Raw genomic sequence first — 57,671 nt, forward strand, 5'->3', positions numbered from 1 at the left:
GCAACGGGTAAACTTAGTGGCCATGTAAAACCAATCAGAAGCGCGCTCAATAGCCTCATGCAAAAACTAGGATCTTTGGTGACGAGTAGGGCGAATAACGCTGAACATACTCCTCCAATCCCATAGATAAGAAGTATGTGTTCAAAAGTGGACATGCAATTTTAGTGGTTTGTTAACGTGTGGATGCGAATTGTACACTATTTTTTTATTTACTGTTATTTTCTTTGTGTTAATCAATAGATAATCGATTAAATGAAATCCACCTTGAGCATTTTTCTTATATTATTGCTAATATAATGATAGGTACGATTTTCTTCGGGAAAAAATATGAAATATCAGCAGCTTGAAAATCTTGAATGTGGCTGGAAATGGGAATATCTGGTCAATAAAGCGAGAAGCGGGGAGCCGATTACCCGATATATAGAAAGAAGTGCGGAGCAAGAGGCGATTGAGCTGCTGTTAAAGCTGGAAAATACGCCAGTAGATGTATTGAAGTGGATTGCAGATCATATGTCTCCTCAATTGGATAACCGCATGAAACAGAGTATTCGTGCGCGTCGTAAACGTCACTTTAATGCTGAGCATCCACATACTCGAAAAAAGTCGATTGATTTAAATTATTCGGTTTGGCAGCGACTATCTAATTTGGCAGTAAAACGAAATAAAACCTTATCAGAGACGATTATTCAACTAATTGAAGATGCGGAACATAAAGATAAGTATGAGAGCCAAATGAGCTTATTGAAGCATGATCTTCAAGCGATCTTAGGTAAGTCGGAGAAAGAGTAACGATCTTTAGTTGACCAAGTAGATTATTGTGACGATCTTTCTTTCTGAGGATGAAAAAAAAGCCCCAATTTATTGGGGCTTTTTATATTCAGTTCGAAATTCAAACTAGGGCTATAAATTAAGCGCCTGGTTGAGTAACAACTTCAGTTGTACCTTGGATTTCGATTTCAACGCGACGGTCTGGCGCTAAACACTCGATCAGAGCTGCACGGCCTTTAACTGCGTCACATTTGTTACCAGTTACTGGATCTTCTTTACCACGACCTTCAGCAGCGATTGCGCTAGCTGGAACGCCTTTAGCTACTAAGTAGTCTACTACTGACTGAGCACGTTTTTGTGACAGTGGCAGGTTGTAGTTTTGTGAACCGATACGGTCTGTGAAACCAACTACCAGCACGCGACCTTGAGTTGGGTCGATGTTGCTCAGTTCGTTGTACAGTTCGTTCAGTGCTTGCTGACCTTCTGGTTTCAGAGATGCTTTGTTGAAGTTAAACAGAACGTCTGAACGCAGAGTGAAGCGTTTGTTTTCAACAACTGGAGCTGCTGGCTCAGCAACTACTGCTGGAGCAACAACTGGAGCTGCTTCTTGACCGAAACGGTATGCAAGACCAACGCTCAGCATGCCGTTGTCTGGGCTAACACCGATGTTGTCTTTATCACCCATGCGGCTAACCCACTGGTAGTCTAAACGAGTCGCTAATTCCGGAGTGATAGCATACTCAAGACCCAGTGCGTAAACTGGAGAAACGCCAGTGTCAGTTTCTTTACCAACGCCGTTAACTTTAGCTTCTGTACGGTAAACCATACCACCCAGACGAGTATAAACGTCTAAGTCATCCATGATTGGATAGCTCAGTTTGGTAGTCAGAGAAACGCCCATTGAAGAAACGCTACCTGCGTTGTCACCTTTGTACTTCATTTTACCAAACCAGTCGTAGCCCATTTCGAAGCCCATGTACTGGTTGTATTGGTAACCTGCGTACAGACCCGCACCTAATTGGTCACGAGTTTTTTTGCCAGTACCAACTGAAGTTTCATCTCCAGCAGCATCTTCAAAAGTAAATTTAGCGTGCTCGTAGTGAGACCAACCTAATTTACCACCAGTGTACCAAGTGTTATCTTTTGGAGCTGCTTGTGCAACAGTTGCAAACGCTGCTACTGCTACTGCTACCGCGATAGCTGTCTTTTTCATTTTTACGCCTCGTTATCATCCAATATTGGCTTGGCTTCGTGAGCCTTATTATTTGCCATTGGTTCAATTTAATTGCTAGGTTCAGCTGACATTATCCACAAAAATTTACGAAAAGTAAAAAAATAATGTCATAAGCTTAACAGGCTAAAGTCTACAACGAACTCCAAAAGATACAAGTATGGTAAGCAATAAAGGTTAAAAAAAATCTTTTTTTACCGTTGAAATCAGAGAGATAAATATATTACCTATTTTATTGTTAATAAATGCATCTTATTGTTTTTTCAGCATTTAAACGTTTTTTTTTATAATTAACTTGCTGAATGTAAAATTTCGTAAGAAAAATCTTATTATTGTTTAGTGAATGTTATTGGCATGAATCTTTAAAAGGTTTTGATGTCTAATATCCGCTGAACTCGTATTATATATTTTTTCTGGTCTCATAATGAATCCCATCGAATGACCTGCTTCTGCCGCATTTTGTAAAAGAATAAAATCTTGCTCGTTTATTTCTGGCAACCATCCTAATACGACACTGTAATTACCACTTCTTAATGCTTTTTCCATGGCATCAATGGTCGTAATTGAATTAACTTGGTTAAGTTGCATGATTTTATTGATGGGTAAACCAGCTTGTTCTAACCAGTGTTTACTCAGTTTTTTATCTGGACTCAGCCATAATAGCCAACGTGATTGAATACCGAACTGGCGCAACATGGGTAGCAAGATGTAATCCATAATAGGGTGTTGTTCGTTATAAACTAACTCGCTCACCATACCTTGTTGCATTGAATTATTTGCAAAGCTCACCGTTGAGGTTGCATTGCTTAAATTGCTATGTGTAAGACGGTCATGCGTGAAGCTATCATTAGTAAAATGATTAAGAGAATGTTCCGCTGCGTTGTTCCAAGAATAGATACTCATAATTCACCTCGCTACAATATTACATGGAGACAAGTGCTGTATGAACATACAGTAACTGTATATTTATACAATATCAAGGCTATTTTTACAAAGCGCTTCGCAACTTTGTGGTTTTTATGCGAGTTATACTTGGCATTTTTAACTGAAACTTTAAAATCGAACAAACATAATTATATGTAAAAACAGTTGTTTTTTATTGCTTGAACCTCAAGGACGATTGTGTTTTTTTTATTCATAAGGAGATGGAAAAGTGTCATTACAAAATGAAAGAAGTTCCCTTTTACAGCAAATTTTGGGTCAGTTTGGAGTATTAAAAAAGAAAAACCATTTTGGTGGATACTGTTTGTGCATTGATAATGCACTTGTGGGGTTGGTACTGGATGGGCAATTTTATGTTCGTGGGTGCTTATTTTCTCGTAGTTATTTTGAATCAGTTGGGTTTGAGCGGTTGGTATACAGTAAAAGAGGCATACCCCTAGAGATGCGCTATTACCAACTTCCGGAAGAGGCATGGTGTGACACATCAATATTAAGTCACATCATTGAATTAGCTTATCGTTCAGCCATGGAAGAAACGCAACAAAGAGAGTCGGCGGCGATACGCATCAAGGACTTGCCAAATATGAATATGGCAATGGAGAGGGCGCTTGGGAAAGTTGGAATTTTCCATGCAGAAGATCTCATTATGATTGGGGCTAAAGCGTGTTTCTTGAAACTAAAACAGCATGGGAAGCTGATACCGAGTGTAAAACAGTTGATTGGATTGGCTGCGGCTATTGAGGGTTGCCATAGTGAAGTATTACCTTCTCGAACTCGGCAGGAGCTCATTAACTGGTTTAACAGCATGAACTAATTTTCATTCTTTCAAATAAGCGGGCATGGCCATTTCTAGGTTTTAATGCCCGCTCATCAGTTTATTTTATGACAAGCTAATCTGTTTAATCATTGATTTTATTTCAGGAATTAATTCAACCAGTAATTTAGTCTGTTCCATGATCAAGACTGTTTTCTCATCGTCATCGCTAGATGCATGGTCAATGCGATTCAGTAAGCTCACTCTTAGACGTTCTGATTTTTCGTCAATAATTGCGGGATCTAAGGATGTGATTTGAATAGACGATTCGATATAGCAGATTGCATCATTCAGTAAGGCGAGATTTGCTTCGTTTTGCATCTGCTCTCGATGGGCGCCGAGCGCTGAAATATAGCTCAGTAATGTATGGTTTAAACACAGTAAACGGAACGCTTGCTCTTGGGTAATTTGGTATGACTTAGGATCCGATGCCATGTTTGAAACAATTGAAGCAAATTCTGCATCATTATTATGGGCGTCACGCCTCGCAACACGGTACTCCAAGCTATTATCTTTACCTTGATAATATTGCTGCAAAATAGCATCTAAATAACGGCAGTTGCTATCCATCGTTTTTTGCACCACTTGCGGTAACTGTCGAAATTTCCAGTCAGGCCAAATAAAACTGACGGCAAGTAATGCGATAAAACAGCCAATTAGAGTGTCAATAATTCGAGGTAATGCGACTTCGAAACCTTCACCGAGTAAATTGAAGCAAAATAATACCAGTAATGTAATAAACAGTGTTGCTTGTGCATATTGGCTGCTACGGAACATGAAGAACAGTAGCCCGGAGATAACGATTAGCGTGAGTTGCCCCTCAATGGATGGCACGATATTGAGTAAAGGTAAGCCAATGGCTATCCCTAACAAAGTACCTATAATGCGCAATGCTAGGCGGCGCTTAGTCGCATTATAGTTGGGCTGGCAAACAAATAAGCTAGTGAGTAAAATCCAATAACCGCGTTCCAAATCAAACAATTGAATAATCAAGTACCCAGTACAAAGTAAGGCTGACATTCTAATTGCATGACGAAACAGCGAGGATTTGGGGGTTAAATGATGTTTGAAGCGGGAGAATACATCACGCATGCCAGAGATTGACTCATCAGATAACTGTTCAATTTGCTTATTATTTTGTTGCCAAGAGGCTTGACCTAAGCTCAAGCCTCTTAGTTGCACATCAATTCCTTTGAGATTTTTTAGTAAATTTCGTAATGCTTTGATTTCATGCAATTCAGGGGATTGTTGCTGGAGTAGTTGCAAGGAGTTTTCAATATATGTAAATGTGCGTTCAAAGCGTGGATTATGTTGATACTGTTTGCGCCATAACACGGATTGAGCTACCTGCTGGCAGGCTCTGGCTTGCATGGTTAATAAGCGTTGAAAGCGAAACAAAATATCACAATGACGCAAACGACGGCTAAGCTGTTGATATTGAATATGTGATGAACTAGCTCGTTCATGAATGTCTTGGGCTACAAAGTAATATTGTAATGTATTACGTGTACCTCTCTGGCCTCTATCGCCTTTCAATCGACTGAGTAGCGAGATTTTTGTCTGATTCATTGTACTAACTAACGTACTGTTCACTAAGGCTAAATCATAGACTGATTGCTGATAATCATCTTCAAGATCAGGATCAAATAAGTTTGCCTTTGCATCAAGATAAGCGGAAAGCTGCTGATAACATTGCGTAATGGCATCTTGTAGTGGGCGAACAGGGTAAAGGATATGCCCGATGAGAGTGAGAACGTTGTACCAAATAGCGCCAGTTAATAAGAGCGCAGGCTGGATGTACCAAGTATCAAAAATAGGTACGCCAAGCATGGTGTATATTGCAATTAGCAGAGCACCGAAAGCGATAGTGGCATAACGTTGCCCTAATGCACCAAGTAAGATAAAACCGCAGGTTGAGAATGCTAACCCAAAAAAGAATAAAACAGGGTAAGGAAAAAGTAACTCAATAGAGACTGAGGCAATTAAAAAACAGAATAACGTGATAATTAAATTTTTTATTCTGCCAGTCAATCTATCATCTAAGTCTGTGAGTGCGGCAGCGACAGCGCCCAGAGTTAAAGGGATCGTGACTTTAGGCTCTAAGCCTAAAAGCCATGGAACCAAGGTTGTGCCTGTCAGCGCAATTAAGATTCGGATATAATATAAAATATGGCTGTTATAGAGCACACGACGATAACTGGTTAGCAGCGTTAGCACAAAGTACCTCAGTGGTAAGACAAATCCTTATCTCTATAGAATAACGTGTTTACGTAGAATAAAAAACTATTAGCAATTATGCTTTGATAATTTTCACGAATGATTCACACAGGTGCAGAACGTATGGAACTGAAATCGACACAGATTGGACAGCGCCTGGCTCAGCATCCCTATAATCGGGTTCGCTTACTTAATGCAGGCATCGAAGTTAGTGGTGAAAACCATCAATATCTTATTCCTTTCAATGAGCTAATCGATATTCGCTGTAAGCGAGGGATCGTCTGGGGGGAGTTGGAATTTGAGGTTTTAGATGAACAAGTCGTTCGTTTGCACGGTACTGAATGGAAACAAACTCAGCGTTTCTACCATTTTTTGAATGAAAAATGGCAGCAATGGAGCGTTGAAATGAGCGAGGTCAGCGCTCAAGTATTGACGTCTTTAACTCAGTCTATTTTGCAACAAATTCAGCAAGATGCATGGTTAAGTTTACGTAATTTACAATCTATAAAAGAAAAAATCACTCAGCAGTTTTCATCGCTTCCTTTACCCCTCGTTCGAATGCCTTTATTTGAAAACTGTGCCGCACATTACCAATTTTGCAGTCAGTGGCTAACAAATAGCGAACAATGCCGTAAACAAAATAACCAAAATTGGTGTCAGTCAGTTTTAACGCGCTACGATGATTTTTTCCAACATATTGAATCCTCTCCATTAAATTACTCTCAATCATTATCAGTCATTAATGGTGAAGAGAATGTTTTAGTTTTAGCGGGAGCCGGTAGCGGAAAAACATCGGTGCTGGTTGCGAGGGCTGGGTGGCTTCTATTAAGAGAATTGGCTAAACCTGAGCAAATATTGTTATTGGCATTTGGGCGTAAAGCAGCTGAAGAGATGAATGAGCGCATTCAATCTCGTTTACAACAAAAAGAGATTGAAGCGAAGACATTTCACGCACTTGCATTGCAGATTATCCGTGAAGGTAGCAATAAATCACCAGTGATTAGTGCGCTGGAATCGGATACCGAAAAGCGCCAATCTCTCTTGTTGAATGAATGGCGAGTGCAGTGCTCCAGTAAAAAAGCTCAAGCGAAAGGTTGGCGAGAGTGGCTGTCAGAAGAACTGCAATGGGATATTCCTGAAGGTGAGTTTTGGAATGATGAAAAAATTAGTCGCAAAGTGGTTGTTCGACTAGAACGCTGGTTGAGTTTGATCCGTTCTCATGGTGGCAGCCAAAAAGAGATGATTGACAATACGCGGGAAGAAATTCGTGTGTTATTCCAAAAACGGATTCGTTTAATGGCTCCGCTATTGAAAGCTTGGAAAAGTGCTCTCAAAGATGAAGGTGCGATTGATTTCTCCGGTCTTATTCATCAAGCGGTTAATATTATTGAAAAAGGGCGCTTTATTAGCCCGTGGAAGCATATTTTAGTTGATGAGTTCCAAGATATTTCCCCACTAAGAGCCAAATTATTACATGCATTACGCCAACAAAATAAGCAAACCTGCTTATTTGCGGTCGGTGATGATTGGCAGGCAATCTATCGCTTTAGCGGCGCTGAATTGGATTTGACGACGTCATTCAAAACGCATTTTGGCGAAGGGGATTTATGTGCATTAGATACAACATACCGCTTTAATGAGCGCATTGGTGATATCGCGAATCGCTTTGTATTACAGAATCCAAGTCAGTTAGATAAGCCATTAAATAGCCTAACAAAAGGTAATAAAAAATCAGTCGTTTTATTGTATGAAGATGCACTAGAGCGTTTGCTGGATAAAATGAGCGGTTATGTTTTAGATGATGAAATTATCTTAATTTTGGCTCGTTACCACTATTTAAAGCCAGAAATTTTAAAGAAAGCGGAAACACGCTGGCCGAAATTAAAGATTCAATTTATGACCATGCATGCATCGAAAGGTCAACAGGCGGATCATGTCATTATTTGTGGTTTAAATGGTGGTAAAGAGGGTTTCCCTGCCCCTGCACGGGAATCGATTATTGAAGATGCTTTACTGCCGCAACCTGAACATTTTGAACATGCGGAAGAACGACGACTATTTTATGTGGCGTTGACGAGAGCGAAGCAGCAAGCATGGTTATTGTATAACCCCGATAATCCGTCCGAGTTTGTTGAAGAGCTAAGGCAAATGGGCGTACCTAGGCAGAAAAAACCTTAAAATTCACTTAGTAAAATTCAACTCTTAAAAATGAAAACTGCGTCATTGAGGATACCGATGGCGCAGTTTTTTATTTACTCACTTACTACTATTTTCTTACGTACGATTAATTAGTACGTTTATTTAAATAGCTTTGATAATCAGGGATCACAATATCAATTTCCCCATCAAAGAAAGGGGAGGTAATGAGAAAATCAGCGGTAGCTGGGTTAGTGGCTACAGGAATGTTCCACACAGTGGCTAATCGCAGAAGGGCTTTTACATCAGGATCGTGAGGAACGGCATTTAACGGATCCCAAAAGAAAATGAGTAGGTCGATTTTTTGTTCTGCAATCATGGCGCCAATTTGTTGGTCACCACCCATTGGGCCGCTCAACATACCGGTGACGGGTAAACCAGTCTCTTTATTGACTAAACTCCCAGTGGTACCTGTTGCAAACAGTTTGTGTGAACTTAATTTCGTTTTATTTTTGGTTACCCAACCGAGTAAGGATGATTTACAGTGGTCATGGGCAACTAAGGCAATATTTTTTGAAGCTGTGATTTTACGGGTGGTAAATTCCATGAGGTTCCCTTAAACAAGATTGGCATCACAAATAGATAGCTGTTACGCATCTTAAAAATTGAGTGAACAAAGATGTACAACATATATCATAATGCATATGAATAGTTTACTGATTTTGGGAGATATTTTGATGAGAGATCAAGAAATTGCTGAAATTCTAACGAGCGTTAAGACGATTGCATTAGTTGGCGCGAGTGACCGTACAGACCGCCCAAGCTATGAAGTCATGGAATACCTCTTACACCAAGGGTATCAGGTTATTCCTGTGAGTCCAAAGCTTGCAGGGCAAACATTGTTAGGGCAGCGGGTTTATGCACAACTGAGTGAAATCCCTAACCCTATAGATATGGTTGATGTTTTTAGAAATGCTGATGCTGCAGTCGGTGTTGCCCATGAAGCCGTCGCTATTAATGCTAAAGTCTTATGGCTACAAAAAGGGGTTATTAGTGAAGAGGCACAAAGAATAGCTGTGAATGCGGGGTTACAGTGTGTGATGGATAAATGCCCTAAACAAGAAATCCCAGTGTTAGGTTTGGAAAAATAAGCATCGTGAGTTTATCGACGGTAATGTAAAAAAATAAAGCAGCTGGTGGGCTGCTTTACTGGATTGCGTTCATGATCAGTTACGTAGACGCGGAGCTTGTAATTGGGATCTTATCGATTCTGCTAACTCATCCATAGAAGGTTGTTCTGGATGGTCATCAGTTATCTCATAAGTAATCTGTGCTTCTGCTAAATAAGTATGAACCGCTTCCCCATTATCATCTTCCATGACGACATGATACCAAGGCAGATCGCGTAATGTACTGTTGGATGCAATGTCATCATCATGTGGTTGGTCGAGCGAGTATTCAGGGTCAACATCAACAACTACCCCAAGGTAGCCGAGAAGCTTGTGTCTGACTTGTTGCCCGATGCCATATTTACTGGTGATCATCATAGCGACCTCCTTAAAAGCCTTGCTTGTGCTGTAAACTACATGTGGGCAGTGCTGTGCGTTTTCAAGCCAATGTGTGGACAATTACTTATAACGCAATACACTGTCTTTAAGTAATAACGAAAAGCAGTGCCTCAATAATCAGATTATCTGCTGAATGAATAAAAAACAACTGCGCCAAAGTGTTTTAATTGATTAAGTAATGACATCGGAGGCTTATATGACAGTAACAGGTCGCTATTTCTATATTTATGGACGAGTTCAAGGTGTTGGGTTTCGTTACCAAACCTATCATTGGGCTAATCAAAATGGGATCAAAGGGTTTGTTTATAACCGGGATGATGGCAGTGTGAAACTGGCTATTTATGGTTCCGAACAAGATATTGAATTTGTCGATGAGTGGCTGAAAGCGGGCGGACCTCCAGGGGCTAAAATTGATCATTACTTTAGTGAAAGTTGGCATACTGAACCAATAGCGGATTTTTCCGTCCGCTATTAACGTATTCTTAAATGATTAGCAGGTTCTTAAATGCATTTTACGGGTTTAGGAAGACCTGCAAGTTTTGTCGCTTGCTTCGCAGGACCTTGAGGAAACAGTCGATATAAATAACGGCTGTTGCCTTTTTCTTCCCCAAATTGCTGAGAAACCGCTTTAACTAACATTCTGATCGCAGGCGATGTATTAAATTCTAAATAGAACGCACGAACGAAACGGATAATTTCGAGATGCTCGTCAGTGAGTTCAATTTCTTCTTGCGCAGCGAGTAGCGGAATAAGATCTTCGCTCCATTGTTGGCTATCAAGTAGGTAGCCTTGCGAGTCTGTTTCAATTTCTTGATTATTAAAAACCAACATACTTAATTTCTATCCAAACAAAAGTAGACCGCAAATTTAGCAAAAAACCAGCAATAACCCAAGTAAACCCTGCTTGAATAGGAAAAAATGTTGATAATTTCATCCATTGAATCAATGTGCGTCTATTTTTAAAGCGAACGAACAAATTAGGGGTTTACATTGAAAGCGCAGATGATTATAGTGCTCGTCATTGCGGAGGGGTGGCCGAGCGGCTGAAGGCAGCGGTCTTGAAAACCGCCGATGGGAAACCATCCGAGAGTTCGAATCTCTCCTCCTCCGCCATCTTCACTTCTAGCAACGTCTTATACAATCTTCCAATTCCAAGTAAATCTTAAATTAATTCCAAATAAGCTCAGAAATTTATCAAACACTCTAGCAAATTTCATTCTATTGAAGTTAACTGAGGCCTTTCTGAATCGCTAAAATCTCGCTATGCAATACTGCTAGTTTATGGAACTAACCGATAGAGCAATTAGGTGCGCCAAGCTAAAAGATATTGTCTACTCCCGATTAATTAAGTTCTCAATGCTTAAACTAACTCCAAATTACTTGGAAAATTCGAATCAACCTGCTGGATTTTAGTTACAAGCACGCCCAATTAAGACATAGTTAAATGTAATTATACACTGTGTAATGGTATCTTTAATTTGAGGCGTCAATATGATAATTCATTGCTATGATAAAAAAATAAATGAAAATAAACTCGATGAACTTGTTAACTTACTTTATAAGTGCGTCCTTGGCGGCGCTAGTGTTGGATATACTGACGCAAAAACTCAAATTAATGAGATGAGAAACTATTGGATTGGCGTCAATCATTCGTTATCAACAAATAGTTTTAAGCTGATCTCAGCAGAGTTTGATAATCAAATCGTTGGGGTTGTTGGTATTGAATTATGCACAAAACCAAATGGTAAACATCGAGGAGAAATCTGTAAGTTATTGGTATTACCTGAATATAGGCGTAAAGGACTTGCAAGAAAATTGATGCAAGAGGCTGAGCAAGTTGCATGGGATTCAGGATTGAGGCTTTTAACACTGGATACAAATACTAAAGGGATAACGGTTAGCTTATATAATTCCCTTGGATGGCAGATAAGTGGTGAAATCCCAGAATTCGCTCAATCGGTTGGTGGCACTCTTGAATCCACCACTATTATGTTTAAGCGCAAGCCCGAAAATGGACTGTTAAATAAGGTTGATTAATCGCTATTTTTTTAAGAATAATAGCCATAGGGTATTTTAAAAATTCAAAGAATATCAGTTTAATTAGGAAATATTATGACGCTACCTAAGCGTTTGAAACCTATTAAGGTTAGCCGTACCATAATGAAAAAAAAGCTAGAGCTACTAGAGCAAATTACTATCAAAATTGATAATGGCGCCAATGAAAATGACAAAGAACTGAATGCTATGATGAGTAATTGGAATGAAGGGGTAGCAAATTCATGTGAATATTCAGACTTTCGTGATTATAACTCGTGGATAAGCGCGAAAGAATTTACACGTATAGCTTTTAATTACTGCAAATATATTGAAGACCTAACATACGGCGAGTTAATTAGTATCATTGATTTTATATGTAGTGCAAAAGGTAAGGAATCTGACCAATCATATGCACTTAATTTATTAGAAGAAAATTTTGATGCTAACCCATCAGATTTAATTTATTGGCCTAATGAGTGGTTTAATAATGAATCCATCGATGATTTATCATCGGAAGAAATCGCAGCTTATTTGATGGAAAAATCTAATCGAAAATTATCCGATGCTCCTCTCGTGGAATTAAAATACACCCTCCCTAGAGATGTAGGATAATGTCTTATTTTTAAATGTTATAATAAAAGCTAACCATCTAATTTATATGAAAATACAAGTAAAACCCTACCATCCCCAGAATGCAGAAAAACTGCATGAAATATTTTATACCTCAGTTCATTGTATTGCAGCTGCATATTATACAGAAGAGCAGCTTGAGGCTTGGGCGCCAGATTCATATGAGCGTGAGCAGTGGCAAAATAAAATGGACACATTAAAGCCGTTTATTGCATCTCTCGATGGAGAGATTGTTGGATATGCAGATCTTCAAGATGACGGGTATATTGACCATTTTTTTGTTGCGAAACCTCACTGTGGAATTGGCTCCGCACTTATGAATAAACTTCTTGAAGTGGCTAATGCCAAAAGCATCAACAAGCTATGGTCACATGTTAGCTTGTCAGCTGAAGAATTTTTTAAAAGTTATCAATTTGAAATAGTTGAACGTCAAGACGTTTTTGTGAAGGGCGTGCTACTCCATAATGCAATGATGGTTCGATTGGCATTATAGTTAATTGATTCGAAGTATTGATAGATATCTTGATGTGGAAAGCCAACCTCTCACGTTTTTGTATCGTGGTCATAATTCACGGAATTCAACACCTGTTCTGAAGTATATAGTCTAGCCATGCGCCACTCATAAAACCTACATTCTTATTAAAATAGCGAGTTATTTAGGTGTAATCACATAACGTTAGCCCTTAAATGACATTATTTCATAATGATAAGTATTAATTGTTAATGAATAATAATCTAAAAATGATGGGTTTTTATGTATTTTCCTTTAAAATCAAAGAACTATTAATTTTACTAAAAAACATAATTAAATCATTTTTTTCAATGGGATAGTAAGAGTTTTTAAAATTCACAAATGAAGTTTTTATTTATTTTCAATTGATTAATTAGATAAAAAAACTGGCATTTAACACAAAATAAACGCGGTTTACTAATGGTTTACTAATAATTAACAAATAATATAAAATAGTGACATTGTTAGGTAAGTGATATTGATCGTGTATAAGGAATTGTGTCGAAATGGCAATAACCAGAAGAAAATTTATTGTTGGTGGTTCTGTAGTCGCTGTCGCCGCGGGTGCTGGTATTTTAACTCCGATGTTGACTCGTGAAGGGCGATTTGTTCCGGGTAAACCACGTGTTGGTTTTGTTGAAGGAACGCCTGGCGCATTGCCACAGCAATCTGATGTTGTTGTTATTGGCGCTGGTATCTTAGGCGTAATGACGGCGATTAACCTTGCTGAGCGTGGCTTATCTGTCGTGATTGTAGAAAAAGGGAACATTGCGGGAGAGCAATCATCTCGATTCTATGGTCAAGCAATTACATACAAAATGACCGATGAAACCTTCTTATTACACCATTTAGGCAAACATCGTTGGCGAGATATGAATGCGAAGGTGGGGGTTGATACCACTTATCGTACTCAAGGACGTGTAGAAGTTCCTTTGGATGAAGAAGATCTGGTTCACGTTCGCCAATGGATGGATGAACGCCATAAAAACGTTGGCTCTGATATTCCATTTAAAACACGCATGATTGAAGGAAGCGAGTTAAATCAGCGTCTTCATGGAGCGAAGTCTGATTGGAAGATTGCAGGTTTCGAAGAGGATTCAGGTAGTTTCGATGCAGAAATTACAGCATTCGTTATGGCAGAATACGCGAAGAAAATTGGTATTAAAATCTATACCAACTGTGCAGCGCGTGGCTTAGAAACTCAAGCGGGCGTGATCTCTGATGTTGTGACTGAAAAAGGCGCAATCAAAACTTCTCAAGTTGTTGTTGCGGGCGGAGTTTGGTCTCGTCTGTTCATGCAAAACCTAGGTGTAGATGTGCCAACATTACCAGCTTATCAATCACAGCAATTGATTAGCGCGGCACCAAATGCACCGGGTGGAAACGTTGCTCTGCCGGGCAATATTTTCTTCCGTGAACAAGCTGATGGAACCTATGCAACTTCACCACGCGTGATAGTGGCTCCTGTTGTTAAAGAATCCTTCACTTATGGCTATAAGTATCTACCATTGTTAGCATTGCCTGACTTCCCTGTTCATATTTCATTAAACGAACAGCTGATTAACTCGTTTACCCAAGAGACCAGCTGGAAATTAGATGAAGTTTCTCCATTTGAGAAAAACCGTGATATGACGGCATTACCAGACTTACCAGAACTGAATTCATCTCTGGAAAAACTGAAAACTGAGTTCCCAGCATTTAAAGACGCTAAATTAATTGACCAGTGGAGCGGAGCGATGGCTATCGCACCAGATGAAAACCCAATTATTTCTGAAGTTAAGGAATACCCAGGTCTGGTTATCAACACGGCAACTGGCTGGGGGATGACTGAAAGCCCAGTTTCCTCTGAAATGACCGCAGATATCCTGTTAGGTAAAGAGCCAATCATTAATCCGAAAGCATTTAGTCTGTATCGTTTCTAAGTTAAGTACAGTCTGTTATTGACATTAATGTTGATATAAAAATACTAAAGCCCTCAATATGAGGGCTTTTTTGTATCAGACAGAAAACAAAAATGAGTTCTAAACAATGCAACCATTCTTTTGTTATTTCTCAACGATATTAGATTTGACTGGAAAGCAACTTTACTCTAAATCGCCAAAATGCTGGGTAAATTGTGTTTCGTACTGACTTATAAATTGCTCTAGTTTTGCTGGAGTATCTTTAATGTTAGTTTCTGTAATACCTGATTTTGCCATTGCCGTTTTTAATTTTGCTTCAGTGCCTTCATTGATGTCGATGTTAGCAATAACAAGGAAAATAGTTTTTAAATCATCACAACCGCTTTTTGTTTCACACACTTTCGCGATTTTTTGCTCATTAGACATATAGATAGAATAGCTAAAAGCATCTTTAGTGCATACAACATCATTTCTCTCTTCTGAGGTCATATCTTTAGCTATAGCGCTGAAGACACTATTAGTGACTTCAGTGTAGTTTGCAAAAGAGGTGCTATTTTTAGGGGTTGGCAAACCGCTTTTCGTTAAACTTTGATGAGTTAAAGGCAAACAGGCTGAATTGGCCATAGCACCAGAAACAACTGTACCGCTTAAAATAAGGGAGAAAAGTAATTTTTTAAACATAACAAACCTTTCGTTTTTGAAATGATAAAGTAACGTACAATTTAAGTGTAATGGAGGATATAGGATTAACAGCATTCTTTAGATTTTATTTAGACTTTGTAATTGATATCTAATTATTTTACGGAGTTAAGACTTTTAGGTGTCTATAACGATTTTTTATGCATGCTATTGGCACGATATTTTTATGATAAAAACTGGACAGCGCTTGCTAGGAAACTACCAAAGCGATGAAGAACAATATCGCCATCTATTAACCAACAGTGTTGCGTTTGGCGAGAAGTTTAACCTCACGTCGGCGATTGACTGACACCTGAACAGATGGCAAACCTGACAACCGATATTGTCTGGATGGTCAACAAAGAAGTCACGCTCCCTGATGGGCGTGTTGAAAAAGTAAGTGTTCCGCAAGTGTACGTTCGAGCGCGCCAAGGGGACTTAAACGGCAATGGTGCTCTCTTGACAGGACGCAATGGTTAGCGTTGATATGGCAGGGGATATTAAAAACAAAGCCGACTACAAAGTTGATAGCCAAAGTGGCAGGTTTAGCACAGGTGGGCGTCAGTTGGTGAGCAGTTTGTGACCAACGCCGCCTTCATTGCTAGCCAATGTGAAAGGCAGCGGCTCCGCGAGTAACACCACGCACTCGGCGGTGTCGGAGGGTGAAATTGTTATTCGCGACAAGGATAATCAGCAGCAAAATGTGGCGGATTTAAGCCGTGATACGGACAATGCTCATGAAAAACTCAATACCCTTTTTGATAAAGAGAAAGAGCAAAAACGGATTGAGAAAGTGCAGCTAATTGGATGGCAGTCAAGAAAACACTTATATTTAGAAAAATAAGCCACCTAAAAATTACTTTTTGCATATTAACCGATTGAGAGTAATCTCCTGGTAAATTCAGATACATTAATTAAATTGACTGTATTTTTATAAATAAGTTTTAAATATCATCTATAGCAAGATTTGTAAGTGAGCGTGCCACATGGCGATGGATAAAGTTAAAGAATTATTTGTGAATAACAGGGAATGGGCCTCGTCGATTAAAGAACAAGACCCTGACTTTTTTCGACAATTATCAAAAGACCAGCAACCTAAGTTTTTATGGATTGGCTGCTCAGATAGCCGAGTACCTTCTGAAAAATTAATTAAAGTTGGCCCCGGGGATCTGTTTGTTCATCGAAATATCGCGAATCTGGTGGTTCACACCGATCTCAACTGTTTATCTGCTATTCAATATGCTATTGATGTGCTCAAAGTGGAGCATATTATTGTCTGTGGGCATTATGGCTGTGGTGGTGTTGAGGCTGCGATTAATAATAAGGAATTAGGTTTAATTGATAATTGGCTGCTGCACATTCGAGATATTTGGTTTAAACATAGCAGAATGTTAGGTGAGCTTAAACCAACAGAGCGTATTAATCGCTTATGTGAATTGAACGTTATTGAGCAAGTTTATAATCTGGGCCATTCCACTGTATTGCAATCAGCATGGAAAAGAGGGCAGGATATTATGGTTCACGGCTGGATCTACGGCATCAATGATGGTTATTTGGTGGATCTTGATATTACAGCGGATAGCCGAGCAAAACTGGAGGTTTGTTATCGAGAAGCGATAGCGGCCTTAACCACAAAAGCACCGTTTACGACAGGTTGCTCCGCAGATTAATGACGTGAAGATACGTTACGGTTAAATTGAGAACTGAATTTTTTTAGTAAAATAACAGACTCATAGAATGAAGCGTTAATTGTAACTCATTGCTCATTTGTGAAAATGAGAATATGGGGTCGTTTGTAAACAATATTTAAAAAGTTTACTATCGCTTCAGTATTCACTGGTCTTCCATTAAATGGGGTTTTCTATGTCAATTTCAGCACGTAATCAGCTTGCAGGAACGGTCGAATCAGTTTTGGCTGGTGCCGTTAATGATGAAGTGGTTTTAAGCTTAGGTAATGGCGAATCAATTTCAGCAGTGATCACGAAAAATAGCACCCAGCTGCTAGGCTTGGCAAAAGGCAAGCAGGCTGTTGCCATTATTAAAGCGCCATGGGTTGTTTTAGTTTCGGATGATCACGAGTATCTCTTTTCGGCTCGTAATCAGTTCAACGGACGTATTGATTCGATTGAGACGGGCAGTGTTAATGCAGTTGTCAATTTGACGACTGGCGCAGGCACTAAATTATCTGCAGTGGTAACGAATAATAGTATTGCTGAGATGAAACTAGCGGCAGGAAGCAAAGTCACGGCTATTGTGAAAGCCTCTAGTGTGATTTTAGCAACCAAAAAGTAAGTTAATGCGATGAAGAGAAAGAGGGAACCGCTCTTTCTCTTTTAATTTTTTATTAGGATAAAATGCATAAGATTTAGTAAATAAGATGTTAAAAGGTATATTGACAAAGCATACCCACAGATTAGAATGATTATCAATTGGTCTCTATGACTCGTAAGCGTTTACGTAAATCAACGCATATAACTTTATTATGCCAACAGTTATATGCTGTTGTGTATCGGCTGATTAATGGAGACTGTATGCCGCATCAAAATCGTAATTATATTTTAGGTATTCCGAAGCTTCCCATGAGAGCCTTATTTTTTCTGGTGCCTTTCTTTTTATCTTTGGTAATGAGCGGTATTGTTTCACTCATTAGTATTCTTCGTGCACTAGGTTTCACCTCCGAAATTTATGGGCCTTGGATTAGTTCATGGGCCATTTCATGGATGATTGCATTCCCAACAGTATTATTTGTTTTACCTATTGCAAGACGTATATCACTGATATTTGTTAAACAAGCTTAAAAAATGCTGCTTATTATTAGGTTGCATGAATAACTATTTCATTAAGAAGAAAATATATTTATGTCATTAAAAATTATTGGATTATTTTTTTTAACTGCTATAGCAGAAATTTTAGGTTGCTACTTTCCTTATTTATGGATGAAAAAGCAGGGAAGCATATGGTTATTACTGCCAACGGTACTTTGTTTAATGTTGTTTGTTTGGTTATTAACCCTGCACCCTGAAGCCAGCGGACGTATTTATGCCACCTACGGTGGAATTTATATTGTCACAGCATTGATCTGGCTAAAAGTCGTTGATGGTGTTTCCCTTGCCACCACGGATTGGATTGGTGCACTGGTGGTTTTACTTGGCGCGGGTATTATTATTAGCGGCTGGAAATAATAATTATCCATATATTAAATTAATTTTTAAAATTTAGATTAATATATGGATTGGTTATTTATTTGAATGTAGGTATAAACCACAATATAAAAAGTGTTTTCAAATCTAATTAAAATTTATTTCTAGTGTCTTTATTTAACTTAATTCATTTCTTAATTCAAATAATCAATCGAATTGATCCAAATCAATTTAACAATAATTACTCATTAAGTGGTAATTGTAATGGCTAATTAACTACCTAAATGATATTAATTAACCTTTATCTTCACTTTCATTGATTTTAGGCAATATATAATTACAAGTGGCTGATATTCTCTCCTGCGAATATACAAAAATAAAAAGAGGTTAATAATGAACGTCAGTCGCAGAAAGTTTTTTAAAATCTGCGCCGGCGGGATGGCAGGTACAACCGTAGCTGCGTTAGGTTTTATGCCAGGAATGGCAATGGCTAATGTACGTGAAAATAAATTATTGCGTTCAAAAGAAACGCGTAATACTTGTACCTATTGTTCCGTGGGTTGTGGATTGCTGATTTATAGTATGGGTGATGGGGCAATGAATGCTCGCTCTGCCATCTTCCACGTCGAGGGTGATGCCGATCATCCAGTGAATCGCGGTGCTCTGTGTCCGAAAGGGGCGGGGTTACTTGATTACATTCGTAGTGACAGTCGTTTACGTTATCCTGAATATCGCGCACCAGGCTCTAATAAATGGGAGCGCATTAGCTGGGATGATGCCTTTACGCGTATTGCCCGCTTAATGAAAGATGACCGCGACGCCAATTTTATTGAAAAAAATGAACAAGGCACCACTGTCAATCGCTGGTTATCAACAGGGATGCTTTGCGCCTCTGCGGCTAGCAATGAAACAGGGATGTTAACCCAAAAATTCGCACGATCGCTCGGTATGTTAGCGGTCGACAACCAAGCGCGTGTCTGACACGGACCAACGGTAGCAAGTCTTGCTCCAACATTTGGTCGCGGTGCGATGACCAACCACTGGGTTGATATTAAAAACGCCAATGTAATTATGGTGATGGGCGGTAACGCCGCTGAAGCTCACCCTGTCGGATTCCGTTGGGCGATTGAAGCGAAAAATAATAATGATGCAACTCTGATTGTGGTAGACCCGCGTTTCACGCGTACCGCATCGGTAGCCGATCATTACGTGCCAATTCGTTCAGGAACGGATATTACCTTCCTTTCTGGTGTTCTACTTTATCTTATTGAGAATAATAAGATAAATGCGGAATACGTTCAGAACTATACCAACGCATCTTTAATTGTTCGGGATGATTTTGACTTTAACGATGGCTTATTCAGCGGTTATGACGCTGAAAAAGGTCGTTATGACAAAACCAGTTGGAACTATAAGTTTGATGAAAATGGTCATGCATTACGTGATGACACGCTGCAAGATCCACGCTGTGTTTGGAATCTGCTAAGAAAACACGTTTCTCGCTATACTCCGGAAATGGTTGAACGGATCTGTGGTACATCACAGGCAGATTTCTTAAAAGTGTGTGAAATTCTGGCAACCACTAGCGCCGCAGATAAAGCGGGAACATTCCTGTACGCATTAGGTTGGACTCAGCATACGGTGGGCGCACAAAATATCCGTACTATGGCGATGATCCAGTTGCTTCTAGGCAACATGGGCATTTGTGGTGGTGGGGTGAATGCGCTGCGTGGACACTCAAACATTCAAGGTTTAACAGATTTAGGTCTGCTGTCGACGAGCCTTCCGGGCTATTTAACGCTGCCATCAGAAAAACAGTTAGATATTGATAGTTATTTGGCTGCGAATACGCCAAAAGCTACGTTACCAAATCAGGTTAACTACTGGAGCAACTATCCGAAATTCTTCGTCAGTTTGATGAAGTCATTCTACGGTGATGCGGCTCAAGCAGAGAACCAATGGGGTTATGATTGGTTACCTAAATGGGATCAAGCTTATGATGTTATGAAGTATTTTGACATGATGAGCAAAGATAAAGTCACCGGCTACATCTGCCAAGGCTTTAACCCAGTTGCCTCATTCCCAGATAAAAACAAAGTAGTTAGCTGTTTAAGTAAGCTGAAATATTTAATCGTGGTTGACCCATTAACCACCGAAACAGCGAACTTCTGGCAGAACCACGGCGAAATGAATGACGTTGACCCTGCTTCCATTCAAACGGAGGTTTTCCGCCTGCCTTCTACCTGTTTTGCGGAAGAAGATGGTTCCATTGCTAACTCCGGTCGCTGGTTGCAGTGGCACTGGAAAGCGGCTGATGCCCCGGGTGAAGCGCGTAATGATGGTCAAATCTTAACGGGTATCTTGTACAAAATCCGTGAGATGTATGAACAAGAAGGTGGTAAAGGTCGCGAACCATTGCTGCAAATGCGTTGGGATTATAAACGCCAATTTCATCCTGAATCAGAAGAAGTGGCGAAAGAGAACAACGGGGTTGCACTGGTCGACTTATATGATGCCGATGGCAACTTACAAGCGAAAAAAGGCGAGCTTCTAAATTCATTCGCTCTGTTACGAGCTGATGGTTCAACGGCGTCTTCTTGCTGGATCTACACCGGTAGCTGGACTGAAAAGGGCAACCAGATGGCAAATCGCGATAACAGCGACCCATCCGGCATTGGTAATACATTGGGTTGGGCATGGGCATGGCCATTAAACCGCCGTGTTATTTATAACCGCGCCTCTTGTGATACCAAAGGTAAGCCGTGGAATAAAGATCTGGTTCTGATTGAGTGGAACGGTAAAAAATGGGTCGGAAACGATGTTCCTGACTTTAACGCTTCTGCGCCAGAAGTCGGTACGGGACCATTTATCATGCAACCAGAAGGTTTAGGTCGTCTGTTTGCGATTGATAAGATGGCAGAGGGTCCATTCCCTGAGCACTATGAGCCATTTGAAACGCCGTTGGGAACTAACCCATTGCATCCAAATGTGGTGTCTAACCCTGCTGCGCGAATTTTTGAAGATGACAAGAAACGTCTTGGCGATCATAAAGAATTTCCGTATGTCGGAACCACTTATCGCTTAACGGAGCATTTCCACACGTGGACCAAGCATGCGCTCTTAAACGCCATTGCTCAGCCAGAACAGTTTGTGGAAATCAGTGAAACCTTAGCCAAAGCCAAAGGTATCGCCTTGGGTGATAAGGTTAAAGTCAGCAGTAAACGCGGCTTTATTAAAGCGATTGCCGTGGTAACACCACGTCTGCAAACCCTGATGGTTGACGGTAAACCGATTGAAACAGTGGGTCTACCTATTCACTGGGGCTTTGAAGGTGCAACGCAAAAAGGCTTTATTACCAACACGTTAACGCCATCTGTGGGGGACGCTAACTCTCAGACTCCTGAGTATAAAGCGTTTTTAGTTAACATTGAGAAGGCGTAAGGGAGGGAACTATGTCCATGCAATCTCAAGACATTATTAAACGTTCCGCGACCAATAGCATTACGCCTCCACCACAGGCGCGTGACGATAAATTTGAAGTCTGCAAACTCATTGACGTGTCATCCTGCATCGGCTGTAAAGCCTGTCAGGTGGCATGCTCGGAATGGAATGATATCCGTGATGAAGTTGGGCACTGCGTTGGGGTTTACGATAACCCAACCGATTTAAGTGCCAAATCTTGGACGGTGATGCGTTTTAGCGAAGTCAGTGAGCAAGGCAAGTTGGAATGGCTGATCCGTAAAGATGGCTGTATGCACTGTGCCGACCCTGGCTGCTTGAAGTCATGCCCATCTGCGGGTGCGATTATTCAATATGCTAACGGTATTGTAGATTTCCAATCGGAACACTGTATTGGTTGTGGTTACTGTATCGCGGGCTGCCCGTTCAACATTCCACGATTAAATCCAAAAGATAATCGTGTGTACAAATGTACATTATGTGTTGACCGTGTAGCGGTGGGGCAAGAACCAGCTTGTGTGAAAACCTGTCCAACGGGTGCGATTCGTTTTGGTACGAAAAACGAAATGCTGGAATACGGCGCAGAGCGTGTTGAAAAACTGCAAAAACGTGGTTATGCCCAAGCTGGCATTTATGATCCGGAAGGTGTTGGGGGAACCCATGTGGTGTACGTGCTACATCATGCGGATAAACCTGAGCTTTACCACGGATTACCAAAAGACCCACAGATTGATACACCAATTAATCTATGGCAAAGCATCCTGAAACCATTATCGGTAGCAGGCTTTATCGCCACATTTGCAGGGCTGATTTTCCACTATGTGGGTATTGGTCCAAACAAAGAAGTGGATGATGAAGAGGAGAAAGATGACCATGAGTAAAAAGAGCAAAATGATCGTTCGGACTAAATTTATTGACCGAGCGTGCCACTGGACAGTGGTTATCAGCTTCTTCTTAGTCGCATTGTCGGGTATTGCACTGTTTTTCCCAACCTTGAAGTGGCTGACTGAAACTTTCGGTACGCCACAAATGGGACGAATTTTGCATCCTTTCTTCGGTGTGCTTATTTTCGTCGTGCTAATGTTTATGTTTGTACGCTTTGTAAAACACAATATTCCAGATAGAAAAGATGTTCCTTGGCTACTGAATATTGTTCAAGTTCTCAAAGGTAACGAACATAAAGTTGCTGATGTGGGTAAATACAACGCAGGTCAAAAAATGATGTTCTGGAGTATCATGAGTATGATTTTTGTACTTTTGGTCACTGGGATCATCATGTGGCGTCCTTATTTCGCGCATTTATTCCCAATCTGGATGGTGCGTTGGAGTATTTTGGTTCACGCATTAGCGGCGATTATCCTGATCCATGCAATTTTAATCCACATGTATATGGCATTCTGGGTTAAAGGATCTATCAACGGCATGATTGAAGGTAAAGTTAGCCGTCGCTGGGCGAAGAAACATCACCCACGTTGGTATCGCGATGTTGAAGCAAAAGAAGCCAAAGCGGAAGCTGAAAAAAGCCAGTAAGTTAGACATTAATTAAGTAATATAAGCCACTGTTGTTGACGTTACCGAGAAGGTTAGGCAATGACAGTGGCTTTTTTATATTTAAAAAATGTCTTATTTGAGGTTGATTATATTGAGTCATTTAGGAGGGGAAATGGTTGAGCTGGTAAGAATTTCTGCAAATGATAAACACGATAATGAATTAATTAATGCGCTATACGATATTTCTTTTCCTGACCACGAAAAACGTTCTTATACAGGGCGGGCGGCACTACTTCCTCTAGAACAATATTATTTATATAAAATTACGGATAATAATCAGTTTGTTGGGTTTATCGGTGGGTGGGTCATTGATGCTTTTTTCTATATTGAACATTTTGCTATCGACCAATACATTCGTGGGGCAGGTTACGGTCAAAAATCTTTGACGGCACTGTGTCAGTTGTACCCTCAGATAGTGTTAGAGATAGACCCATTAGTCGATGAAGTTGCGAGAAAACGCCTTTATTTCTATGAAAAAAATGGTTTTGTCAGAAATAGTTATGTCCATTATCACCCATGTTATAACACCAAGTATTCGCCTCATAAGCTGGAAATTTTAAGTTTCAATGCGCCTTTCACACAGAGTCAATATGATGTATTTAACCATTTTCTGGTGAATACAGTGATGAACAGTCACTACCTATAAAAATAGAATACTATTTAGCTAATTGCATATGCAGCAAAGGAAATGGATTTCCTTCCCCATCAAGTTCGGAACGCGCATATTGAACAAAACCCATATGTTGATAAAAACCAATCGCTTGCGGATTTTGTTCATTCACATCGACTTCATTAATACCTAAGTGTTCAATGGCGTAATTCAGGAGTTGTTTACCGATGCCAGTCCCCCTTGCAAACGGTGAAATAAACAACATTTCTAGACGATTTTCCCCTGTACCTAAAAAGCCAGTTATTTTGCCGTAATGGTCAAAAGCCACAAAAACAGACAAATTAGGCAAGTATTGTTCCCTAATTGGTATTTTTAGCATTTCAATGTTCTTTTCCGGCAGGAAATCATGGGTTGCTCTTACCGATGCTTCCCAAAGATGAAGAATCTCATCGTAATGCTCGATGGTGGCAGGCTGAATATTCATTGCATTTTATCCTTATAATGAAAATTCATCTTAAATTGTGGGTAGCTAATGTCAATATTTGATGACTATTTTAGTTAAGGGGCATTTTTGGGATATTAATCTCAGAAAAAAAAGATAACTACTTCATTATTAGAGGATATGTTTCCGAAATTCATATAAGCACTATACTTGATTTTATTGCAGTGTTTATCGCTTGATTATGTTAATCAATTTAAAAACTATGGTAGGAGTATGCTGATGAAATATAAAATGCTAACAGTGTGTTTATCGGCGGCGTTATTAGCACCAATTGCCCCCGCACTTGCGAGTACAGATAATGCACAAAATATGGAATTAGACCAAGTTTTTGTTCTAAGCCGTCATAATTTACGTACTCCTATTGTTAATACAGGGATCTTGACTGAAATAACCGATAAAAAATGGCCCGCATGGGATGCAGAAAGCGGCTATTTAACGACAAAGGGCGGAGCGCTCGAAGTCTATATGGGACACTATTTTAGAGAGTGGCTCGATAACAATAAATTATTTATGAATGAATTATGTCCAACTAGTAGCGATGATATCTATATTTATACTAATAGCCTACAGAGAACGATTGCAACTGCGCAGTTCTTTACTGCGGGGGCATTCCCGGGCTGTAAAGTAAATATTCATCATAAACCGGAAATTGGTACGATGGATCCGGTGTTTAACCCTATCATTACGAATAGCTCCCCTGAATTTAAAAAACAAGCGCTTGAAGCGATGGAGTCCCACCTTAAAGGGCTAAACCTGAAGCCGGGTTATGATGAACTGGATAATGTTCTCAATATTAAAGATTCGAAGAAGTGCGAGACGGATAAACTGTGTAATTTAGCCACACCAAAGAATAGCTTTATCATTGAAGCGGATAAAGAGCCAGGTGTGAGTGGGCCGTTGAAGATGGCTAATTCTGCCGTCGATGCGATTGACCTGCAATATTATGAAGGCTTCCCTGAGAAAGATGTAGCATGGGGAATGGTGAATAGTGATGAAAAATGGCAAAAGCTGAATACCTTAAAAAATGGCTATCAAGAAACGTTATTTACACCGAAAATTATTGCAAAAAATGTGGCGCATCCAATTTTAAGTTATATGGATAAAGGCTTTGTTTCTGCTAATAAAGGTGAAACTGCTAAATTCATTTTCTTAGTGGGGCATGATTCAAATATTGCTTCAGTGTTGTCTGCAATGGACTTCAAACCGTACCAATTACCTCAACAATATGAACACACACCGATTGGCGGTAAGTTGGTATTCCAACGCTGGACAGATAAAAAAGAGACAAAGGACTATGTGAAGATTGAGTATGTGTATCAAACCTCAGACCAGTTGCGAGACAATACTTACCTCTCTTTAGCAACTCCTCCAAAACACGTTACCCTAGAATTGAAAAATTGCCCGATTGATAAAAATGGGTATTGTTCATGGGAAGATTTTGAAAATGTGATGAAAGAGGCGTTGAAACAGTGATACCCAACTGCCAATAATGCTTGCATCGGCATAAAAAACCCTGCTCCGAGGAGCAGGGTGTGAAATAGTCACGAAAATGTTTATGAACCTCTAATTTACCTTAAATGTCGAATGAATGGGCTTATAATTTGTATGGAATTACCCTTTAGTGTAACAAACTTTAACCTTAGCCATTCGACGAGTTAAAATAGTGTTTTCTGCGGTTGTTAACCCATCGTTTGGATTAGCGAACCACTAATACGCTAGTTTTCGCATAACGTACAACAGAAGCCGCATTGGAGCCTAATAAGTAGGTAGACATACTTGGACGACGTGAACCCAGTAAAATCACATCCGCTTTAATATCTTCAGCTGTTGCCAAAATTTCATCTTTAACTGAACCTACAACCGCTTTTACTTGCACTTTATCTTCAGGGATAGAGAACAGTTTAACTTTCTCTTGTAACTCTTTCAGAATGATATCAGCTTGTTTTTGATCATCTGGGAAATCACTTGGCAAAATAGTGCCGCCATAGCGTAAATAATTGGAAATGGGTGCAGTCACAGCTAAAAAATGAACGGTAGAATTGTTTAGTTTCTGCATGGCATTAACATGCGGAACTAACATTTTGGTGAGGTCGTCTTCGGTAACATCAATAGGAACTAAAATTGTATTGTACATAATATCTCCTTTTTTCTTTTATATTATAAGTTTAGATCATTTTAATCATTTTTCATATTGATTGTTAATAAATTAATATTAACTGAATTGGATTCAAAATGATGTGAGCGAGAATACGCAATTGGAGAGTATAAGGAATAGATAATGACAATAGAAAAACGGCAATACATGAGGGGAGTATCGCCGCTTTGCAAAGAAAATATTATTTTTTAGTCGTTTTAGGTTTTGTGGTTTCTTTTTCTGGGCAGGCTGGTTTTAATCCGCCTTTACACGCTTTATCGATATATTCAGCACCGAGCTTTTCATTAAACTCAGTTCCCTCACCATTTTGTAGCATTTTTCCTAATTGATATTCAGCAGGTGGAAATTTTTTATCTGCTGCTTTTTGGAACCACTCAAAAGCTACGAGATAATTCTGTTTTACGCCAGCACCTTGGTAGTAGAATTGACCCATATAGTTTATGGCTTCAGGATTTCCCTTATTTGCAGATTTTTCAATCCAACCATAGGCTGTTTCAAAATCAGATTGAACGCCATTACCATTAAGATACATATCACCTAGGAATAGTTGAGCGTCCGCATTGCCTTTATTGGCAGCCATCGTAAGCCATTTCTTTGCTTTCGGATAATCTTGCTTAATTTCGTTACCGACATAGTAACCAATGCCTAGCATCACTTGAGCTTTCACATCCCCTTTTTGTGCTTGTTGTTCAATTTGCTTAATGACTTCAGGCGGAACAGGAGCTGCGAAACTTAAATTCGTTGAAAATATAAATAAAGAAATGAAGGTCAATAATCGTAGCATAAGGCTTTCCGTATCTTTAGTTGGCTATGAATATCCTTATTTCAAGGTAAACTCGAAAAGGCGTTAACAGTTATTAACTACAGAGTATAACCATCAAAGTTTTAAATACTCTACTTCTATAATTTGTAAATATCAACGCTCCATAGAAAATACAGATTAAACGAGTTTGTTACTCCTCACGGGTGAACATTAAAAATATTTTTCTTCGTTATAAGCCAGTAATAACACCCTTTGACTCGATAGATGGGTAAAAATTTAATATTACCCTTAATAGAGAACTAGTTATTTGTATCGAAAATTAACAAGAGAAATACAAAATACGGAATTATTGCAAAGAATAGTCATGGTTATCATGGTGTCTTGTGATGTTTAGCACGAAATAAAAGGATAATTGTTGAAATTGTTAATAATCACGCATGGGTTATTAAAAGACTAACATCTTTAAAAACAAAGGGTTATGATTATCACGTTCAAAAACAACTAATAGGGATTATTTCCGTCGATAGATAGAGATATTTACGTCGGATTGCTCTTTTTAGAGAAAAACATTCTCTTTATTGGGGGTTTTATAGGTTAATAAAGAGATAATTTTTCTCTAACATATCCTCTATGATGGAATCATTATAATAGCCTGCAAATAATTAAGGTTATTGGAAGAAATAACCACTTAAGTCGCATCTAAAACAAAAAAAATTCTCTTTTAAGAGTTCAACAATATTAAGTGAGTAATTATGGCTACGATCCCTACAATAGATAATGTTGATGATAGAAAAGCTTCTACGGCTGCTTCTCGTGCTGGTATGACCCAAGAGCAATGGCGTGCTGCCACTAAGTTTGACGGCACAGATGTTGGTTGGGTGATTATGAGTATCGGAATGGCGATTGGTGCGGGGATTGTTTTTCTCCCCGTGCAAGTTGGCTTGATGGGCTTATGGGTATTTTTGCTCTCATCCGTTGTCGGTTATCCTGCAATGTATTTGTTTCAGCGTCTGTTTATTAACACGCTGGCGGAATCACCAGAATGTAAAGATTATCCAAGTGTGATCAGCGGATATCTAGGTAAAAACTGGGGTATGCTGCTTGGCGCACTCTATTTTATTATGCTGGTGATTTGGATGTTTGTTTATTCAACAGCAATCACCAATGACAGCGCATCGTATTTGCAAACTTTCGGTGTAACGGATGGGTTATTATCTGAAAGTCCTTGGTATGGTTTGGCTCTGATTTGTATTTTAGTCGCCATTTCTTCTCGCGGTGAAAAACTGCTATTTAAGCTTTCAAGTTTTATGGTTCTGACTAAATTATTTGTGGTTGCTGCACTAGGCATTTCCATGGTCGGGATGTGGCACTTATATAATGTGGGTTCATTGCCGCCAGTTGGACGCTTGTTTAAAGAGGCAATTATCACATTACCTTTTACATTAACATCGATTCTGTTTATTCAAACATTAAGTCCAATGGTGATTTCATTCCGTAGCCAAAACGTGAACCGCGAAGTGGCACGCTATAAAGCGCTGCGTGCAATGAATATCGCATTTATTATTTTATTCTGTACCGTCTTTTTCTACGCAGTATCATTCACGTTAGCTATGGGTCACGATGAAGCAGTGAAAGCCTATGAGCAAAATATTTCTGCTTTGGCCATCGCAGCGAAATTCTTCCCTGGCGGTTGGGTGACTGTCGTCAGTGTCATGTTAAATATCTTTGCTGTCATGACCGCGTTCTTCGGCGTTTACTTAGGTTTCCGTGAGGCAACGCAAGGTATTGCGATGAATATATTACAACGCATGATGCCTGTTGAGCGTATTAATGAAAATTGGGTGAAAAACGGCATTATGATTTTTGCTGTGCTATTAGCTTGGGGGGCGATTATCCTGAATGCACCAGTGCTGAGCTTCACATCAATCTGTAGCCCAATTTTCGGGATGGTGGGTTGTTTAATTCCAGCATATTTAGTCTATAGAGTCCCAATGCTGCATAAATATAAAGGTATCTCTTTGTATCTGATTATTTTTACCGGAATTTTACTGTGTATTTCGCCATTCTTAGCATTCGCTTGATGCTGATAATATGAATAGTGTGCGCTCTATCTTAATGACCGGGCGCACATTTTTTATTTACCGATATGAACGGTGGTAAATAGAGAACGGTGATTACTGTTCAAATAATGGTGTTGGTTTACCATTTTCATCAATAGCCACGAAATTAAACTGTCCGTGGATTACTTCTTCTCGTCCCTCAGCGTACATATCTTCTAAAAAGATAGAGACATTAACGGTAAGGCTAGTGCGACCAACTCGGATCACTTCCCCGACTAATTCAACGATGGTGCCTGATGGAATAGGGTGGGTAAAATTGATTTTTTCTGTGGAGACGGTCACCAATCTTTTGCGGCAAAAACGGGTCGCGGTTATGAAAGAAACTTCGTCCATCCATGCTAATGCAGTACCACCGAACAGGGTACTATGGTGGTTAGTGGTGGTTGGGAATACCACTTTAGAAACATGGGTGACAGATTGTTCAATTTTTTGTTTGATTACATCATCAACATCGGAACGCATATTTAAGCCTTACTTTCTTTGAATTCTCACGATTTAAAAACTTGAACCGGTAAAAATAATTACTTACCGGAACATTAATGTACATATCATTAATGTTACAGATAAGTGTAATCCTGATCACAAATAAATACAGTGATTAATCAAACATGAATCGTTCCGGCTAAAAAGAGTGTTGCTTTTCCCGTCATTTTGACGCGATTTTGTTCAATCAAGCAGTGTATTTTTCCACCACGTGCAGAAATCTGGTGACCTAATACTGGATTTTTCTGTAAGCGTTTAGCCCAAAGGGGAGCAATTGCACAGTGAGAGGTACCTGTGACGGGATCTTCATTAACACCTTTGGCGGGCGCAAAATAACGAGATACAAAGTCACATTGTTCGTCGTGAGCTTGCTCATCTGTACTTTTCGCTGTAATGGTTAATCCCTGTAAAGGTAATTGTGCAAGGCGCAACATATCTGGGTGGCAATTCTGCACTTGTTCTGGTGTATCAACAAAGCAGATATAACGGTCTTTGGCTAAAAACAGCTCAGAAATAGGGGTGCCGAGGATCTCGCTTAATTGTGAATAGTGGCTTAAATCAGCAGGTTCACAGTCTAAGGCAGGGAAGTCTAATGTGAAGCCATCCTGATTTTTATGGACCGTCAGTTCTCCAGATAAGGACTGAAATACAATAGGGTTTGCCGGGTGCTGCTTAAACTTGTTCAAAATATATGCAGCGGCAAGGGTTGCATGGCCGCACAATTTGACTTCCATCACCGGTGTAAACCAGCGGATATGTTCACCTACCAGAAAGGCAGTTTCAGATAAGTTAATTTCGGCAGCGATAGCGATAAGCTTGTCATCGGGCAGCCACTTATCAAGTAAAACGATAGCGGCCGGATTGCCGTGAAATAGGGTATCAGTGAAGGCATCGACATAATAAACCGGAACAGACAGTGTACTCATCGTAAAAGATCCTTGAAAAGAAACAACTCATTATGATTAGAAAAGTGAGGGAAGAGTAGCACGAGATTTGCGGTATTGAGGAGAGGTTGGCGTAATAATTTTTGAGGTTACTACGCCAACAGATGACTCGCTAATAACGAATAATATTATTTCGCTTTTGCTTCGTTTCTATCTGCGTTTTGCAGCATTTTTCTGACTGGAATAATCAGGGCTGCTAGCACAACAGCACAAATAACCAGTGCGATAGAAACGTGGGAGAACAGGTCTGGCATTGAATCCAGTTGGTCTTTACGGATATTACCACCCATGATACCTGCTGCTAAGTTACCTAGCGCACTTGCACAGAACCATAATCCCATCACCTGACCGCGCATTTTTTGTGGTGCAAGTAATGTCATGGTTGCCAAGCCAATCGGGCTTAAGCACAGTTCACCTAAAGTCAGTAATAAAATACTGCCGACTAACCAGAATGGTGAAACACCAGTTTGTGTGGCCAGAACGTGGTTAGCTGCAACCATCATGACCGCAAAACCACCCGCAGCGAACAGGATACCAATAACAAACTTCGTCATGCTGCTTGGGTTCAGATTACGCTTAGCCAAAGAAGGCCAGAACCAGCTGAAAATAGGAGCTAACAGAATGATGAATAAGGCATTGATTGACTGGAACCAAATTGTTGGGATTTCGAAGTTACCCCATTGGCGATCGGTATAGTCGCGCGCAAAGATGTTAAATGATGTTGGCTTTTGTTCAAATGCAGACCAGAAGAACGCCGCAGCAATTAACAGAATTAAACAAGCCAGTAAGCGAGAGCGTTCGCTGCTGTTCAAACCTGCACAGAAGAACATGAAAATAAAGTAGATGCCCACACACGTTGAGATAATGTAAGCCGAGCTTTTTGCGATCACTGAAGGGTTGAATGGAATGGTACCGTTATTGATTAACACCACCAGTACAGCCAGTGCAGCCATGGCAACAGTAACCCATTTACCGACGTTTTTACGTTGAACGGTAGGGTAATTCCATGTGGAATCTAAGCCAACTTCTTTGTCATAACGACGCATTTGTGGAATCGCGTAGAAACGGAAGATAAGCAAGGCGATTAACATACCCAAACCACCTAAACCGAAGCCTAAATGCCAGCCGTATTTTTCATGTAATGGGCCGATAATTAATGGGGCAATAAATGAACCCATATTGATACCCATATAGAACAGAGAGAAACCGCCATCACGACGCGTATCTTCTTTCTTATACAGCGTTCCAACCATTACGGTGATACAAGTTTTAAATAAACCCGTACCTAATACGATCAATAGCAGTCCCACGAAGAAGAAGGTATTGGTAAATAACGCAGACAGCGCAATCGACAAATGACCCAATGCAATGATCAAAGAACCATACCAAACGGCGCGGCGTTGACCTAACCAGTTATCCGCGAGCCAGCCACCCGGTAAAGATGTGATATAAACACCGCCTGCGAAGATACCTACGATAGCCGATGCTTGCTCAATCGGTAGCTCCATGCCACCTTGCAACAAAGTTGCACTCATAAAGAGGATTAAAAGAGGACGAACACCATAGAAAGAAAAACGTTCCCACATTTCGGTGAGGAAAAGCGAACTCAACGGGTAAGGATGCCCGAAAAAAGTTTTAGTTTTAGTCGCAGAATGACTCATCTGTGAACTCCAATTCGTTGTGACTTAAGAGGTTGTGCCGAATTGTGAATGTGGAGCAGAAGCTCCATCACCGTTTTTTATTGATATGTTAATGCTGTGTTGCAAACATATTTTCGGCATACATTATTATAAAATTGCTAATAAGCAGAATGAATTTATCGTAAGAAAGTCAGTTTTAAGATGAAAGTTCGATATAACTCTCATTCTTACGATAAGGGGGCACAGAATAACGGATTTTTATTGACAATAAAAGAATGTTTTTTGAATCGATTAAGTTGATTTAAAACAATAAGTTACAAAATATTACTTGTGCTTATAAACTTTTCGTTGAAAAGATAATAAAAAGTTATGTTTTAGCGTGAAAGGTATACATTAACATTACTCTTTAGAGGGGGATGCTCTGAGGCCATCGGATTGTTTCCTAATGATAAGCCAAGAGTAAATGAGATTGACCAACACTAATACCGCAGTGAAGAAGAATACGGCTCTAAACCCGTATGTTGCTGCGACAAAAGACCCCATTAAAGGACCTGTGACATTACCGACATCTCGTAATGCTTGGTTGTAGCTAAATATACGTCCAGTGATTTGATGAGAGATATTATAAATAATTAAGGTTTGTACGGCGGGTAATAGCGCAGCGTTAAGGGCGCCGAGTAAGAAGCGCAGAGCGCCTAACTCCCAATAATTGCTGACGAGTCCCATCGGAAACAGAACAAAAATTGAGGCGGCAAGTACAGCTAATAAAACACGATCAGGTCCAATGCGGTCGCTCAGTTTACCGAGCATAGGGGCGCTAATCAGTGCGGCAATGCCGGGGATAGAAGCAATAATTCCGCTAGTAAAAGCAAGGTTATCAATCGAGTCTGAAAGTTCTCGAACATACAAGGTGATTACGGGGTTAATCGAACCAATCGATGCTTGGATGATCATGGTGGTGAAAAATAGGCTGATTACTAAGTTTTTATTACGTAAAGAGGCAAAAACTTGTTTTCCGGTTAGGGCATCTTTGCGTGAAACAGGGGTAAAACGCTCACGAACGTAGAAAAGTGTGACAAAAAAGCAGATAAACAACACGCTAGCGGTAATAAAAAATACCGGACGCAACCCATATTGGTCAGCAAGTAATCCACCAATCAGTGGACCAATCAATGCGCCACTAACAGCGCCAGTCGCCAAAACACCCATCGCCCAACCGCTTTTATTAACGGGTACTTGGGTGGCAATTAGCGCATTGGCATTCGGGACAAACCCGCCAAGTAAGCCTAAAAGGGCACGTAGAGCCAGAAGTTGCCAAATATTCTGTGCAAAGCCAATCAGCACCATGACAATCGCCATACCAAGGGCAGAGCGCAGCAACATTAGTTTACGACCGTGGCGGTCAGAAAGGCGTCCCCAAAAAGGGGCGGCAATAGCGGAAAAGAGAAACGTAATACTGAAAACGGCACCCGTCCATAAATTCAAAGAGCCATGGTCAGTAATACCAAGTTCTTCGATATATAAAGGTAGAAAAGGCATGATCAAGCTGAAGGCCGCGCCTGTTAAAAAGCAGCCGAACCAGACGATATAAAGGTTTTTTTTCCAGTAAGTACTCTTCTTCATACATTCCCTTCATACTTCGTGCCGCAGCGTTGTTGGCTTCATTCGCGCACCCCAGTCACATACTTGTGTATGCTCCTGGGGATCCACTCATTTTCCGCCTAGCTGCAACACGAACTATTTTGGGAGTGTCGTTTAGCGACAACACAAATTATATCGGGAGTAGCAAAACCTAGCGGTGGTGGATTTTATCTAAATCGCCGTACAGAGAAGGCTCTCCCTTTGGACGCGTTTTAAAACGGCGGTGCATCCACATATATTGTTCTGGTGCGCGTAAAATTTCTTGTTCAATAACCTTGTTCATCATAGCGGCAGTATCTGTGTTGTCATCAACAGGGAAATTATCTACAGCGGGCTGAATATGCAGCTCGTACCCTTTTCCATCAGGTAAGCGATGGGCGGCAAAGGGTACAACTAATGCATTACCATGTTTGATGAGCATCGCTGAGCCATTTGTCGTTGCTGCGTGCTGAACGGCAAATAAAGGGACAAATGAACTATTGCGTGGGCCATAATCATGGTCAGGGGCGTACCATAAGATTTCGCCCTCGGTGAGTACGCGGATCATGCTTTTAACATCACGGCGGCCAATCATGTACTTATTTGATTTTAAACGTCCGCGAGTTTGTAGCCAGTCCATCAATTTATTATCGTTTGGTCGATAAACACCAATGCCCGGGTTATGCATACCAAACGCACGTCCACCAATTTCTAGTGTTAAGAAATGAACGCCTAAAACAATAACTCCACGACCTGTCGCTTGGGCTGCTCGCATATTTTCTAAACCAATAATTTTAAACCAGCGACGAATACGCCAATCAGGCCAGAACCATGCCATTGCGGTCTCAAAAACGCCCATTCCAACAGACTCAAAGTTCTTATCAACCATTTTTTGGCGTTCTGCTGAGCTCATGTCAGGAAAACACAACTGCAGATTACGATCGGCAATTTGGACGCGTTTTTTTAAGAAGCGCTTGGAGAAACGCCCCAAACGGGTACCTATCCAATAAATGACGGGATAAGGAAGCAGGACGAGCAGGTAGAGCACACTAATGCCAAACCAAACTAGCCAGTAGCGGGGATGTAATAAACTTTTTTCAAACTTTGGTGCTGGGATCATTGTTTTTTCGGTTTCTACTTAAGTGGATTTTAATTAAAAATAGCTTGTTAATCTGAATGATATCAAATTAACTCGTGAAAAGTTGTGCTGTTTGCATGGTGCTCATTAATTCGGCAAGGTTTCTCACTGCCATTTTTTCCATCACTCGGGAGCGATGCACTTCAACGGTTCGCACGGATACGCAAGCCACTTCCGCGATTTCGCGGTTAATTAGCCCTTGAAGTACATAAGTACAAACGTCTTTTTCTTTCGGCGTTAAGGTTTCATAACGCTGTTTAATCAATGTGCGTTCAGTAGCTTTTATGGTTTGTAAGCGAGCTTGTTCAAGGGTTTCTGCAAGCTGCTGGCTATCAATCGGTTTTTGTAAAAAATCGATAGCGCCTAATTTCACCTGCTCAACCGCCATCGGGATATCCCCATGACCAGAAAGGAAAATAACCGCGAGGGTGCTTTGCTGTTCTTTCAGGTATTGATGTACTTGGCGTCCGTCAAATTTTGGCATGCGCATATCGAGCAATACAATGCCCTCCTCATGCAGAGGGGCTTGCTGGATGAACTGCTCACTGTCGTTCCAAACGGTAACGTTATAACCGAGCGTTTCGAGTAAAAATTGACAGGAATCAGTGACATCGGTGTCATCGTCGACAAGGTGAATGACTGGCATTAATTCATACCTCGTGGCTTATTTCTTGTTTGTATAAGTGGCTTGCTGATATAAATAGTATTCATAACATTGTCACATATAGTTATTGGGAATGTTATCTTTTGTGTGGCAAAACATGCGTTATATTCTGATTATCTCGAGTAATTAAAAATTAGCGTCACACGCAGCCCGTTCTTACCATCATCATTATGCTGATTTTCAATGCGAATATCCCCACCTTGGCTTTGAATTAATCGCTGGCAAATCACCAATCCGAGTCCCAGACCTTCCTGTTTAGTGGTGGCGAATGGCATGATCCCTTGATTAAGCTGCTCGTCAGGCATTCCACCAGCATCATCTTGTAATACCAGTAAAAAGCGTTCATCGGCAAAGTGAAAGCCAAAGGTTAATGTGGTGGCGCCCGCTTGTAGGCTATTACTGATCAAATTTGAAAGTAACTGATCGAGTAAGGTATCCGGTAGCAAAAGCCGAACATCGGGAGTTTCGGGTAATTGCAACCTAACGGTTGGGAAATGTTGCTCAACTTGCAACAGTTGCCAGATATGATTGATGGTCTGTTTGACGGATTGTTGTCGTAGGGTTAGACGGGATTCTTGCCCTGGTTTCCCTGCCCACAAACGCAGGTTTTGAATAATATCAGCACCCCGTTGAGCCTGTTCATCAATTTTACTGATGGCACTTAGAAGAGGGTGGTTTTCCGACTCTTTTTTCAATCGCAAAATAGAGCCTTGGGCATAATTTCGAATCGCGGATAATGGTTGGTTCAATTCATGGGCGAATCCGGATGCCATTTCACCTAATATATTGAGCCGTTGAGCTTTTTGTAAGTTAGCCTCTTGCTGACGTAGGCGGTTATGTGCGACTTCAAGTTGTTGGCTACGACGGCGAACCAAGAAGGCTATCCAGACGTGGTTAATACCTAACAATAGGAAAATTAGGGCAATAATCCCGATAGTAATTTGGTGTTGAATTGTCCAACTGACAATATCTTGCCAAATTTCCCGTTGCTGTGGGTGTTGGTTGACGTCGCGCAGTAAGTTTTCAACTTGTGTGATGGATGCCGGGGCCCCCCAGCGCATATTGGGAGTGTCGCCAGAGAGTAAAACTTTGGTGACTTTATCCACTAAATTGTCAGGAACTTCGCTTAACGCGGCGAATGACCAATTAGGGTAAAGTTCTGTGCTTGTTAGGCAGGGTAACGCACTCTCTTTTTGAACAAGCGGACGGAATTGTTGTTTATTAATCAGTCCTTCACTGTCCATATTTTCTAATAAGCAGACAGGGACAATTGCCGCAGAGAGCGATTTATCCCGTAAAGCATACAACAGAGCATCTGCCGGGAAGCCTAAAAACTGCATTCGAAAGTCTTTTTCCGTGTCATACCCTAAATCTCTTAATACTTTATAACCTAATAGATATCCCCCAAATGCATCGGGGGATATTGCACCAACTTTTTTGCCAATGAGCTGATCAGCACTGTGAATGTCACTATCTCCACGAACCAAAATAAGGCTACCGATCACGTTGCGTGTCGTGCTGTTTGGCTCCACATCCGAGCGTAAAGAGAGTAGCCAGCGTAGGTGGTAGCGATTATCGAGTTGGATAAATTGAGCTGGGTTAGTGAGTAAGAAGTCAATTTTGCGATTCGAAATCGCCTCTTTCATCTCTTCAAGATTTAGGGGTTGTAGGGTAAAGCGTTCTCCCGGAATGGACTCATTGAGGGTGTCCACCAAAGGTTGCCAGTGCAACTGAGTGAAACTCGGTCCTCGTAGGGCGAGAACGCCGATAGTCCATTGCGCTGCGCCTGCCGGAATGCACCATAGCAGCAGAGTAACTAAAAGTATGTGATACAACGGCATAGACGTTTTTTTTAACATTTGGGGTTTATTCGTTGCGTTAGATCAATATCCCTTCGGGTATGTGGAAAACCACAATAGGGGCGCAAGGCTTTTCTTCTTACTATGAACTCAGAATTATTAGAGTAGCACAAAGATAACACACCGATTTTAAAGAGAAATAAGAATTTAGTGGTTATCAGACATCGGTAACACGGTGTTACCAATACGTAAGATAAACCAATAATAGATTGATTATTAACTTTTATTTTCGCATTAGCAATGTCAATACTGGAGCCAATTATGGATCTGAGTAAACGAAAATTCCTACAACAGATTGGGGCCGTCACCGCGGGTGCATCGCTGATCCCAATCGCCGAAGCGGGGTTGAGTTTTTCCCCAACTCGCCGTGAAGGCAATCCCGAAAAACGCTATGGCATGCTGATTGATCTGCGCCGTTGCGTAGGATGCCAATCATGTACTGTCAGCTGTTCTGTTGAAAACCAAACACCACAAGGTCAATTTAGAACGACGGTTAACCAATATCAAGTCTCCCTAAAAGGGGATGAAGGGTTCACCAACGTTCTACTGCCTCGCTTGTGTAACCATTGTGATAACCCACCTTGTGTGCCTGTTTGCCCAGTGCAAGCAACGTTCCAACGTGAAGATGGCATTGTGGTGATTGATAACGAGCGTTGTGTGGGCTGTGCGTATTGTGTGCAGGCTTGTCCGTATGATGCTCGCTTTATTAACCATTCAACGCAAACCGCAGATAAATGTACGTTTTGTGCACATCGATTAGAGGTTGGTTTATTGCCAGCGTGTGTCGAATCTTGTGTTGGTGGCGCGCGTATTATTGGTGACTTAAAAGACCCGAACAGCACCATTCGTAAGATGCTTACTGAGCATGAAGCACAAATTAAAGTCTTGAAACCGGAAAGTGGCACATTGCCGCAGGTGTTTTATTTAGGGCTGGATGATGCGTTTGTGGAGCCGTTGCAAGGTAAAGGGCAACCGGCATTATGGCAGGAGGTGTTCTGATGAGCGAACAAGTGACCTATATTTCTGAAATCATGGCACAGCCGCAAGAGTTTTTCTGGCTTCCTTGGGCGGTACAATACTTTTTCTTTATAGGGATTGCTGCCTGTGCGGTGCTGTATGCCTGCTATCTTCATTGGCAAAATCGCAGTGGAAACGGTCGATTAGAAATGATTGCCGTGTTTATTGCTATCACGATGGGAATCACAGCGCCGCTAGCATTAACCGCTGACCTGCACCAAACTGCACGTGTGTGGCACTTCTATGCACATCCTACAATGTGGTCTTGGATGTGGTGGGGTTCTGTATTGCTACCGCTGTTTACCACATTTGTTGGGTTGTACTTTGTAGCACTGCTAGTCAAATTAATTTGGAAGAAAGAGTATAAAGCGACCCGTTGGGTAGCGTTACTGAGTGCATTATCCTCAATTGGTTTACTGCTGTATACCGGCCGTGAGGCCTCTGTGTTAGTGGCTCGTCCAATTTGGTTTAGCTGGTGGATGCCCGTGTTGATGTTCTTAAGCGCGATGCAAGTGCTGCCAGCACTGATTAGCTTAGGTGCTCGTCGTGAGCCTCAATATCAAAACCGTTTAGCGCGTTTCCAAGTGATTACGTTACTCCTGTTTGCTGTTTGTTTTGCGCTGTGGATCTCCGGTGATACCACGTCAGGCATTGCAGTTCGTCAACAGTTAGATGTCACAAGCCCAGGCTGGTGGATGTTAATGGGTGTATGTGCGCTGTGGGCTATCACGTTTGTGATGGCGCTGAGTAACGTGAAAGCAGTTCGCTCCGTTCCTTACATTACGGTTTTAGCGTTAGTGTCTATGGCGTTAGCGTGGGTATTGCGTTGGATTTTCCTGATGGAGATTCAAGCAGTACCAAAATACAACATCATCACCAATCCATACCATTTCCCATTAGGTAATGACGGATTACTGGCGATTGTCGGTACATTTGGATTGTGGATTGCATTAACAATTATTGTTCGCGAAGGTGTTCGCTGGTTTGCGGGGAGAGTGCAACATGGCTAAATTCTCAAGACGTCAATGGCTTAAAGGTGGTTTAGTTGTCGGTGGTCTTGCTCTTTTTGGTGCGAGCTATCGTGAAGTTGCCAAACGTGCAGTGGATGGTTTAGTGGATGGCACCTCTGGCAAAGTGACGCTGGATCGTATCAATGGTAACTCGCTGATCCCTGAAGGCACGGCGATGGGTGGTTGGAAAGAGAACCCTGCGCAAGTCGTTTCCATGACGCAATGCTTCGGTTGCTGGACCCAGTGCGGTATTCGTGCCCGTGTGGACAGTGCGAAGAATGAAGTTCTGCGAATTGCGGGGAACCCATATCACCCTCTATCTAATGAAAAACACTTTCCATATGGGATGCCGTTATCCACTGCCTTCGCCAAAATGGGCGGAGAAAGCGGATTAGAACATCGTTCAACGGCGTGTGCTCGTGGTGCAACGCTGATGGAAGGATTAACCAGTCCATTACGTATTCTCGAACCAATGAAGCGTGTAGGTAAACGTGGTGAAGGGAAGTGGGAACGTATTAGCTTTGAGCAGTTAATCAAAGAAGTGGTTGAAGGTGGGGATTTATTTGGTGAAGGCCATGTGGATGGTCTGCGTGCTATCCGTGATTTAGAAACGCCGCTGGATCCTGCTCAACCGAAATTAGGGCCTAAAGCTAACCAGTTACTGGTGACTAACGCCGGGGATGATGGCCGTGATGGCTTTATTCGTCGCTTTGCTCAAAATGCATTCGGTAGTAAAAACTTTGGCGCTCATGGAGCTTACTGCGGTTTAGCGTATCGCGCAGGTTCTGGTGCGTTGATGGATGACTTGGATAAAAACGCCCACGTCAAACCAGATTGGGATAATACCCGCTTTGCACTGTTTATTGGAACATCACCGGCACAATCAGGTAACCCATTTAAGCGTCAAGGCCGTCAATTAGCGAGTGCGCGTTTACGGGATTCGTTCAACTATGTAGTTGTTTCTCCGGCTCTGCCATTAACGACGACATTAGCGAATGACCATGGTCACTGGGTACCAGTTCAACCGGGGACAGATGCTGCATTAGTTATGGGCATGATCCGCTGGATTATTGAGAATGACCGTTATAACGCCGCTTATTTGAGTGTACCAAGTGAAAAATCCATGGAAGCGGCCGGAGAGAAAAGCTGGACAAACTCGACCCACCTCGTGATCACCGATGATGCTCATCCTCTGGCAGGTAATCTATTACAGCAATCTCACCTAACGGGTGTAGTGGCTGAAGAGGGTAAGGATGAGAAAAAAGCCTATATGGTTCAGGACGCAAATGGCGAACTGAAACTGGCGGATGAAGTGACAAATGCGGAGCTGTTTGTGACTCGCCAAGTCACGCTTCATGATGGTAGCGAAGTGACGGTGAAATCCAGCTTCCAATGCTTGAAAGAAGCGGCGGATCGCATGACGCTGGAAGAATACAGTCAGCGTTGCCAAGTCCCCGTAAAAACCATTGAATCATTAGGTAAAGCGTTAACCTCTTATGATAGAAAAGCGGCGGTTATTTCTCACGGTGGCATGATGGGGGGCAATGGCTTCTACACAGCATGGTCTGTGATTATGCTTAATGCGCTGATCGGTAACTTGAACCTAAAAGGTGGCGTGTCTGTTGGTGGTGGTAAATTTAATGGTGAAAACGATGGCCCGCGTTACAACATTTCAGGCTATAAAGGTAAAGTGAAGCCGAAAGGTGTGGTGTTATCGCGCAGTAATGAAGTGTATGAAAAATCGGATGAATTTAAGGCGAGAGTGGCAGCAGGTGAAAAACCGTATCCAGCAAAAGCGCCTTGGTATCCGTTTGCGAAAGGTCAGTTAACTGAACAGTTAGCTTCAGCATTGATGGGATATCCTTATTCTCTGAAGGCGTGGATCACCAATATGACGAACCCAGTTTATGGTATTGCGGGTATTCGTCAGGTGATGGAAGAGAAGCTGAAAGATCCAAAACATCTACCACTGATTATTGGTATTGATGCTTTTATGAATGAAACCACGGCATTAGCGGATTACATCGTGCCAGATACCCATAACTTCGAGAGCTGGGGCTTCAGTGCCCCATGGTCAGGTGTACAAGTGAAAGCGAGTACCGCGCGTTGGCCGATTGTTGAATCTCGCACTGCGAAAACAGCAGATGGTCAGCCAGTTTCTATGGAGTCATTTTGTATCGCAGTCGCTAAAGAACTGAAATTGCCGGGCTTTGGTGACAATGTGATTGCGGATATGGATGGCAACATGTATCCGTTAAATACCGCAGAAGATTACTACCTGCGAGTGGCAGCGAATATGGCATGGTTAGGTGAAAAACCGGTACCAGAGGCGGCAACAGAAGACATTACGATCAGTGGTGTCGAGCGTATCATGCCGCAAATTACTCGTACATTGAAACCTGAAGAAGTTCGCCGCGTTGCGTATATCTTTACGCGTGGTGGTCGATTCGCACCTTATGAGAAAGCGTGGGATGGTGAAGCAACGGGTCCACAGTGGAAGAAAGGGTTGCAAATTTGGAACCCAACGGTGGCGATTAACCGCCATGCTATCACGGGTGAGCGTTTTAGTGGTTGCCCGACCTACTATCCACCACGTATGGCGAATGGTGAAGATGTGAATGCGGTATTCCCAGAGAAAGAGTGGCCATTAAAAATGATGTCATTTAAATCTCATGTGATGAGCAGCTCCACAACCATGATTGAACGTTTACGCCATGTGAAACCAACCAACTTGGTGGCTATTCACCCGGATGATGCTGCGAAGATGGGCGTTAAACATGGGGATTGGGTCAAAATCACGACACCCGGTGGTCATACAGAGGCACAAATTAGTGTGCTTGATGGTGTTATGCCGGGAGTTCTCGCGGTTGAACATGGTTATGGTCACACAGAAATGGGCGCTAAACAGCACTATTTAGACGGTGAAGCCATGCCGATGAATGCGGCAAATGGTTCCGGAATTAACTTGAATGATTTAGGGTTCGCAGATCCGACTCGTGAAGTGGCAAATACTTGGCTTGATTGGGTATCTGGTGCTTCCGTGAGACAAGGTTTGCCAGCTCGTATCGAGTTAATGGGTTAAAACAGAAGTCCATCCAGTAGGTTGTAAGTTAGTAAAGTGTAGGTAGTAAAGTGTAGTGAGTAATATAAAGCAGTAAAGAGGTTTCTGACCTACTCTGTTCTGCATAGCAGAGTAGGGACGCGCCTCTGATAAGCAGTTGACATTGCGCTCTACGATGCGGTTTACCCATCGTAACTTCGGCAAATGCCAGGGAGGGGGAGCCCTCCCTTTTTTCTTTTCTATTTAATACAAATAGCGAATACAACCATTGCTATACCAATCGTCTATAAAAATAGCCTATAAAAGTATTGAGCTATTTTTCTTAAGCGGATTTTTCTTCCAGCGAGTCACTAACCATTCAAATTCTTGATAGGTCGTCTCTGATTTTCTTTTTTCTCTAATCGCTTTAATCAAAGGCTCGGCAATCTCATATGTTTCAACAACGGTTGAATATGAGGCTCTTTTGATCATCTGCTCGTTATAGATATCTTCTTTGATGCTAATGGCAACGCGCTCATAAAAATTTAAAATATATTGGAATTTGAGACGTTCTGAGATTTCACAGCGTGTCATCGCAACCCCCTCATTTTTTAATTTAGTGATTTATTTTTAACATTATTATTAAGAGTTGATGGTAAGTGTAATATCCACTAAAAATAAGTGGTTTTTTATTAACATAATAAAGAGGATAATAACCCACAATTAACAAGCAAATTTTTGCTGGTGATTTAAATTTGTTTTATATCAAAGCATTACATAGGAAAGCGAACACCATGCCAGTGTTACACAACCAAATTTCAAATAAAATCCTTAAAGAACGTATGTTGGCTGAAACTGAGCCGCGTACCACAATCTCTTTTTATAAATATTTTAATATTCAAGATCCTGCTGCATTTCGCAATGAATGGTACCAACAATTCAAAGCGTTGAGTGTATTTGGTCGTGTGTATATAGCCAAAGAAGGGATCAACGCACAAATTAGCGTACCCGCCTCCAATGTGGATGCGTTGCGTGAACTTATCTATGCAACAGACCCAGCCTTAAATGACCTACGTTTGAATATTGCTATTGATGATGATGGCAAGTCCTTCTGGGTACTGCGTATGAAGGTACGTGATCGTGTTGTTGCTGATGGTATTGATGATGAAACCTTTAATCCTGCCAATACTGGGCAGTATCTGAAAGCAGATCAAGTCAATGCGATGATCGATGACCCAAATACTATTTTTGTCGATATGCGCAACCACTATGAATATGAAGTGGGTCACTTTGATAATGCGATTGAGGTGCCATCAGACACCTTTAGAGACCAACTGCCAATGGCGGTTGAAATGCTGCAAGACCAGAAAGATAAAAATGTGGTGATGTATTGCACGGGCGGTATCCGCTGTGAAAAAGCGAGCGCTTATATGCTACATAACGGTTTCCAAAATGTTTATCATGTGGAAGGCGGGATCATTGAATATGCGCGTAAAGCGAAAGAACAAGGTTTGCCGCTGCGTTTTAAAGGTAAAAACTTCGTGTTCGATAACCGTATGGGTGAGCGTATTACGGATGATACCTTAGCACATTGCCATCAATGTGGGGAAGTCTGTGACACTCACACTAACTGCAAAAATGACGGTTGCCATTTACTGTTTATTCAATGTCCAAGCTGCGCTGAAAAATATGAAGGCTGCTGTAGTCATGCGTGTACCGAAGAGATGAAGCTGCCTGAAGAAGAACAGCGTACTCGCCGTGCTGGTCGTGAAGTGAGTAATAAAATATTTAATAAATCTCGCCATCGTTTAGCGGACGGATTATTAAATAGCGAGAAGTAGTCACATTTTTAAATGAAGAAAGCCCTTTTAAAAGGGCTTTTTCTTTTAATAAAGATACTTAAAAACGTTATAAATAAAAAATAATTCAATTCTATTTTTAACAAACACTTTTGATGTGATATGCCGCTTTTGTGAGTAAACGGTACTATTACTTATACCTAATTTCCTAGAGATAATATGATTAGGAGTTTCATTCATCCAATTATTAATTATATTTTGCTCTTTCATTGTAAAAATGGATGAGTCATTATTATTAGCAAGCTTTGTTATTTTTTCTATTTGTTCTGAATCAGTAATGACTTTATCCAATGTTTGAGTGATGATATTTTTTGACATAATGAAAAAATTATCTTTTAGCAAAAGAGGCTTGTCTGTTAATGGGTATGCAGCATTGATGTAGATATAGAATCGAATGCTACTGGCTCTGTTTAGCAATGTTTTCAGGGTTGGGCAGTAACTTGAGTAGTGGCAATAGTATGTTAAATTTACTAGAACAATGCTGGGTGAATATTTATTTATATATTTAATGCCTTCATTAATGCACCCTGTACTAATGAACTTCAATTTTTTATTAGAAGATAAATATTCGGTAATACCAAGGCGGGTATAATAACACTCATCAATAACTAATATTCTCATAGGGAACATCCTTGTCCGAAAAGAGTATTACAATAAATTGGAATTGATATTGAAGTCAATAAAGTAATGATAAAAATAATAAATTATTGCTTGTATTTGCAATTAATTCATAATTTATGGTTTCTATATTATCTTTAATAATAATCAGTAAAGTATCATTTATTAATAATATAAATTAGAATAATGTAATGATAGCGAATGGATATTTGTTATGAGACAAATATCCATTCTTTTTACCTGCTAATGAGTTTTGAAATCAGATTCAAGATATTCGCCAGACTCAATCTTATCAATTCCAGCCTGAAGAATATTAATCAGCTGTTTGGCTACATCGGTTGTCAGCCACATGGTTTTATCAACTATTGCGCTATCCAGGCTATTGTTCTGTTCAGGGAGGTAATGTAAACGTAGCATCATCGCATCGTAGGCATCGACAGTACTGATATCCCAGCCAACAACAGGGTGAGTTTGGATTACATCGTTTTTTCTATTCATTTAGACCTCCTAATCAAACATCGTGATAAATAGTAAATATCTATTACTGACTAAGAGCAGGTGACTCAGAACGAGCTATAACTAGTATAAGAAGATTTTTTTAATATGGTAGTAATAAAACTATTTTTTCTGTGAATTTTGATGCAAATTAAAAAAATAGTCGGTGATTGTTTAAAAAAGACGATGTGAAAAGGATAAAACCTTTCCACATCATAATGTTATTAGCTTACTTTGATAGTCCAACCACAATCTTCACCCGCTAAGAATGGGATTAATTTATCTGTCCCACAGGCAATAGATTCGCAAGTTATATTCTCAGATTTCGTCAGTGTAATGTGACCTTCATTGACGGGTAATCCGTAAAATTTAGGTCCATTTAGTGAACAAAATGCTTCGAAATGTGCTAAAGCACCTAATTCTTCGAACACGGTTGCATAGGCAGCTAATGCGGTTGGTGCGTTAAATACGCCTGCACAGCCGCAGGATGTTTCTTTACGAGATTGAACATGCGGTGCAGTATCGGTACCTAAGAAGAAGCGATCGCAGCCAGAAGCGACAGCTGCACGCAATGCTTCTTGATGAACGTTACGTTTTAAAATCGGTAGGCAATATAAATGCGGACGTACACCACCAACTAACATATGGTTGCGGTTAAACATCAAATGCTGTGGTGTTAAGGTCGCAGCCGTAAATTCGTTAGCCTCTAACACATATTGTGCGGCTTCTTTGGTTGTAATGTGCTCAAAAACCACTTTTAACTGAGGGAATTGAGCTCGTAATGGCAGCATGACTTGTTCGATAAACAGCGCTTCTCGGTCAAAGATATCGATATGGCTGGCAGTCACTTCCCCATGAATGAGTAATGGCATTCCAGCTTGTTCCATGGCAGCAAGAACAGGGTAGATTTTTTTAATGTCAGACACACCATGGCTAGAGTTTGTTGTGGCATTTGCAGGATACAATTTACAGGCCGTAAATACACCTTCATTGAAACCACGAATTAATTCATTAGCATCAGTTGTATCAGTTAAATAGCAGGTCATTAGTGGTGTAAATTGGTGCCCAGCAGGTACCACTTGCTTAATGCGTTCACGGTACGCTCTTGCCGCTTCTACCGTGGTAACAGGGGGTACAAGGTTAGGCATGACAATGGCACGACCAAAAAATTGGCTTGTGAACGGCACGACTGTATTTAACATTTCATTATCGCGAAAATGAACATGCCAATCATCAGGGCGGCGGATCGTTAGGGTAGTTACAGTTGTCATTAAACCGGCTCCAATAAGGGGGGAATAAGTGATGAGCAGATGCTCAAGCCGGGAAAGAATGATAAAACGAAAACGATTAAATAGCTATGATCAAGGACAATTAATAGAGAAATTATTTTTCTATGGAGTATTTTAATATATTGGAAAATAAAGGAATTTAAACAGAATAAAACAAAGAAAGGAAAGATTAAGTTGGCTCCTCCAGCTGGACTCGAACCAGCGACATACGGATTAACAGTCCGCCGTTCTACCGACTGAACTATGGAGGAACTCCCTTAACACGCAGAGGATATTAGCGTTCTGAATCACTAATGTCAAAGGGGAAAATGATAAAATAAGTTCGTTTGCCTGTTATCTGCACGAATCGATAGAATTTTGATCTAACGGGTGGGGTGTAAAAGAAATAAAACCAAAAATAGCTGAAAAAAGAATCAGTTAAAAAGATGTGGTTAAGGTCGTAGAGTGATTTTGATGTGTAAAAATTATCTTTGATAAGTAATTAGTGGGAAAGATAAAATTAGCAGGGTGAGAAAGCAAAAAGCCCGCAAGAATTAATCTTAGCGGGCTTTTTAAATTTGGCTCCTCCAGCTGGACTTGAACCAGCGACATACGGATTAACAGTCCGCCGTTCTACCGACTGAACTATGGAGGAATTGGTTGTTCCTGAGAACGAGGCGCATATTACCCACCCCGTACTCAGTTGTAAAGCATAAAATTAAAAAAAATGTTCAACAGGCTGTTAAATAAACAAACTGGTGGTTATTTATGCCTTATCAGCAGAGTTTCAAGGATTTGCAGGCGGTTATAAGCGGAGTCGCTAAAATGTGAACTGTGAGCAAGCAATAGGGATTGTTCCATTAATGATTAGGGCAGGAATAAATAAATGTAGTAGTGAATAGGGTGAATAAGAATGAAAAGGCTGAGGGATAGCAGGAAAGCAAAAAGCCCGCAAGAATTAATCTTAGCGGGCTTTTTAAATTTGGCTCCTCCAGCTGGACTTGAACCAGCGACATACGGATTAACAGTCCGCCGTTCTACCGACTGAACTATGGAGGAATTGGGTTGTTCTTGAGAACGAAGCGAATATTAACGATATCACCTCGACCTGTCAACGATAAAAATAGAAATTAAATCTAATTGCTCATTCACTACTCACTACGAATAAAAATCACGCTATATTATTGATAATGCTTTAATTTTGAGCAGCTAAAGTAACTTGTGTCGGCAGAGAAACCTCAGGATAAGCAATATGGTAAATATCGTAAAAGGAGATACTACCCTTTAGTGCGAATAAACGAGAAATTTCTTGTTTGATGGCTGAGCTGACTTCCTGAGATTCAAGAATTTTATTTAAAGCGCCTTCAGATACGACTTCAGTGACAAACCATTCGCCGTTATAACAAACGCGCAAATCAAGCACACCAATATCTTCGAAATGGTAAATAGGCTTAATATCAAACAACAGAACGCTAGCAAGTATAATAAATAAGAAGGTTATACCGAGTGTCCAATAAGGGCCAAAGTAGGGTGCGTACCATAAAATCACGGCAAGCGGTAAATAAGCTGCAATCATGCCGATACATAAATAAGGGTGATTGGCGAGAAATTGACTATTAAAGTAAGGTTTGCCATCACGTTGCTCACGCTGATTAATAGCATCTAAATCATCTATAAGTATTTGTTTGATAATATCCATGGTAAGTAACTCTCTGTCAGATATCTATACTAGGAGGGTATCACGTAGGGAATGAATTGTTATATATCAGTTAAAAAAAATATTTAACTGGATTGTCATCATCTCGGACTAATCCTGCCTACTTTGGCATCTTATAGACGGCTTTTTTTAAAAAAAATCTTTAAAATATCAATAAAATGCGGTTTTTTTGTTAACGTAATTCCGCCTAAAAGTGACGAAATCGAAAAAATAGCAATATTTTCGGGATTGAATGTATAAAATAGTTGCTATTATCTCAAAGTCATGAGTTAATGTGCATCGGCCTGTTTAGCAGTCCTATTTGATGTATGATTACTGAGTTAGTGTGCTCTAAAGAAAAAAGTTATCACAGATAGCCTTTTACCGTGACGCTTCATCTTGGTGTTTCCCTGATTAAATAGCTGACTCTGGCCCATATATGCCAAAAGGCAAGTTTTTTTGATGTTATATAGGAAAAGTCAAATGTCCGACAAAATGAAAGGTCAAGTTAAGTGGTTCAACGAGTCTAAAGGCTTCGGTTTCATCACTCCAGCTGATGGTAGCAAAGACGTTTTCGTCCACTTCTCTGCCATTCAGGGCAATGGTTTCAAAACTCTGGCAGAAGGCCAGCAAGTTGAATTCACCATTGAAAACGGTGCAAAAGGCCCAGCAGCTGCTAACGTAACTGCTATCTAAGCTAATTGCTTAACTGATTTTCTAAAGCCCGTCCTTTTTAAGGACGGGCTTTTTCATTTCTGTGAAATAGAAAATATAGTGCAAAAATAATTAACATTTAAATCTTTACTTAATAATTAGCCACATCTATACTCAGCCCACATTAATCTATTGGAGATAAATTACTTGGAAAGCCAGAGTTGTAATAAAAACTTAATTTAATTGGCAAGTAATTAATAATCTCTTCTATTAGCTGCTTGCCACTACGGCGGGCGGTGTCTGATGGTTCTATCATTCATACTCCCTGATTTATATACGAAATTTTCATTTTTTGAATGAAATAATCACTGTTGCAGTGAGTGTGTATCATGCAAGTTTATATTTATTCTCTATTCCCTCCGGGCAATAGCTATTAATTACTGAATATTTATTTATTCAGCAATTTGGCATGGGTTTTTTATTCTGCTCATTAATTGTTATCCATTATTTGATGGAGGGGTCATGATGTTTTTCACACCGGATATATTAAATCTTTTATCTGCAATGTGCCTTGGCGCATTAATTGGTGCAGAGCGTCAATGGCGCCAAAGAATGGCGGGATTGCGTACGAATGCATTGGTTGCAACGGGAGCAGCCGTATTTATTTTGAGTTCAGTAACGACTTCACCGGATAGCCCTGGTCGAATTGCTGCCCAAATTGTCTCAGGTATTGGCTTCTTAGGTGCTGGAGTGATCATGCGTGAAGGCATGAATATTCGAGGGCTGAATACTGCCGCAACACTATGGTGTTCAGCAGGGATTGGTGTGTTATGCGGATTAGGGCAATACTCACTAGCCATCATAGCTACTTTATTGATTTTATGTGCAAATATTCTATTGCGAGAAGCCGCAGCAAAAATTAATCGCCAGCCACAACAGCAGGCACTGGATGTTGAACAGCGTTATAAAATACGTGTGATGTGTCACCAAGGTGATGAAATCCTTGTTAGAACATTGATTTTACAAGCCATTAATGGGCTGCATATTCGCTTACAGTCATTGAGTAGCGCAGATACATTGAAACCAGAACAGCTAGAGGTGTGTGCAGAACTTCTTGCCACACCCGTAGAACAAAAAGAGATAGAAGCGTTGGTTTGCCGGATTAGCCTTGAACAAAGTGTCAGTGCTATCAATTGGAAAGTGGCATCTGAGCTACCAGCTTGATTGTTGAAAATTAACTGATTAAAGGAGCCGAAATGGACGAGCACCCCCCATCTTGGAGGTATAAACAGGAGCTATCTGGCTAAAATACAATATTTTCAGTCAGATAGGTTTGAAAAGTACAACTGTACTCTATAGAGATAACGTTATGACTGGAATAAGGCATCAGCGCAAAGGCGCAAAAAATCCTGCACGCCAAAAATTTATTGTTGGCGAACAAGCGAGCAAAAACATTGAGCAGGTTCTCAATGAGTATCAAACTAACCTTCTGGGTTTATCTGAAAATGAAGCTCTCGACCGCTTAGTGGTAGAAGGTGAAAATGAAGTTGCTCATGAAAAAGCCCCTCCTGCTTGGAAGCAATTACTCACTTCTTTTAAAAATCCATTTATTTTTGTTCTGATGATCCTCGCGATTGTGAGTTTCGTTACTGACTACGTGATCCCTGAGCGTCAAGATGAAGAGACTGATTTAACGGGCGTTATTATCATTGTCACGATGGTTGTATTAAGTGGATTGCTGCGTTTTTGGCAAGAGTATCGAACCAATAAAGCGGCGGAAGCCTTGAAATCCTTGGTAAGAACCACGGCTACGGTATTTCGGCGAGACAATAGAACAGGGCGTTCTATTCGCAAGGAAGTGCCAATCAAATGCTTAGTACCAGGGGATATCGTTTTATTATCAGCTGGGGATATGGTGCCAGCGGATTTAAAACTGGTGGAATCTCGGGATCTATTTATCAGCCAAGCCATTTTGACGGGGGAATCTATCCCGGTTGAAAAATATGACACGCTTGCAAATGTGTCCGCAAAAAGTTTAGAGCCCGCATCACCGACAGAAAATGAATTACTTGAAATTTCAAATATCTGTTTGATGGGTACCAATGTGACGAGCGGGACGGCGAGAGGTATTGTGGTTGCAACGGGGAGCAAAACATACCTAGGTTCCCTGGCCAAATCGATTGTAGGAACCCGTGCTCAAACTGCTTTTGATCGCGGCGTGAATAGTGTGAGCTGGTTGCTAATCCGCTTTATGCTGGTAATGGTGCCGATTGTCTTATTAATCAATGGATTCACTAAAGGTGATTGGTTTGAGGCAACACTATTTTCACTGGCTGTTGCGGTAGGATTAACCCCTGAAATGTTACCGATGATAGTGAGCTCAAACCTTGCAAAAGGAGCGATAGCCATGTCTAAGCATAAGGTTATCGTCAAACGGCTCAATGCCATTCAGAATTTTGGTGCGATGGATGTACTCTGTACCGATAAAACGGGAACGCTAACGCAAGATCGCATCATTTTAGAGCATTATCTCGACAGTAATGGGCAAAAAGATAGCCGAATTTTGCAATTGGCGTGGTTGAATAGTTTCCATCAAAGTGGCACCAAAAATATGATGGATCAGGCAATTATTCGACGTGGCCGTGGCAATGATAAGGTCGAGCAGCTGAAGGCTTATCAAAAAATTGATGAACTACCGTTTGATTTTATTCGCCGAAAATTATCTGTCACGGTAAAAACCCCTGAAGGTGATGCTTTATTGATCTGTAAAGGGGCTGCGGAAGAGATGCTGGCTGTTTGTCATCGTTATCAGCATGATGGGCAAACCACATTATTAGATGACCAAGCTAAAACTAGGATTGCGGAGCTGGTCAGTGACTATAATAAACAGGGTTTCCGGGTATTACTGCTGGCAACGCGTTTGTTAAATGATGCTGAAGCTTGGTTACCGTTATCGGCCCAAGCGGAGCAACAGCTTGAGTTACAAGGCATTCTTACATTTTTAGACCCTGCAAAAGAGAGTGCAATTTCGGCTATTGCGGCACTAAGAGAAAATGGCGTGATGGTCAAAGTGCTTACGGGTGATAATGCCGTGATCACTGAAAAAATTTGCCATGATGTGGGTTTGAATATTGACGAGATTATGACAGGCCTTGAAGTCGAGGCAATGAGCGATGATGAGCTGAAAACGAAAGTTGAACAAGTTTCTGTTTTCTGCAAATTAACCCCATTGCAAAAATCTCGGATCCTAAAACGACTACAAGCAAATGGACATACTGTTGGTTTTCTGGGAGATGGAATCAATGATGCGCCAGCTTTGCGGGATGCTGATGTAGGGATATCTGTGGATACGGGCACCGATATTGCGAAAGAGTCCGCGGATATAATTCTGTTAGAAAAGGATTTGATGGTATTAGAACAAGGCGTTATCAAAGGAAGAGAAACGTTTGGGAATATTATTAAGTATTTAAATATGACCGCGAGTTCTAACTTTGGGAATGTATTTTCCGTTCTGATTGCGAGTGCATTTATTCCGTTCTTACCGATGCTAGCTATTCATTTACTGGTTCAAAACTTGCTGTACGATATGTCTCAATTAGCATTACCTTGGGACAAAATGGACAAAGAGTTTTTAAAACGTCCACGTAAATGGGATGCGAAAAATATTGGGCGATTTATGATTTGGATTGGTCCAACATCTTCCATTTTTGATATCACGACATTTGCTTTGATGTGGTATGTATTCCAAGCCAATAGTGTGGCTCATGAAGCACTATTTCAATCCGGTTGGTTTGTTGAAGGATTACTGTCGCAAACCTTGGTCGTTCATATGCTACGGACTCAAAAAATTCCCTTTATCCAAAGTACAGCTGCCTTACCAGTGTTACTGACAACGGGAATTATTATGGCTCTTGGGCTTTATATTCCGTTTTCATCATTTGGTACGCTGATTGGCTTGCAGCCTTTACCAATGGAATATTTCCCTTGGTTAGTGCTGACATTAGTGAGTTATTGTTTTGTCGCTCAAGGTATGAAGCACATTTATATTAAACGATTTGGAACTTGGTTATAGCCTGATCGAGACACGTTACTTTAGTAAAACAGTACAATAAAAAAGAGCCTTATAGGCTCTTTTTTTACAGAGTAGGCGAGACTATTGCAGGCCTAAAGCTGTTTTCATTTGTTTCATTGCATCAATGCCTTGCTGGCAAGCTTGATCTTGTTGGTCTTTAGGTAAAGCGGCAACTTGCTTTTTACCTTCTTCTAACTGACCTTTCATCGCATCTAATTGAGCTTTGGCTTGTGGGTTCTCAGAAGCTTTAGCAATTAAGCTATCAACTTCAGCGAAGTAAGCGTTACAAGTTTCAGTTGCACCAGCAACTTGACCTTTTTTCTCTTCTTCTGAGCACGCAGTGATTGTTAATGCCAATAAACCCAATCCACAAGCTAAAATTATCTTTTTCATAATCAACCTTATTAAAATTATTTATATATAAAGCAAATTAAGTATATAAGAGGAACTTCTTTTATCAATGTAACAAATCCTAAAAAACAAATTGATAATTAATTCAAATATTTAATCTTTAATATAAATATTTATTTTTTATAAATGACTTTTGTCGCGATCATTATCTATCGTGCTTTTTGTTAGCTTATTATGGCGTATGAAAAATAAGAGTGGATTATTATTAATGGGTATAAATACGTAATTGATACTGAACACTCCTATTCATGAAATAAGAATAACCACATAAAGTATCTTGTGAGCAGTAGACTGCTGTTGTAAAAAATAAGTTAAAAATTAGTAACTAAAAATTGTATGTAATGGGGGGATTAAACACCTTATAACTTTTCTAATGATGTTAATAACTTTTTTTCATATACAGTAAAAATAATTAAAATTGATAAGTCGTGTAAAAAATAATTTACATTTCAATTATAAAACTGGAATATCGAATATTTATAGAATTAATAGCTGTACATTTAAAATGCGATTATAGAAGTGAAAGGTGAGCTGTATCACAAATTTATCAATAAAATGCTTTTAGCTATATAATATTGATTTTTAAATTAAATTTCCTTTGAACCTTTAGGGGGTTATCAGGTAAAGTCTCTGCCTCCAAGGGGTCCTCCTTTCGAATCTTGGTTTTTGAAGTGATAAAACTTTGCTATTTAGGTTAACAACGATTAGGTTCGTTAGGTTGACGCTAGGTCAAATTTACGTGCAAAATTACTCTCATAAGAAATTCGCCAAAGTGTTTTAGACAGGTTAGAATGCTTCGGACAAAGGGAAATAAATTTTCTTACATTACATTCCCAGAAGGATCCACCTTATAAAGGGAAAGTAAGAAAATGAGATAAGGCAATTACGCTTATCTTGATATGCAACATAGCAGACAATCATTAATGCTATGGGCATGGTATGTATGTAACCGGATTTATCTTGTTACTTTTTATTTTTATAATTACACACAGGGCTTTACCATTATGTCTGCTTCTATTGTAAAGAAACGGCCGTTGAGTCGTTATATTAAAGATTTTAAACACAGCCAAACTCATTGTGCGCACTGTAATAAAACTCTTGATCGTATCTCCCTAGTTTTCAACGATGGTATCTTGAATAAAGAAGCTATCGCTGACATGACCGATTTGGTTGATGAGGCGGCTTGGGGCGAGCTTCAAGGGCAATTTACAGCACTTTGTCGTTTTTGTAGTGAAATTTTCTGTAATAGCAATACAGATTATTTCGATATTATGTCTTTTAAACAGTATCTGTTCTTACAGACAGAAATGAGTCATAGCACCGTCCGCGAGTATGTTGTTCGTCTGCGTCGTTTAGATGAACTGCTGTCATCCTCTAACTTTTCAATGAAAGACTTTACTGCAAGTAAAGTTCAAGAACAGTTAAGCGATAAAATGACTGATTCAGCATTTAGTAACTACAATATTGCACTACGTAAATATGAGCAATATTTAAGCTGGCAGTCAGAAACAAATTAATAATATTTTAAGTTAATAAAAATAGTTGGTTATACGATTATTTTTAATACTAAAATAGGCAAATCGGTGTCCAATAGGGCACCTTTTTTATTTTTGAATAATAGTAAATATAAATGACATAAATTGAACAGATTTATCATAGCTAATACTTAATATATGATAATAAGAACCAATGAAAACTATTTAATTAAATTTATAAATAAACAAGGGTGACAAAAAACAAAAAAAGTAGTGAATATTCGGATGTGATGATAAAGAAATAGGATATTATGAATGTAGCTCAAGAGGTTATAGTAGAGGCGAGTCTGAGTTAATCAGCCTATATTATACTGGGCTGAAAAACTCAGACTTTTGCATATTATCCGATAGTCATTAAGCTTGCATTACCACCCGCTGCGGCAGTATTCACACTTAAAGAACGTTCATGCACTAAGCGCTCAATGAGTAAGTTAGTTTCACCACGCTCAAAGCCTTGGACAGAAATAATCGGTCCTTTGCGCTTGGCAATCGCTTCACAAACATGTTTCAGTTGGTCACTATCTCCGTGATAAATCACCCCCTCGATTGGCTCAACGGTATTTTGCCAATCTTTGGTGAATGATATGGTTTTGCGAACTTTTTCAGGCAATGATTTAAATAGCTTTTGATGCAGATCGCTATTGGCCCACAGAGTTTGGCAACCACTCGCTAGTACAGCAGATAGCTGAATTAGGCAATCTTTTTCATTATCACTAAGGCATAAAATGGTACCGCGTGGACGCAAGGTGTAGGTGTTCTTTTCACCTGTTGGTCCTGGTAATAAACGTGTTGTACCAGCTTGCGTTAAACGCGCAAACTGTTCAATTACAGACTGTTCAACATCAGGTTTCTGTTTTTGTGCCCATGCAGAAAAAGCTTCAAAGGGTGCGAGTAACTCTGCGCGAGCACTTGCGTCCATTGGTAAATGGCTGTCTTGCTGCTCCAGCGTTTGGCAAACTGCATTCTCAGGACGTTCACTTAATAAACGGTAGAGATAAAGCGGTCCGCCAGCTTTAGGTCCTGTACCTGAAAGTCCTTCACCACCAAATGGTTGCACTCCGACAACAGCACCGACCATATTACGGTTAACATATAGGTTGCCCACTTTCGCTTTAGCGACCACTTGGTTGATGGTTTCATCAATGCGGGTATGAACACCTAATGTTAATCCATAGCCAGCCGCATTGATTTGGTCAACTAGTTGCTCTAACTCATCACGTTTGAAGCGAACAACATGCAGAACCGGTCCAAAAATTTCTTTCTTCAACTCACTAATATTATCTAACTCAATCAGAGTTGGCTTAACGTAGGTTCCTTCGGCTTGTTCTTGCTGATCTTGGCTATCTGCAAAGACGGCTTGGAAAACGGTTTTGCCTTTACTGCGCATTTGTTGAATATGTTGGTCAATGTTCTCTTTGGCTTCACTATCAATAACAGGGCCAATATCGGTGGAGATGTGTTCAGGATTACCCATCCGGCACTCTTCCATTGCACCTTTCAACATGCGAATTGTTCGGTCAGCGACATCCTCTTGAACACAAAGAATGCGTAATGCGGAGCAGCGTTGACCGGCACTGTCAAATGCAGAGGCGACGACATCGGTGACGACTTGTTCTGTGAGCGCTGAAGAATCAACAATCATCGCATTCAATCCGCCAGTTTCTGCAATAAGTGGAGTCGGGCGACCTTGAGCATCTAAGCGACCCGCAATATTGCGCTGCAATAAACCCGCCACTTCGGTTGATCCTGTGAACATCACGCCTCGAACGCGCTGATCACCGACCAGTTTTGCTCCGATAGTTTCACCTTTACCGGGTAAAAATTGCAGGACATCACGAGGAATTCCCGCTTGGTGCATAATGGATACCGCAATAGCACCAATTAATGGTGTTTGTTCCGCAGGTTTAGCTAGCAC

Annotated in this window: 55 protein-coding genes, 4 tRNA genes and 1 pseudogene (2 of these 60 cut by a window edge); 31 read left to right on the forward strand and 29 right to left on the reverse strand. The window is 40.5% G+C overall.

Annotated elements, in window-relative coordinates; genetic code table 11:
• Nucleotides 1-155: the 5' portion of a GhoT/OrtT family toxin gene (locus tag LDO51_RS13135; RefSeq protein WP_071992149.1), read on the reverse strand. It extends 22 nt beyond the left edge of the window; the window shows 155 of its 177 coding nt (coding positions 1-155); it begins with the start codon at nucleotides 153-155; the stop codon falls past the left edge of the window.
• A 172-nt stretch (nucleotides 156-327) separates the two neighbouring features.
• Between LDO51_RS13135 and matP the strand changes: the two genes are divergently transcribed.
• On the forward strand, nucleotides 328-789 hold the full coding sequence (matP, locus tag LDO51_RS13140; RefSeq protein ID WP_108478890.1) for a macrodomain Ter protein MatP: 462 nt from the start codon (nucleotides 328-330) through the stop codon (nucleotides 787-789).
• A gap of 118 nt (nucleotides 790-907) precedes the next feature.
• Here the strand turns inward: matP and ompA are convergent, their stop codons facing one another.
• Both ompA and sulA read right to left on the reverse strand, forming a co-directional pair.
• Nucleotides 908-1,981, reverse strand: coding sequence for a porin OmpA (gene ompA / locus LDO51_RS13145; RefSeq protein ID WP_225574914.1), 1,074 nt, complete (start codon nucleotides 1,979-1,981; stop codon nucleotides 908-910).
• 354 nt (nucleotides 1,982-2,335) lie between these two features.
• The gene (gene sulA / locus LDO51_RS13150) at nucleotides 2,336-2,902 is read right to left on the reverse strand and encodes an SOS-induced cell division inhibitor SulA (RefSeq protein ID WP_225574915.1); all 567 of its coding nucleotides are present in this window, start codon (nucleotides 2,900-2,902) and stop codon (nucleotides 2,336-2,338) included.
• Nucleotides 2,903-3,152: 250 nt separating this feature from the next.
• On the opposite strand from sulA, the gene LDO51_RS13155 reads away from it, so the two are divergent.
• On the forward strand, nucleotides 3,153-3,755 hold the full coding sequence (locus LDO51_RS13155; RefSeq protein WP_225574916.1) for a TfoX/Sxy family DNA transformation protein: 603 nt from the start codon (nucleotides 3,153-3,155) through the stop codon (nucleotides 3,753-3,755).
• Nucleotides 3,756-3,821: 66 nt separating this feature from the next.
• On the opposite strand, the gene yccS is transcribed toward LDO51_RS13155, so the two are convergent.
• A complete protein-coding gene (yccS, locus tag LDO51_RS13160; protein WP_225574917.1) occupies nucleotides 3,822-5,972 on the reverse strand; it encodes a YccS family putative transporter in 2,151 nt (716 codons plus the stop codon).
• Between the two features lie 123 nt (nucleotides 5,973-6,095).
• On the opposite strand from yccS, the gene helD reads away from it, so the two are divergent.
• The gene (gene helD / locus LDO51_RS13165) at nucleotides 6,096-8,150 is read left to right on the forward strand and encodes a DNA helicase IV (protein ID WP_225574918.1); all 2,055 of its coding nucleotides are present in this window, start codon (nucleotides 6,096-6,098) and stop codon (nucleotides 8,148-8,150) included.
• A 106-nt stretch (nucleotides 8,151-8,256) separates the two neighbouring features.
• On the opposite strand, the gene LDO51_RS13170 is transcribed toward helD, so the two are convergent.
• Nucleotides 8,257-8,715 (reverse strand): methylglyoxal synthase, encoded by a 459-nt coding sequence (locus tag LDO51_RS13170; protein ID WP_224060625.1) that lies wholly within the window; start codon nucleotides 8,713-8,715, stop codon nucleotides 8,257-8,259.
• 130 nt (nucleotides 8,716-8,845) lie between these two features.
• Between LDO51_RS13170 and LDO51_RS13175 the strand changes: the two genes are divergently transcribed.
• Complete coding sequence (locus LDO51_RS13175; protein WP_225574919.1) at nucleotides 8,846-9,259, forward strand: CoA-binding protein; 414 nt, start codon at nucleotides 8,846-8,848, stop codon at nucleotides 9,257-9,259.
• Between the two features lie 75 nt (nucleotides 9,260-9,334).
• On the opposite strand, the gene hspQ is transcribed toward LDO51_RS13175, so the two are convergent.
• The gene (gene hspQ, locus LDO51_RS13180; protein ID WP_225574920.1) at nucleotides 9,335-9,655 is read right to left on the reverse strand and encodes a heat shock protein HspQ; all 321 of its coding nucleotides are present in this window, start codon (nucleotides 9,653-9,655) and stop codon (nucleotides 9,335-9,337) included.
• 217 nt (nucleotides 9,656-9,872) lie between these two features.
• Here hspQ and LDO51_RS13185 point away from each other — a divergent pair, with 217 nt between their 5' ends.
• Nucleotides 9,873-10,151, forward strand: coding sequence for an acylphosphatase (locus LDO51_RS13185; RefSeq protein ID WP_225574921.1), 279 nt, complete (start codon nucleotides 9,873-9,875; stop codon nucleotides 10,149-10,151).
• 26 nt (nucleotides 10,152-10,177) lie between these two features.
• Here the strand turns inward: LDO51_RS13185 and LDO51_RS13190 are convergent, their stop codons facing one another.
• Nucleotides 10,178-10,507, reverse strand: coding sequence for a TusE/DsrC/DsvC family sulfur relay protein (locus LDO51_RS13190; RefSeq protein WP_036951672.1), 330 nt, complete (start codon nucleotides 10,505-10,507; stop codon nucleotides 10,178-10,180).
• A gap of 194 nt (nucleotides 10,508-10,701) precedes the next feature.
• Here LDO51_RS13190 and LDO51_RS13195 point away from each other — a divergent pair.
• From LDO51_RS13195 to LDO51_RS13215, 5 genes are all read left to right on the forward strand, one after another.
• A tRNA-Ser gene (locus tag LDO51_RS13195) sits at nucleotides 10,702-10,789 on the forward strand.
• A 378-nt stretch (nucleotides 10,790-11,167) separates the two neighbouring features.
• Nucleotides 11,168-11,713, forward strand: a complete 546-nt coding sequence (locus tag LDO51_RS13200; RefSeq protein WP_225574922.1) for a GNAT family N-acetyltransferase — start codon at nucleotides 11,168-11,170, stop codon at nucleotides 11,711-11,713.
• Between the two features lie 75 nt (nucleotides 11,714-11,788).
• Nucleotides 11,789-12,325 (forward strand): hypothetical protein, encoded by a 537-nt coding sequence (locus tag LDO51_RS13205; protein WP_225574923.1) that lies wholly within the window; start codon nucleotides 11,789-11,791, stop codon nucleotides 12,323-12,325.
• Between the two features lie 46 nt (nucleotides 12,326-12,371).
• The gene (locus tag LDO51_RS13210; RefSeq protein ID WP_225574924.1) at nucleotides 12,372-12,836 is read left to right on the forward strand and encodes a GNAT family N-acetyltransferase; all 465 of its coding nucleotides are present in this window, start codon (nucleotides 12,372-12,374) and stop codon (nucleotides 12,834-12,836) included.
• A 524-nt stretch (nucleotides 12,837-13,360) separates the two neighbouring features.
• Nucleotides 13,361-14,776 (forward strand): NAD(P)/FAD-dependent oxidoreductase, encoded by a 1,416-nt coding sequence (locus LDO51_RS13215; RefSeq protein ID WP_225574925.1) that lies wholly within the window; start codon nucleotides 13,361-13,363, stop codon nucleotides 14,774-14,776.
• Nucleotides 14,777-14,938: 162 nt separating this feature from the next.
• On the opposite strand, the gene LDO51_RS13220 is transcribed toward LDO51_RS13215, so the two are convergent.
• Complete coding sequence (locus LDO51_RS13220; RefSeq protein ID WP_225574926.1) at nucleotides 14,939-15,436, reverse strand: hypothetical protein; 498 nt, start codon at nucleotides 15,434-15,436, stop codon at nucleotides 14,939-14,941.
• A gap of 184 nt (nucleotides 15,437-15,620) precedes the next feature.
• On the opposite strand from LDO51_RS13220, the gene LDO51_RS19745 reads away from it, so the two are divergent.
• The 11 genes from LDO51_RS19745 to LDO51_RS13270 all read left to right on the forward strand — a co-directional run bounded on the left by LDO51_RS19745 (nucleotide 15,621) and on the right by LDO51_RS13270 (nucleotide 24,229).
• A complete protein-coding gene (locus tag LDO51_RS19745; RefSeq protein ID WP_263869877.1) occupies nucleotides 15,621-15,743 on the forward strand; it encodes a hypothetical protein in 123 nt (40 codons plus the stop codon).
• Nucleotides 15,744-15,754: 11 nt separating this feature from the next.
• A complete protein-coding gene (locus LDO51_RS13225; RefSeq protein ID WP_225574927.1) occupies nucleotides 15,755-15,913 on the forward strand; it encodes a hypothetical protein in 159 nt (52 codons plus the stop codon).
• A 118-nt stretch (nucleotides 15,914-16,031) separates the two neighbouring features.
• On the forward strand, nucleotides 16,032-16,277 hold the full coding sequence (locus LDO51_RS13230) for a hypothetical protein (RefSeq protein ID WP_225574928.1): 246 nt from the start codon (nucleotides 16,032-16,034) through the stop codon (nucleotides 16,275-16,277).
• Nucleotides 16,278-16,419: 142 nt separating this feature from the next.
• Nucleotides 16,420-17,103 (forward strand): carbonate dehydratase, encoded by a 684-nt coding sequence (gene can / locus LDO51_RS13235; protein ID WP_225574929.1) that lies wholly within the window; start codon nucleotides 16,420-16,422, stop codon nucleotides 17,101-17,103.
• A gap of 193 nt (nucleotides 17,104-17,296) precedes the next feature.
• Complete coding sequence (locus tag LDO51_RS13240) at nucleotides 17,297-17,725, forward strand: TOBE domain-containing protein (protein ID WP_225574930.1); 429 nt, start codon at nucleotides 17,297-17,299, stop codon at nucleotides 17,723-17,725.
• Between the two features lie 239 nt (nucleotides 17,726-17,964).
• Nucleotides 17,965-18,231: a DUF2798 domain-containing protein gene (locus LDO51_RS13245; protein WP_225574931.1), complete on the forward strand. Its 267-nt coding sequence runs from the start codon at nucleotides 17,965-17,967 to the stop codon at nucleotides 18,229-18,231.
• A gap of 60 nt (nucleotides 18,232-18,291) precedes the next feature.
• Nucleotides 18,292-18,615 carry a YnfA family protein gene (locus tag LDO51_RS13250; RefSeq protein ID WP_225574932.1) on the forward strand — a complete coding sequence of 108 codons (324 nt, stop codon included), beginning with the start codon at nucleotides 18,292-18,294 and terminating at the stop codon, nucleotides 18,613-18,615.
• 351 nt (nucleotides 18,616-18,966) lie between these two features.
• Nucleotides 18,967-22,014, forward strand: a complete 3,048-nt coding sequence (gene fdnG / locus LDO51_RS13255; protein WP_225574933.1) for a formate dehydrogenase-N subunit alpha — start codon at nucleotides 18,967-18,969, stop codon at nucleotides 22,012-22,014.
• Between the two features lie 11 nt (nucleotides 22,015-22,025).
• Entirely contained in the window at nucleotides 22,026-22,913 is an 888-nt protein-coding gene (gene fdxH / locus LDO51_RS13260) for a formate dehydrogenase subunit beta (RefSeq protein WP_181478355.1), read from the forward strand.
• Nucleotides 22,906-23,562, forward strand: a complete 657-nt coding sequence (gene fdnI, locus LDO51_RS13265; RefSeq protein ID WP_225574934.1) for a formate dehydrogenase-N subunit gamma — start codon at nucleotides 22,906-22,908, stop codon at nucleotides 23,560-23,562. The genes fdxH and fdnI overlap by 8 nt, the downstream gene beginning before the upstream one ends.
• Before the next feature lie 133 nt (nucleotides 23,563-23,695).
• Nucleotides 23,696-24,229 carry a GNAT family N-acetyltransferase gene (locus tag LDO51_RS13270; protein WP_225574935.1) on the forward strand — a complete coding sequence of 178 codons (534 nt, stop codon included), beginning with the start codon at nucleotides 23,696-23,698 and terminating at the stop codon, nucleotides 24,227-24,229.
• 10 nt (nucleotides 24,230-24,239) lie between these two features.
• Here LDO51_RS13270 and LDO51_RS13275 read toward each other — a convergent pair whose 3' ends face one another.
• Nucleotides 24,240-24,677 carry a GNAT family N-acetyltransferase gene (locus LDO51_RS13275; protein WP_225574936.1) on the reverse strand — a complete coding sequence of 146 codons (438 nt, stop codon included), beginning with the start codon at nucleotides 24,675-24,677 and terminating at the stop codon, nucleotides 24,240-24,242.
• 237 nt (nucleotides 24,678-24,914) lie between these two features.
• On the opposite strand from LDO51_RS13275, the gene agp reads away from it, so the two are divergent.
• Nucleotides 24,915-26,168 (forward strand): bifunctional glucose-1-phosphatase/inositol phosphatase, encoded by a 1,254-nt coding sequence (gene agp / locus LDO51_RS13280; RefSeq protein ID WP_225574937.1) that lies wholly within the window; start codon nucleotides 24,915-24,917, stop codon nucleotides 26,166-26,168.
• 223 nt (nucleotides 26,169-26,391) lie between these two features.
• Here the strand turns inward: agp and LDO51_RS13285 are convergent, their stop codons facing one another.
• Both LDO51_RS13285 and LDO51_RS13290 read right to left on the reverse strand, forming a co-directional pair.
• On the reverse strand, nucleotides 26,392-26,829 hold the full coding sequence (locus LDO51_RS13285) for a universal stress protein (protein WP_225574938.1): 438 nt from the start codon (nucleotides 26,827-26,829) through the stop codon (nucleotides 26,392-26,394).
• A 202-nt stretch (nucleotides 26,830-27,031) separates the two neighbouring features.
• Nucleotides 27,032-27,634, reverse strand: coding sequence for a tetratricopeptide repeat protein (locus LDO51_RS13290; RefSeq protein ID WP_225574939.1), 603 nt, complete (start codon nucleotides 27,632-27,634; stop codon nucleotides 27,032-27,034).
• 731 nt (nucleotides 27,635-28,365) lie between these two features.
• Here LDO51_RS13290 and LDO51_RS13295 point away from each other — a divergent pair.
• Nucleotides 28,366-29,694, forward strand: coding sequence for an amino acid permease (locus LDO51_RS13295; RefSeq protein ID WP_225574940.1), 1,329 nt, complete (start codon nucleotides 28,366-28,368; stop codon nucleotides 29,692-29,694).
• Between the two features lie 93 nt (nucleotides 29,695-29,787).
• On the opposite strand, the gene LDO51_RS13300 is transcribed toward LDO51_RS13295, so the two are convergent.
• The 7 genes from LDO51_RS13300 to ttrS form a co-directional block, all read right to left on the reverse strand.
• A complete protein-coding gene (locus LDO51_RS13300; protein WP_036951567.1) occupies nucleotides 29,788-30,195 on the reverse strand; it encodes an acyl-CoA thioesterase in 408 nt (135 codons plus the stop codon).
• 140 nt (nucleotides 30,196-30,335) lie between these two features.
• Nucleotides 30,336-31,142 carry a PhzF family phenazine biosynthesis protein gene (locus tag LDO51_RS13305; RefSeq protein ID WP_225574941.1) on the reverse strand — a complete coding sequence of 269 codons (807 nt, stop codon included), beginning with the start codon at nucleotides 31,140-31,142 and terminating at the stop codon, nucleotides 30,336-30,338.
• A 146-nt stretch (nucleotides 31,143-31,288) separates the two neighbouring features.
• Nucleotides 31,289-32,821: a peptide MFS transporter gene (locus LDO51_RS13310; RefSeq protein ID WP_225574942.1), complete on the reverse strand. Its 1,533-nt coding sequence runs from the start codon at nucleotides 32,819-32,821 to the stop codon at nucleotides 31,289-31,291.
• Between the two features lie 378 nt (nucleotides 32,822-33,199).
• Complete coding sequence (mdtG, locus tag LDO51_RS13315; protein WP_225574943.1) at nucleotides 33,200-34,423, reverse strand: multidrug efflux MFS transporter MdtG; 1,224 nt, start codon at nucleotides 34,421-34,423, stop codon at nucleotides 33,200-33,202.
• Between the two features lie 169 nt (nucleotides 34,424-34,592).
• Complete coding sequence (locus LDO51_RS13320) at nucleotides 34,593-35,540, reverse strand: Kdo(2)-lipid IV(A) acyltransferase (RefSeq protein ID WP_225574944.1); 948 nt, start codon at nucleotides 35,538-35,540, stop codon at nucleotides 34,593-34,595.
• 67 nt (nucleotides 35,541-35,607) lie between these two features.
• A complete protein-coding gene (ttrR, locus tag LDO51_RS13325; RefSeq protein WP_225574945.1) occupies nucleotides 35,608-36,204 on the reverse strand; it encodes a tetrathionate respiration response regulator TtrR in 597 nt (198 codons plus the stop codon).
• A gap of 131 nt (nucleotides 36,205-36,335) precedes the next feature.
• Nucleotides 36,336-38,081 (reverse strand): tetrathionate respiration histidine kinase TtrS, encoded by a 1,746-nt coding sequence (ttrS, locus tag LDO51_RS13330; protein WP_423810935.1) that lies wholly within the window; start codon nucleotides 38,079-38,081, stop codon nucleotides 36,336-36,338.
• 261 nt (nucleotides 38,082-38,342) lie between these two features.
• Here ttrS and ttrB point away from each other — a divergent pair, with 261 nt between their 5' ends.
• Genes ttrB through ttrA form a run of 3 tightly spaced genes read left to right on the forward strand, consistent with a single transcriptional unit; the run spans nucleotide 38,343 to nucleotide 43,190 of the window.
• Nucleotides 38,343-39,080 (forward strand): tetrathionate reductase subunit TtrB, encoded by a 738-nt coding sequence (ttrB, locus tag LDO51_RS13335; protein ID WP_225574946.1) that lies wholly within the window; start codon nucleotides 38,343-38,345, stop codon nucleotides 39,078-39,080.
• Nucleotides 39,080-40,108 carry a tetrathionate reductase subunit TtrC gene (gene ttrC, locus LDO51_RS13340; protein WP_187128964.1) on the forward strand — a complete coding sequence of 343 codons (1,029 nt, stop codon included), beginning with the start codon at nucleotides 39,080-39,082 and terminating at the stop codon, nucleotides 40,106-40,108. The genes ttrB and ttrC overlap by 1 nt, the downstream gene beginning before the upstream one ends.
• Entirely contained in the window at nucleotides 40,101-43,190 is a 3,090-nt protein-coding gene (ttrA, locus tag LDO51_RS13345; RefSeq protein ID WP_225574947.1) for a tetrathionate reductase subunit TtrA, read from the forward strand. The genes ttrC and ttrA overlap by 8 nt, the downstream gene beginning before the upstream one ends.
• A gap of 276 nt (nucleotides 43,191-43,466) precedes the next feature.
• On the opposite strand, the pseudogene LDO51_RS13350 reads toward ttrA, so the two are convergent.
• Nucleotides 43,467-43,730 (reverse strand): annotated as a pseudogene (locus LDO51_RS13350) (DUF4760 domain-containing protein); the annotation flags it as partial.
• 212 nt (nucleotides 43,731-43,942) lie between these two features.
• On the opposite strand from LDO51_RS13350, the gene LDO51_RS13355 reads away from it, so the two are divergent.
• Entirely contained in the window at nucleotides 43,943-44,989 is a 1,047-nt protein-coding gene (locus LDO51_RS13355) for a rhodanese-related sulfurtransferase (protein WP_225574948.1), read from the forward strand.
• A gap of 45 nt (nucleotides 44,990-45,034) precedes the next feature.
• Here the strand turns inward: LDO51_RS13355 and LDO51_RS13360 are convergent, their stop codons facing one another.
• The 7 genes from LDO51_RS13360 to LDO51_RS13390 all read right to left on the reverse strand — a co-directional run bounded on the left by LDO51_RS13360 (nucleotide 45,035) and on the right by LDO51_RS13390 (nucleotide 49,087).
• On the reverse strand, nucleotides 45,035-45,628 hold the full coding sequence (locus LDO51_RS13360; RefSeq protein ID WP_225574949.1) for a LuxR C-terminal-related transcriptional regulator: 594 nt from the start codon (nucleotides 45,626-45,628) through the stop codon (nucleotides 45,035-45,037).
• 240 nt (nucleotides 45,629-45,868) lie between these two features.
• Nucleotides 45,869-46,123: a biofilm formation regulator BssS gene (gene bssS, locus LDO51_RS13365; RefSeq protein WP_211885188.1), complete on the reverse strand. Its 255-nt coding sequence runs from the start codon at nucleotides 46,121-46,123 to the stop codon at nucleotides 45,869-45,871.
• A 221-nt stretch (nucleotides 46,124-46,344) separates the two neighbouring features.
• Nucleotides 46,345-47,391 carry a dihydroorotase gene (gene pyrC / locus LDO51_RS13370; RefSeq protein ID WP_225574950.1) on the reverse strand — a complete coding sequence of 349 codons (1,047 nt, stop codon included), beginning with the start codon at nucleotides 47,389-47,391 and terminating at the stop codon, nucleotides 46,345-46,347.
• A gap of 193 nt (nucleotides 47,392-47,584) precedes the next feature.
• A tRNA-Asn gene (locus tag LDO51_RS13375) sits at nucleotides 47,585-47,660 on the reverse strand.
• 307 nt (nucleotides 47,661-47,967) lie between these two features.
• Nucleotides 47,968-48,043, reverse strand: a tRNA-Asn gene (locus LDO51_RS13380).
• Nucleotides 48,044-48,371: 328 nt separating this feature from the next.
• Nucleotides 48,372-48,447: transfer RNA gene (locus LDO51_RS13385), tRNA-Asn, on the reverse strand.
• A gap of 136 nt (nucleotides 48,448-48,583) precedes the next feature.
• On the reverse strand, nucleotides 48,584-49,087 hold the full coding sequence (locus tag LDO51_RS13390; protein ID WP_225574951.1) for a YlaC family protein: 504 nt from the start codon (nucleotides 49,085-49,087) through the stop codon (nucleotides 48,584-48,586).
• 480 nt (nucleotides 49,088-49,567) lie between these two features.
• On the opposite strand from LDO51_RS13390, the gene cspE reads away from it, so the two are divergent.
• A complete protein-coding gene (gene cspE, locus LDO51_RS13395; protein ID WP_004909801.1) occupies nucleotides 49,568-49,780 on the forward strand; it encodes a transcription antiterminator/RNA stability regulator CspE in 213 nt (70 codons plus the stop codon).
• A gap of 142 nt (nucleotides 49,781-49,922) precedes the next feature.
• Here cspE and LDO51_RS19455 read toward each other — a convergent pair whose 3' ends face one another.
• Nucleotides 49,923-50,054, reverse strand: a complete 132-nt coding sequence (locus LDO51_RS19455; protein ID WP_263869878.1) for a hypothetical protein — start codon at nucleotides 50,052-50,054, stop codon at nucleotides 49,923-49,925.
• A 209-nt stretch (nucleotides 50,055-50,263) separates the two neighbouring features.
• On the opposite strand from LDO51_RS19455, the gene LDO51_RS13400 reads away from it, so the two are divergent.
• Nucleotides 50,264-50,962: an MgtC family protein gene (locus tag LDO51_RS13400; protein ID WP_225577275.1), complete on the forward strand. Its 699-nt coding sequence runs from the start codon at nucleotides 50,264-50,266 to the stop codon at nucleotides 50,960-50,962.
• Between the two features lie 145 nt (nucleotides 50,963-51,107).
• Nucleotides 51,108-53,810 (forward strand): magnesium-translocating P-type ATPase, encoded by a 2,703-nt coding sequence (mgtA, locus tag LDO51_RS13405; RefSeq protein ID WP_263869879.1) that lies wholly within the window; start codon nucleotides 51,108-51,110, stop codon nucleotides 53,808-53,810.
• Between the two features lie 81 nt (nucleotides 53,811-53,891).
• On the opposite strand, the gene LDO51_RS13410 is transcribed toward mgtA, so the two are convergent.
• On the reverse strand, nucleotides 53,892-54,203 hold the full coding sequence (locus tag LDO51_RS13410; RefSeq protein WP_225574952.1) for a DUF5339 domain-containing protein: 312 nt from the start codon (nucleotides 54,201-54,203) through the stop codon (nucleotides 53,892-53,894).
• 1,022 nt (nucleotides 54,204-55,225) lie between these two features.
• Between LDO51_RS13410 and fliZ the strand changes: the two genes are divergently transcribed.
• Nucleotides 55,226-55,738, forward strand: a complete 513-nt coding sequence (fliZ, locus tag LDO51_RS13415) for a flagella biosynthesis regulatory protein FliZ (protein ID WP_225574953.1) — start codon at nucleotides 55,226-55,228, stop codon at nucleotides 55,736-55,738.
• Between the two features lie 358 nt (nucleotides 55,739-56,096).
• Here fliZ and putA read toward each other — a convergent pair whose 3' ends face one another.
• Nucleotides 56,097-57,671: the end of a trifunctional transcriptional regulator/proline dehydrogenase/L-glutamate gamma-semialdehyde dehydrogenase gene (putA, locus tag LDO51_RS13420; protein ID WP_225574954.1), read on the reverse strand. 2,409 nt of this gene lie beyond the right edge of the window; the window shows 1,575 of its 3,984 coding nt (coding positions 2,410-3,984); the start codon falls outside the window, past its right edge — the gene reads right to left on this strand; it ends in the stop codon at nucleotides 56,097-56,099.

Source organism: Providencia alcalifaciens (assembly GCF_020271745.1).
GTDB lineage: Bacteria > Pseudomonadota > Gammaproteobacteria > Enterobacterales > Enterobacteriaceae > Providencia > Providencia alcalifaciens_B.

Excerpts from the sequence above, each read along its gene's own strand:
- LDO51_RS13200 (WP_225574922.1), top strand. The coding sequence starts at position 11,168 with ATGATAATTCATTGCTATGATAAAAAAATAAATGAAAATAAACTCGAT.
- can (WP_225574929.1), top strand. The coding sequence starts at position 16,420 with ATGGCGATGGATAAAGTTAAAGAATTATTTGTGAATAACAGGGAATGG.
- agp (WP_225574937.1), top strand. The coding sequence starts at position 24,915 with ATGAAATATAAAATGCTAACAGTGTGTTTATCGGCGGCGTTATTAGCA.
- LDO51_RS13300 (WP_036951567.1), bottom strand. The coding sequence starts at position 30,195 with ATGCGTTCCGATGTTGATGATGTAATCAAACAAAAAATTGAACAATCT.
- LDO51_RS13400 (WP_225577275.1), top strand. The coding sequence starts at position 50,264 with ATGTTTTTCACACCGGATATATTAAATCTTTTATCTGCAATGTGCCTT.
- ompA (WP_225574914.1), bottom strand. The coding sequence starts at position 1,981 with ATGAAAAAGACAGCTATCGCGGTAGCAGTAGCAGTAGCAGCGTTTGCA.
- LDO51_RS19455 (WP_263869878.1), bottom strand. The coding sequence starts at position 50,054 with ATGATAGAACCATCAGACACCGCCCGCCGTAGTGGCAAGCAGCTAATA.
- LDO51_RS13210 (WP_225574924.1), top strand. The coding sequence starts at position 12,372 with ATGAAAATACAAGTAAAACCCTACCATCCCCAGAATGCAGAAAAACTG.
- matP (WP_108478890.1), top strand. The coding sequence starts at position 328 with ATGAAATATCAGCAGCTTGAAAATCTTGAATGTGGCTGGAAATGGGAA.
- mgtA (WP_263869879.1), top strand. The coding sequence starts at position 51,108 with ATGACTGGAATAAGGCATCAGCGCAAAGGCGCAAAAAATCCTGCACGC.
- LDO51_RS13240 (WP_225574930.1), top strand. The coding sequence starts at position 17,297 with ATGTCAATTTCAGCACGTAATCAGCTTGCAGGAACGGTCGAATCAGTT.
- LDO51_RS19745 (WP_263869877.1), top strand. The coding sequence starts at position 15,621 with ATGATAAAAACTGGACAGCGCTTGCTAGGAAACTACCAAAGCGATGAA.
- LDO51_RS13360 (WP_225574949.1), bottom strand. The coding sequence starts at position 45,628 with ATGAGAATATTAGTTATTGATGAGTGTTATTATACCCGCCTTGGTATT.
- sulA (WP_225574915.1), bottom strand. The coding sequence starts at position 2,902 with ATGAGTATCTATTCTTGGAACAACGCAGCGGAACATTCTCTTAATCAT.
- LDO51_RS13175 (WP_225574919.1), top strand. The coding sequence starts at position 8,846 with ATGAGAGATCAAGAAATTGCTGAAATTCTAACGAGCGTTAAGACGATT.
- LDO51_RS13320 (WP_225574944.1), bottom strand. The coding sequence starts at position 35,540 with ATGATCCCAGCACCAAAGTTTGAAAAAAGTTTATTACATCCCCGCTAC.
- LDO51_RS13410 (WP_225574952.1), bottom strand. The coding sequence starts at position 54,203 with ATGAAAAAGATAATTTTAGCTTGTGGATTGGGTTTATTGGCATTAACA.
- fdnI (WP_225574934.1), top strand. The coding sequence starts at position 22,906 with ATGAGTAAAAAGAGCAAAATGATCGTTCGGACTAAATTTATTGACCGA.
- ttrS (WP_423810935.1), bottom strand. The coding sequence starts at position 38,081 with ATGTTAAAAAAAACGTCTATGCCGTTGTATCACATACTTTTAGTTACT.
- LDO51_RS13215 (WP_225574925.1), top strand. The coding sequence starts at position 13,361 with ATGGCAATAACCAGAAGAAAATTTATTGTTGGTGGTTCTGTAGTCGCT.
- LDO51_RS13275 (WP_225574936.1), bottom strand. The coding sequence starts at position 24,677 with ATGAATATTCAGCCTGCCACCATCGAGCATTACGATGAGATTCTTCAT.
- LDO51_RS13225 (WP_225574927.1), top strand. The coding sequence starts at position 15,755 with ATGGCAAACCTGACAACCGATATTGTCTGGATGGTCAACAAAGAAGTC.
- LDO51_RS13305 (WP_225574941.1), bottom strand. The coding sequence starts at position 31,142 with ATGAGTACACTGTCTGTTCCGGTTTATTATGTCGATGCCTTCACTGAT.
- LDO51_RS13190 (WP_036951672.1), bottom strand. The coding sequence starts at position 10,507 with ATGTTGGTTTTTAATAATCAAGAAATTGAAACAGACTCGCAAGGCTAC.
- LDO51_RS13285 (WP_225574938.1), bottom strand. The coding sequence starts at position 26,829 with ATGTACAATACAATTTTAGTTCCTATTGATGTTACCGAAGACGACCTC.
- LDO51_RS13185 (WP_225574921.1), top strand. The coding sequence starts at position 9,873 with ATGACAGTAACAGGTCGCTATTTCTATATTTATGGACGAGTTCAAGGT.
- LDO51_RS13205 (WP_225574923.1), top strand. The coding sequence starts at position 11,789 with ATGACGCTACCTAAGCGTTTGAAACCTATTAAGGTTAGCCGTACCATA.
- fliZ (WP_225574953.1), top strand. The coding sequence starts at position 55,226 with ATGTCTGCTTCTATTGTAAAGAAACGGCCGTTGAGTCGTTATATTAAA.
- helD (WP_225574918.1), top strand. The coding sequence starts at position 6,096 with ATGGAACTGAAATCGACACAGATTGGACAGCGCCTGGCTCAGCATCCC.
- LDO51_RS13270 (WP_225574935.1), top strand. The coding sequence starts at position 23,696 with ATGGTTGAGCTGGTAAGAATTTCTGCAAATGATAAACACGATAATGAA.
- LDO51_RS13290 (WP_225574939.1), bottom strand. The coding sequence starts at position 27,634 with ATGCTACGATTATTGACCTTCATTTCTTTATTTATATTTTCAACGAAT.
- cspE (WP_004909801.1), top strand. The coding sequence starts at position 49,568 with ATGTCCGACAAAATGAAAGGTCAAGTTAAGTGGTTCAACGAGTCTAAA.
- ttrR (WP_225574945.1), bottom strand. The coding sequence starts at position 36,204 with ATGCCAGTCATTCACCTTGTCGACGATGACACCGATGTCACTGATTCC.
- bssS (WP_211885188.1), bottom strand. The coding sequence starts at position 46,123 with ATGAATAGAAAAAACGATGTAATCCAAACTCACCCTGTTGTTGGCTGG.
- LDO51_RS13250 (WP_225574932.1), top strand. The coding sequence starts at position 18,292 with ATGTCATTAAAAATTATTGGATTATTTTTTTTAACTGCTATAGCAGAA.
- ttrB (WP_225574946.1), top strand. The coding sequence starts at position 38,343 with ATGGATCTGAGTAAACGAAAATTCCTACAACAGATTGGGGCCGTCACC.
- pyrC (WP_225574950.1), bottom strand. The coding sequence starts at position 47,391 with ATGACAACTGTAACTACCCTAACGATCCGCCGCCCTGATGATTGGCAT.
- LDO51_RS13390 (WP_225574951.1), bottom strand. The coding sequence starts at position 49,087 with ATGGATATTATCAAACAAATACTTATAGATGATTTAGATGCTATTAAT.
- LDO51_RS13310 (WP_225574942.1), bottom strand. The coding sequence starts at position 32,821 with ATGAGTCATTCTGCGACTAAAACTAAAACTTTTTTCGGGCATCCTTAC.
- fdxH (WP_181478355.1), top strand. The coding sequence starts at position 22,026 with ATGTCCATGCAATCTCAAGACATTATTAAACGTTCCGCGACCAATAGC.
- LDO51_RS13355 (WP_225574948.1), top strand. The coding sequence starts at position 43,943 with ATGCCAGTGTTACACAACCAAATTTCAAATAAAATCCTTAAAGAACGT.
- LDO51_RS13220 (WP_225574926.1), bottom strand. The coding sequence starts at position 15,436 with ATGTTTAAAAAATTACTTTTCTCCCTTATTTTAAGCGGTACAGTTGTT.
- ttrA (WP_225574947.1), top strand. The coding sequence starts at position 40,101 with ATGGCTAAATTCTCAAGACGTCAATGGCTTAAAGGTGGTTTAGTTGTC.
- LDO51_RS13245 (WP_225574931.1), top strand. The coding sequence starts at position 17,965 with ATGCCGCATCAAAATCGTAATTATATTTTAGGTATTCCGAAGCTTCCC.
- mdtG (WP_225574943.1), bottom strand. The coding sequence starts at position 34,423 with ATGAAGAAGAGTACTTACTGGAAAAAAAACCTTTATATCGTCTGGTTC.
- LDO51_RS13295 (WP_225574940.1), top strand. The coding sequence starts at position 28,366 with ATGGCTACGATCCCTACAATAGATAATGTTGATGATAGAAAAGCTTCT.
- hspQ (WP_225574920.1), bottom strand. The coding sequence starts at position 9,655 with ATGATGATCACCAGTAAATATGGCATCGGGCAACAAGTCAGACACAAG.
- ttrC (WP_187128964.1), top strand. The coding sequence starts at position 39,080 with ATGAGCGAACAAGTGACCTATATTTCTGAAATCATGGCACAGCCGCAA.
- LDO51_RS13170 (WP_224060625.1), bottom strand. The coding sequence starts at position 8,715 with ATGGAATTTACCACCCGTAAAATCACAGCTTCAAAAAATATTGCCTTA.